The sequence below is a fragment of the Pseudomonas sp. FP818 genome (genome assembly GCF_030687335.1).
GTDB lineage: Bacteria > Pseudomonadota > Gammaproteobacteria > Pseudomonadales > Pseudomonadaceae > Aquipseudomonas > Aquipseudomonas shahriarae.
The window spans coordinates 3,077,020-3,134,690 of the sequence record NZ_CP117427.1 but is presented as its reverse complement, the minus strand read 5'-3'; the positions used below and the strand labels follow the sequence as shown (position 1 = coordinate 3,134,690).

The following is a 57,671-nucleotide window of genomic DNA, read 5'->3' as shown; positions in this document are numbered from 1 at the left end:
AATCAGGATGTCGCCGAGGGTCCAGTCCGGGTGCTGCGCAAGCCACGCCATGACAGGCGCGGCATCGCCCGGATCGACCACGGCACAACGATGGCTGCGATGGTCCTGTAACAACCAGATGTAGTTATCGGTGAAGGCGGGCAGGGCACTGATCTGTATCATTCTTCTATTCGCCAAGCTGAACACATTGGTGCATCTTAGAACGTCTTGGCGAGTTGGAGAATGCAATGACTGATAAAGCGTTCGCCCAGGCCGATCCCGAGTGGCTGGCCTTGATCAGCGCAGCCCGTGAGTGGCTGTCCGGGCCGATCGGGCAATTTCTGCTGGAACAGGAGCGGCTTATGCTCGAAGAAGAGCTTGAGCGCTTCTTTGGCGGCTACCTGGTGCACTACGGCCCTTCGGCACAAACCCCGCCGCCTGCGCCCCAGGTGCAGCGCAATGTGCGCCTGGGCGCGCCGTTGCCGGGGGTCGAGATTGTCTGCGAAGAACAGGCCTGGCCTTTGAGCGAGCACGCCGCCGATGTGGTGGTGATGCAGCACGGCCTGGATTTCTGCCTGTCGCCCCATGGCTTGCTGCGTGAAGCGGCCAGCGCGGTGCGCCCGGGTGGCCATCTATTGATCGTCGGCATCAACCCCTGGAGCTCCTGGGGCCTGCGGCATGTCTTCGCCCATGATGCGCTGCGCCAGGCCCGCTGCATCTCGCCCTCACGGGTCAGCGACTGGTTGAACCTGCTGGGCTTCGCGCTGGAGAAACGTCGCTTCGGGTGCTATCGTCCGCCGCTTGCTTCGCCCAAGTGGCAGGGCCGGTTGGCCGGTTGGGAGCGCCGTGCCGGGGCCTGGCAGTTGTCCGGGGGCGGTTTCTACCTGCTGGTAGCCCGTAAGATCGTGGTCGGCCTGCGACCGGTGAGCCAGGTCCGGCGCGAGCCCATCGGCAAACTGGTGCCAATGCCCCTGGCCAAGGTCAACCGTCGCTCCAGCGAGCAATAACTCACTTTTTGGCATTCAGGTCGTCGTGTGCGACCTCGGGAGCTGTCGGTCGATTACCGGCAACCCGCTTTGATGGATAGCGTAATGACCGATAGCGTAGAACTCTTTACCGACGGCGCCTGCAAGGGCAATCCTGGTCCGGGCGGCTGGGGCGCCTTGCTGGTGTGCAAGGGCGTGGAGAAGGAGTTGTGGGGCGGCGAACCCAACACCACCAACAACCGCATGGAGCTGATGGGCGCCATTCGCGGCCTGGAGGAGCTCAAGCGCCGTTGCGACGTGCTGCTGGTGACGGACTCGCAGTACGTCATGAAAGGCATCAACGAATGGATGGTCAACTGGAAAAAGCGCGGTTGGAAAACCGCAGCCAAGGAGCCGGTAAAGAACGCCGACCTATGGCAGTTGCTGGATGAACAGTGCAACCGCCATAACATCACCTGGAAATGGGTGCGCGGGCATATCGGCCACCCGGGCAACGAGCGGGCCGACCAATTGGCCAATCGTGGCGTGGATGACGTGCGCGGTTACAAGCAGAGCTGAGGTTCCCCATAGCCCTTGTTGGCTGGCGCGGTCCTGGATCTGGCAATCGCTGAAATCACAACGCCAGAATCCCCCGGGCGAGTTGCTCGTCCGTATCGCGTAACGCCGGCAAGGTGCGGCGAATGTGCTGCAATGCCGACTCCAGCTGGACACCCCGTATCTCGCCGTGGCTGGCAACAAACGCCGCGGCATCGTCCTTGGCCGCCAGTACGATCTTGTCATCCTTGAAGTTGCTGCTGGTGCCCTTGGTGGCACTCATCGACAGGCTGACCAGGGCGTCGGTGGTCATCACAAAGCTGGTGGCCTGGGTATGGGCAGCGCCCATCAGGCACAGGGCGAGCAGATAGTTTGGCTTGAGCATGGGTAGATTTTTACGCATCTGTAAGGAGCGGCGCAGGCTAACAAGGCGCTTGATAGCAAACTGCGCAAGCTTTGCTAAACCTTGTAAAAAACTGTTGGGCGAGGGCTCGCGGCGTTCCTCCAGGGGGCGCTCCGGTTATAGAGCGTGCTAATATCCCGCCCCTTGAAATACACACACCGTTGAGAGCTGAACCCTGATGGCCATCCGATCCGTTGTACTCGATACCGAAACCACCGGCATGCCGGTGACCGATGGTCACCGGATCATTGAAATCGGCTGTGTCGAGTTGATGGGCCGCCGCCTTACCGGCCGGCATTTCCACGTGTACCTGCAACCGGACCGGGAAAGTGACGAAGGCGCCATTGGCGTCCACGGCATCACCAACGAATTCCTGGTGGGCAAGCCGCGCTTTGCGGAAGTTGCCGATGAGTTTTTCGAGTTCATCAACGGCGCGCAGTTGATCATCCACAACGCGGCGTTCGACGTGGGTTTCATCAACAACGAATTCGCGCTGATGGGCCAGACGGATCGGGCGGACATCACCCGTCACTGCTCGATCCTCGACACCCTGATGATGGCCCGTGAGCGCCACCCAGGCCAGCGCAACAGCCTCGACGCCTTGTGCAAACGCTATGGCGTCGACAACTCCGGCCGTGAACTGCACGGCGCCTTGCTCGACTCCGAGATTCTCGCGGACGTCTACCTGACCATGACGGGCGGGCAGACCAGCCTGTCCCTGGCCGGCAACGCCTCCGATGGCAACGGTTCGGCCGAAGGCTCGGGCAACCGACCTTCGGAAATCCGTCGCCTGCCGGCGGACCGCAAGCCCACGACCATCATCCGCGCCAGCGAGCAGGACATGGCCGAGCACGCGGCACGCCTGGAAGCCATCGCCAAGTCGGCGGGTGCGCCGGCGTTGTGGACCCAGTTGACCCAACACTAGTCGGGCCCGGCACGGTCTAAACATGTCGGAGCAGGCTTGTGTGGGAGCGGGCTTGCCCGCGATTACGGTTTGACAGCCAGTGCAGCTGTTACTGATCCACCGCCATCGCGGGCAAGCCCGCTCCCACATTGGTTCTGTATAGGCTTCGAAATCTTCATTCGCGACATTCGCTCCCAGCTTCTACCCTGAGTACATCGCTCTCAGGACGCCAAGCCCCATGTACAAAGACCTGAAGTTCCCTATCCTGATCGTGCACCGTGATATCAAGGCCGACACCGTCGCCGGTGATCGGGTCCGGGGCATCGCCCGGGAGCTGGAGCAAGAAGGTTTCAGTATCTTTTCTGCCGTGGACTATGCTGAGGGCCGGCTGGTGGCTTCGACCCATCATGGGCTGGCGTGCATGCTGATCGCCGCTGAAGGCGCCGGGGAAAATACCCATCTGCTGCAGAACATGGTCGAGCTGATCCGACTGGCGCGCCTGCGTGCGCCCAACCTGCCGATCTTTGCCCTGGGCGAGCAAGTCACCCTGGAAAATGCCCCGGCCGACGCCATGAGTGAACTCAACCAACTGCGCGGCATTCTCTACCTGTTCGAAGACACCGTGCCATTTCTGGCCCGGCAGGTGGCCCGGGCGGCGCGTACTTACCTCGATGGCCTGCTGCCGCCATTCTTCAAGGCCCTGGTGCAGCACACGGCCGACTCCAATTACTCCTGGCATACCCCCGGCCACGGCGGTGGTGTTGCCTATCGCAAAAGCCCGGTGGGGCAGGCGTTTCATCAGTTTTTCGGGGAAAATACCCTGCGTTCGGATTTGTCGGTGTCGGTGCCGGAACTCGGTTCGCTGCTGGATCACACCGGCCCCTTGGCCGAAGCTGAAGCCCGTGCGGCGCGCAACTTTGGCGCCGACCATACCTTCTTTGTGATCAATGGTACGTCCACCGCCAATAAGATCGTCTGGCATTCCATGGTCGGCCGCGACGACCTGGTGCTGGTGGACCGCAACTGCCACAAGTCGGTGCTGCACTCGATCATCATGACCGGCGCGATCCCGCTGTACTTGTGCCCGGAGCGCAATGAGCTGGGGATCATCGGCCCGATTCCGCTGACCGAGTTCAGCCGCGAGTCGATTCTCGCGAAGATCGAGGCCAGCCCCTTGACCCGGGGCCGCGAGCCCAAGGTCAAGCTGGCGGTGGTGACCAACTCGACCTATGACGGCCTGTGCTACAACGCCGAGCTGATCAAGCAACAACTGGGCAACAGTGTCGAGGTCCTGCACTTTGACGAGGCCTGGTATGCCTACGCGGCCTTCCACGAGTTTTTCGCCGGGCGGTATGGCATGGGGACTTCGCGTACGCCCGATAGCCCGCTGGTGTTCACCACGCATTCGACCCACAAGTTGTTGGCGGCCTTCAGCCAGGCGTCGATGATCCATGTACAGGACGGCGGGGCACGGCAACTGGACCGTGACCGGTTCAATGAAGCGTTCATGATGCACATCTCTACCTCGCCGCAGTACAGCATCATTGCCTCGCTGGACGTGGCGTCGGCCATGATGGAAGGGCCGGCAGGGCGTTCGCTGCTCCAGGAAATGTTCGATGAGGCCCTGAGTTTCCGTCGGGCCCTGGCCAATCTGCGCCAGCATATTGCCGCCGATGACTGGTGGTTCTCCATCTGGCAACCGCCTTCGGTGGCGGGCATTGACCGGGTGGCGACGGCCGACTGGTTGCTGCAGCCCGAGGCCGACTGGCATGGCTTTGGTGATATCGCCGAAGACTATGTGTTGCTCGACCCGATCAAGGTCACCCTGGTGATGCCCGGCCTTACGGCGGGCGGTGCCTTGAGTGACTGCGGAATCCCGGCGGCGGTGGTCAGTAAATTCCTCTGGGAGCGTGGCCTGGTGGTGGAAAAAACCGGGCTCTATTCATTCCTCGTGCTGTTTTCCATGGGGATCACCAAAGGCAAGTGGAGTACCCTGCTCACGGAATTGCTGGAGTTCAAGCGCAGTTACGACGCCAATAGCAGCCTGGCCAGTTGCCTGCCATCGGTGTTCGAGCAGGGCCCGACGCGCTACCAGGGCATGGGTTTGCAAGACTTGTGCGACCAGTTGCACGGCTGCTATCGCAGCAACGCAACGGCCAAGCACCTTAAGCGCATGTACACGGTGTTACCGGAAATCGCCATGAAACCGGCCGATGCCTATGACCAACTGGTACGCGGTGAAGTCGAGGCCGTGTCCATAGATGCCTTGCCAGGGCGTATCGCCGCCGTGATGCTGGTGCCTTATCCGCCGGGCATTCCGCTGATCATGCCGGGGGAGCGCTTTACCGAATCGACGCGCTCGATTATCGACTACCTGGCCTTTGCCCGGGAGTTCGATAGCAGCTTCCCGGGGTTTGTCGCCGATGTGCATGGTTTACAACACGAAGACGACGGCAACGGTCGTTGTTACACCGTCGATTGCATCAAGTGTTAAGGATGGTTATGCAAGCTGTAGTGAATCCGAAGTACCCGGGGCTCAGTGTACGAGTCGCCGACGAGGGATTTGACGCCTACGTGTGGGGCAATGATTTCAGCTTTGAGGTGTGCGTATATGGCACGCCGGAACTGGGCAAGCCAGTTGATCAGTGGGCGGTGGAGCAGATCCTGCCGTACCGCAAATGCTACGGCATCGATCCGGAGGAGTTCGCCAGCTATCGCGATGCCGCCGACAGCGCGGTATTCATGGCTTACCTGGATGATCGGCCGGTTGGCCATATCGTCGTCAGTACCAATTGGAACGGCTATGCCCATGTCGATGAGTTGGCGGTGGTGCTGCCGGCACGCCGGCATGGCGTGGCCAAGGCTTTGCTCGACGTGGCACAGTTCTGGAGCCGCAAGAAAAACCTGCCGGGGATGATGCTGGAGACCCAGAACAACAACCTCGGGGCCTGTCGGCTGTATGAACGCAGCGGCTACGTCATGGGCGGGATCGACCATCTGCGTTATCGCGGGATTGATCCGCAGACGCGTGAGGTGGCGATTTTCTGGTATCGCTTGTTCGGCTGAGCCCCACCCGGGCGGGGGCTAATTGACCGGCGACAACAGGCCCTGCGCTTTGTGCGTGACAATCTCCAGCAACGCATTGAGCGCCGGGCTCGGGCTGCTGTCCTTGACCGTCAAGCCATACAGGCTTACCAGGATCGGCGGTGATAACGGGCAGGTATCCAGCCCGGCCTCACGCGCGCCACTGGCGGTGAAGGGATCGACCACCGCCAACCCTTCGCCGGCCTCGACCATGCTGCGCATCATCTGATAGGTCTGCACCCGTGTCTGGATTACCGGCAACGGGCGCAGCGCCTGTAATTTGCTGTCCAGCAACTGGCTCAACGGGTCCTGGCCCTCCAGGCCGATCATCGACTGGCCGGCCAGTTCTTGCAGGGCGATGTATTTCTGCCGTGGCTTGAGCCAGCCATGGGGCGCCAACAACTGCAACTTGCCCTGGGCCAGCACGGTACTGGTGATTTGCGGGTGTTCGGGATCATGCAGGCTCAGGCCCAGGTCGGCCTCTTGCAGCAACAGGCTCCTGACGATGTCGCGGGTCGGCTGGCTGGACAGGTTGCAGGGGGTGTCCTGGAAACGCCGACGCAACAGCGCAATGCTTTGCGGCAGCAATTGATTGGCCAGCGGCGGTGTACAGAGCGTGCGCAGCGGCGGCGCATGATGATGCTTGAGGCTGCTGGCCAGGCGTTGTATCGGTTCCAGGGCTTCGTAGAGATGGGCGATCTGCGCCTGCATCGCCAGGGTTTCCCGGGTGGCCTGCAACCGCCCGCGGACGCTGGCAAACAGCATGAATCCCAGTTGCTGCTCAGCGTCCTTGAGGGTGGCGTCCACGTCGGACACAGCCAATTGCAACCATTCGGCGGCGGTGCCGAGGTGTCCGGTTTGCAAAATGGCTTGAATCACTTCGATATGACGTAAACGCATGCATGAAGTCCATGTTCAGCAGGTAAGGGATTCACCGGGTGAATCCTAACCCAAGTCCGCTCATATGACTTCTGCCTGGAGGCACAGCCTTATCAAACAGGCGTGTTTTCGGGTTCGCGGGTCAGTGAAACCTGCGACTGGACCAGCACAAAGGTATTGTCATCGACTTTGTTGACCCGATCACCAATCGCCAGCTTGTAGGAAATGACAGGTTCTGAACCGCCGTCTGTCGAGGTGGACTCCTGGAATTCATGCACGGAATAAACGCGGCCTTCCGCGTCGCGGGCATGGAATTGTCCGACAAGTACTGCTGCCATCTGTTTAGAACCTCTGGAGAAAAACACCGATTTGCGGTTCTGTAGACCGTCATTAAGGCGGGTAGTTTACCTACATAGAAAAAATACTATTCGATGATGTGCCGCTTATTTTTCCTACAGGTAGATCACGGCGCAAAACAGCCGCCGATTGGCCACAACCTGCTGGTGATAGGCCGGCTAAGGCTCTATAACTACAGGTTCCTTTAGTCAGATGTCGGGAAAGCCCCATGAGCAAGGTCTACACGATTGCCGTACTGGTCGGCAGCTTGAGAAAACAGTCGATCAACCGCAAGGTCGCCCAGGCATTGGCGCAATTGGCGCCTGCAAACCTCAAGCTCAGCATCGTCGAAATCGGCGAATTGCCGCTGTATAACGAAGACCTTGATGGCTCAGCGCCGCCTGCCGCCTACAGCACCTTCCGCCAGCAGGTGGCTGCGGCCGATGCGGTGCTGTTTGTCACCCCCGAATACAATCGCTCGGTGCCGGCGGCCTTGAAGAATGCCATTGATGTGGGTTCGCGTCCTTATGGCCAGAGCGTCTGGAGCGGCAAGCCAGGTGCGGTCATCAGCGTTTCACCGGGGGCCATTGGTGGGTTCGGCGCCAACCACCATTTGCGCCAGTCCCTGGTGTTCCTGGATGTGCCGTGCATGCAGCAGCCAGAAGCCTACCTGGGAGGCGCGGGCAGTGCGTTCGATGAGGCGGGCAAACTGTCGGAGAAAACCAAACCGTTCCTGCAGGCGTTTATTGATGCCTATGGCCAGTGGGTAACGAAACAGAAGGGCTGACCGATCGGCAAGACCCAGGCATCGCGGCTGGGTCTTTTGCTACGGTCAGCTCAATTGGTCGGCCAGGTGCAACGCCTGCCGCCCGATAAACTTGAGCCTGGCTTGCATGCAGGGGTTCTGGAAGCCCAGGGTCTGCGCCTGGCACTGTTGCGTTGGTGAAAAGAGGGCTATGGGGGTTCCCTGGACTGGAACTTAAAAGTGTTTCAAAGATAATTCGGCATTACATGTTGAAGTGTCCTACATGTATTCGAGCCTCAGATGAGTAAGATCCAAGCGCCCTGGAAGTATAAACGGCCTCGTCACTCTACCTGTGCCTAAGGTGCTTTAGTCCAATTCACTGGTTTGAAACGTCAGGAGTATTAATAAATGGAATCCTTGCTGTGTCAGGACGGTTTTCTACACCGATTTTTCGGGATCTCAGAGTCCTTCCCTGAACATATCGCTATCAGGAATCTGGATGTCGACACAGGGGTTGTGACATATCGCGAGTTACGACTAAAAGCCGAGCAGTGTAACGGTGCGCTCGGCACTTTAAATATCTTGCCGGGCGAAAAAGTTGCACTTGTTCTACCCAGCGGTGTTGAATTTATCGCTTATTTTTTAGCGATCGTTGGACGTGGTGCAATTCCGGTCATCCTTAACTACAAGTTGACGCCATTTGAAATGGCGAGTGTGGTGGGCAGCGCCAGGCCTGTGCTGGTTGTGACAACAGCTGCGCTCTTCGAAAAACACAGCGAAATATTCCAACTCGCCAACGGCGTTCGTCACTCCTTGTTATTGGAAGTGGGTGAGTCCTCATCCCTGTCTGAAAATGCGACGCCTGATGTTCAGCTTATGTGTCGCAACGAACCGCTGGTATTGCCTGAAGGCAACCCAATCGTCTCGATACAGTTCACTTATCGGGGCACCGGCAAACCGCTGGCGGTTCCTCACCGCTACCTTGACGTGACGCATGCAATCGATGGCATGCACGAGCATATTCATCGCCAGGGGGTCGGCTCCGTCCATCTGGTCACGCTGCCGCTGCACGCCATCTTCGGGCTGTCGGCGATGATGATCTTTCCATTGAGCGTGGGCGCCACGCTGTTGATGACCGATACCGTGCTCAACAGGGACCTGGCAGAAGTCCTGTCCCGGCATAAGGTCACCTATACCTGCCTGGTGCCCGATGTCATTCGCTATTTCAATAGCCGACTGGCCAAGCGCAAAGGCGCGCTGTTGCCGATGCACCCTCAACTGATGATTTACTCAGGCGGTAGCCATCTACCCGCGGACGAAGCGGAGAAACTGGGGCGGTTGCTGGGCTGCAAACCGGTATTGCAGGGCTACGGCTTGACCGAGAGCATGCCCGTGCTGCTACAGAGTACGCTTGGCGTCGCGCAGCGCGGTGCCATGGGGCAGCCGATCAGGGGTGTGGAACTGCGCGTCGTCGACGCTCAAGGGCAAGACGTCGCGCCAGGGCGGATCGGCGAATTGCTGGTACGCGGGTCGATGGTGATTGACGGTTACGACGATGCAGAAGAAGCCAATAAGCGGTTCTTCCGTGACGGCTGGCTGCACACGGGTGACCTGGTTTGGCGCGATGACGATGGACATGTGTTTTTCTATCGTCAACGCTTACGCATCTCAAAGATCAAAGCGCAGATGGTCGATCTGTTGGAGGTCGAATCCGTCGCCATGCAACACCCCGATGCGGTGCGTGCAAAAGCCTACATCGTTCCCGACCACAAAGAGGTCAACGCATTGCACCTGTGTGTCGAGGGGCGTGCCGGGCTGACTCAGAGCGCAATTTCCACGCTGCTTTCTCAGCACCTCTCGGGGTTCAAACTGCCCAAGACCATTGAGATCATCGTTCTCAAGGAGCACAGCCATGCAAGCTGATGGCACGCCACCGGTATTGGCGGTGTTTGACTTTGACGGCACGCTCTCCGACCGGCATACGTTCTGGCGCTATATGCGTTACGTCGCGGGAACAAAAATGTTCTGGCTCAAAATGATCTGGCTGCTGCCAAAAGTGTTCAGCGTGATTCTGGGCGTGACCCCGTTGATGCAGGCTCGATTGGCGTTTATTGCGCGTTACCTGGGTGGCGTGTCGGTGGAGAAGGAGCGTGAGCACGCGCGGCATTTCGTGACTGAGCAATTGCCACGCTGGATCAGGCCCGAGGCGCTGCGCCGGCTGCAATGGCATCAATCCATGGGGCATGTCACGGCGCTGGTCAGCAACTCGCCAGAGAACTACCTGGCTCCCTGGGGGGCGGCAGTGGGGTTCGACTATGTGTGCGGCACTCGCCTGGAAACCGAGAACGACAGGCTGACGGGGGGCATCTCAGGCACCAACTGTGTTGGGCCGGAGAAAGTCATACGGCTCAGAGGCTGCCTGGCCAACCTTGATGACTACTACATTTACGCCTACGGCGACTCATCCGGCGACGATGCCCTGCTCGGTATTGCCAACGCCCCCTTTTATCGGAACTGGTACTGACTTATGGGCGCCTCGAACACTTCAGTCCCCGGGCCATGCGCTGTGCCGACGACGGTCATGATCGTGGGTGCCGGACCTGTTGGCCTGCTACTGGCAAACCTACTGCAGAAATGGGGCGTTTCTTTCCGCCTTATTGACAAGAATGCCGGCCCTTCGACCGCCACCACGTCGCGGGTCGTGCATTCAAGAACCCTGGAAATGCTCCGGCACCTGGGGGTTGCCGAACAGGCTGTCAGCAACGGTTTTACGCTCAAGCAGTTTTCGCTGCAGGCGAACAGCAAACGGGTACCGAACGATAACTTCTCCTATCTGGATGCCTGTTACCCTTTTTTACTCAGCTTGCCAGCGTCGACGCTAGAGCAAATCCTGCTTGAGCGTCTTGATGCATCGGGCCTGGGTGTTGAGTGGAATACCGAACTGGTCGAACTGCAGAACCAGCCGCAATCCGTGCAGATGCTCCTGCATCATGCTGATGGCCGCGACGAACGTTTGAGCGCTCGCTGGATGGTCGCCTGCGACGGTGCTCATCGCCGCATTGCCACGTCCCAGCCGCGTCGTGTGCAGGCACTGCAGCACGATGCCGTGTTCCTGGCAGGCGATTCGGCGCCTATCGGCCACCCTCTGGCGGATCAGGCGATTAACCTGGGGATGGGCGAGGCCTATAACCTGGCGTGGAAAATCGCCTATGTCGATCAGGGCCTGGCAGCCCCCGCATTGCTGCAGAGCTATAACGAAGAGTGCTTCCCGGCAACCTTGCGAGCCGAGAGCATGGTGCACCGAGTGCTTGTCTGGCTGCGGGATAATATCCTGCCACTGCTGGGTGACTGGCGCCCGCTCCAGCGCACGTTGGCCTCGATGATTTGTGCTCATCATTACCACTACGGCAAAAGTGCCGGTATTCAAGAGTCCCTGACGAACAGGCAGCGCGCGCATTGGAATAAAAAGGGCAGGAAGTCGCGGTTCCCGACCGCAGCACCTCGCGCCGGCCAACTGGCTCCCGATATCGAGTTATGGCAACCCCCAGGTACGCCGCCAAGACGCTTGATGGATCTGTTCCAGGGAACGTTCACGTTACTGGTCTTCAGTGCGGCCGATCAATTTTCCTCTTTACTGCCGGGTTATTACGCACTGGCTGATGCAGTGCAGACGGATTACCCAGGTATCAAGGCCTATTGCGTTATTGATGCCCTCGGCAGTGCAGGGGCGCCGTTTCAACATTCGACGTTATTGGACCCGGACTGGCGCTTGCACAAGCGTTATCACGCGCGGGCAGGCACATTGATGCTGATTCGTCCTGACGGCTATATCGCTTTTCAGGGGCTGGATATAACTACGCTGATGACGTATCTGCACGTGCGATCCGGGCTGGTCAAGGTGAAAAAAAAGCAACTTCCAGCAAGAATGATTTAACGGCGCTGCCGATTTAAACCTGTGTGCGCAGTTCATTAGTTTGCGCAAGGCCCGCGTTGGCGATGAACTGATAGTTTGTTTTAAATAACCAAATTTAACTTCGGTTGGGAGGTCTCCATGCGCCTTGAACTTGGCGATGTTGTGCAGGAATTTATCGTGTCCAATGGAAAAATGGTCCAGAGTTATTTCTCTCTATCAGAGAGGATCATTGATTCGCTGGGCGACTCGGATACAGCGAAGGAATCAATATTGATGCGTTTGCTGGCTCAGGCCGAAACCGTCACGGTGCAGTATCTCAATGCTCACAAACAAGTACTTGAGGGCGCGTTTTCCCGTCGGGTTGAAGTACCGCTTAATCCAACTGTTGCACCGCTGGAAACGTCGTACTTGAACTCAGCCACACTGGCAACGGCCACTCTTGATGAGCCAGGCAGTGCGCAATTGCCAGCTGTGGATGTCGAAGCCTCGGTGCTTGAACAACTGGCAATTATCACCGGTTTTACCGTAGATCAGATCGATCAGGAACAACCCTATGAAAGCCTGGGGCTGGACTCCCTGGTGCAGATGGAATTCCTCGAGTCGCTCGTCGACCTGTGGCCGGAACTCAAAGCCAGCGGCACTCAATTGCTCAACGCCAAGTGCCCGCAACACACTATCGCACTGATTAAAGCGGCTCTGGCCGCGCCCGAGTCGCCCCCCGCGCCGGCAAGTGCTGCGCAAACGCCTGAGGTCCAGAGCGCCGAGCCGGCCTTCAGCCAACAACTGTTCGACGCCTTGGTACCGCTGATCCCGGGCGAGCCAAAAGCGTTCGATATTGATACGCCCTTCACCGAGCTGGGACTCAATGGTTTTGCCCGCGAAGCATTTTGCCAAGCACTGGCACAGCAGTGCTCTGCCAGCCAGTTTGCCGGTGAAGCGTTGATGTCATGTCGTACGCCGCGGGACACGCTGTGGTTTTTGGAAAGGCTGAGCTGAGACTCGCCCCGCTGCAATTTTGGCAATCAGGAGGAAACGACATGCAGAGCACGGTGACACCAGAGGGGGATTTTTGCTTCAGCGCCATGGCTGGCGAGTTCCCTGGGGCGCCATCAGTGGATGCGCTTTGGCACTTGCTGGCACAAGGGCAGATCGCGCCTCTGAATTCGATGCTGCCACGCTGGGAGCTGGATAAAGCGTCGATCTATTCAGCCACGGTCGGGGAAAAAAACCGCACCTACCTGGACAGTGCCTATTGCCTGTCTGATAGCGCAGCGACCCCTTCACGGTATGAAGGAAGGCAGGTCGCCATTGGCCGGAAAGTGCTGCAGGCACTCCTTGCCCAATTGACTGCACAAGGTTCGGCGTTGATCAGGGAGCGCACAGCGTTGGTCGTCGCGACGTCCTGGAGCGACGAGAGTTTTTTCCTTGCCCCCACATCGACTGAGGCCCGTGCGCCACAGGGCTATGCGCCCGGCGAACAAGTGGCGGAGCTGGCGTTGGCGCTGGGGCTGGGAGGGCCGGCGTTGTCCGTCGATACCGCCTGCAGTTCGTTCCCTTACGCGCTCAACATGGCCCAGGCCCTGGTCAACAGCGGGCAGGCGGATAACGCTATCGTGATGGCGTTGAACACGGTACTGCCGCTTCCACTTTTCCTGGGGTTTTCCCAGTTGACGGCGTTTTCACCCAGGGCCCGGATGCAGGCGTTCGGTCGCGACGCGGACGGTATTGTGCCGGGTGAGTGCGCGGTGGCTTTCCTGGTCGAGCCGGTATCTCAGGCCCTGCAGGCGCAGCGCCGCCCTCTGGGCATACTGCGCGCATTGGGGCTGTCGGCCGATGGCGCAGAGGGGTCAGTGTTTGCACCCGGCAAACAGGCCCAATATACGGCCTACCAACGCGCCTATCTCGGCCTGGACCCCGGCGCGGTGGACTATATCGAGACCCATGGTACGGGCACCCCGCTGGGTGATGCGACAGAACTCGGCTCGCTGAACAGTTTCTTCGGTGCCTATCGTACCGAGGGTAAAAAATTACCCATAGGCTCGATCAAATCTGTCATTGGGCATCCCTTGGCGGCCGCAGGAGGTGCTTCGCTCGCCAAGACGTTGATGATACTGGCTCAAAAAACCATTCCACCCCAGCCCGACTACTCGCCAAGCGCCAAGGTCGATGAATCCTGCCTGCAACTTGCGAGCGGGCAGGGACAGCCCTTGGCTGATTGCCAGTCGGCGATTCGCATCGGCATCTCCAGCTTTGGTTTTGGCGGTGCCAACGCGCACCTGGTGGTGGATCAATACCTGCCCGGCAACCAGCCCATGGCCTCCCGAGTCAGCCCCGGCGTGCTGCTACTGGACCTGGGCATTGTCGAGGCGGAGGCGGCGATCGGCAGCCACTTCTCGTTACACTCACTCAAGCAACAACTTGATCAGCCTGCGGCCCCCTTGGTTGGTTTTCCCCACGGGCGCTTTGTTGATTACCCGGCCACTTCGGTTCAGCCGTTGCCAGGGCGATTCCTGGCGCAGGACCACGTCATTGATATCGATGGCTTCGGCATGGGCCCCAAACTGCTGGCCAGTGTCGATCCGTTCAAACTGTTGATCACCGATCGCATCAATCACTTACTGCGGCGCCTGCCCGGGGTAGCCGGCTCACCCGAGACCGCGATGGTCATGTGCTGTAACTTGGGCGGCGCGCACTTCAGTAACGCCTATAGCCGTATTCACAACTTCTTCGGCCGGGCACAGGGCATGCCACCCGAGCAGGATGCGGCGGACGTGGCAACCAGTCTGCCGAGCATGTTGTCGGGGTACCCGGCGAAAATTTTCGACCTCAAGGGATTTCATCAGACATTGGTCGGCACGCCTGGGGTGTTCTGGCACGCCCTGCTGGCCTCGCAACAATGGTTCAACGAAGGCATCACCACGCTGTTGCTCGGTGCGGGGCGCTTCATCAGTGCGCCAGCCGAAATCGAGCGCGTTCGGCAGTCACCGACCCTGCAGGGGGAGGGCATGGGGGTGTTCGCTTTGCGGCCCTATCGAGCGCAAACCAGTGACACACCTGTGCTGGTGATCCGCGCAGCGGTCTTGGGCCATGTCGCCACCTCCCTGGAAGCGGCGTGCGCACGTCTGGGCCGGGCGCGAAGCGATGTCCAGCATATTGAGGTGTGTGAGTTGCAGCCGGCGGCAGCCCCTGTCGGCGGTTCATGGCAAGCCATGACCGGTTGCCTGGCTGAAGCCACCGGCGTCGAAACCCTGTTGGCTGTGATGATGAATGCGTCGGTTCACTCGGTGATCGAGGTGCGCCAGGCCGGCAAGCCGGTGATGTGGTTATTCACCGAGAAACTGCGGGAGTGGGGGGGCACCGCCCCCGAATGCCCGCCAGCCATCAAGCGCCCCTTTGAATTGCGCTTCGCGCACCCGCAGCCTCAGGCGTTGCAGTCATTCATCGGGCCTGACCGTCCTGCCAGCCCTGTGGTTGATTTGCAAAACGATGAAACAGGCGCGCTGGCACTCAGCGATCAACTGACAGAGACGCTGCTCTCGGCGCTGCGTGTCAGGGTGCGTGCCATCGAAGCGCTTTGCGCCCTGCGCCGTGACGCTCACGCCCGGCCTGCCGAGCACTGGCAGCGCAGCCCGGAAAACATCGTGATCAGCAATGTTCAACGCAGTGCGCAGTCACTGCACGCGCAATTGCTGGTAAATGAAGCGCACCCCTATTTTTTTGATCACCCACTGGACCATGTCCCCGGCATTTTATTGATCGAGGGGGTATTGCAATTGACCGAACTCGCCATGCCTCCACGCAGTGGCCGGGTCGCGTATGTCAACGACCTGACGATCAAGTTCCAGCGGTACGTACAAAAACAAGGGGCAATTGACCTGCAACTGGAATACGACCAAGAACTCCAGGTATTTCGCGCGAAGGTCCGGCAAGCCGGCAAGCTCATGTGCACCTGCACCCTGGGCATTGCATACAGCTCGGCACACGAGGCGTTGCCCGCCGCCCCGTTCACTGCGACCGCCTGCCGCGACAAGGCTCTGCTGCACAAGGACAGACAAGAAAACGTTCTGGTCAGCGACATGAGCGATGTCGCTCGGGGCTTGAGCGTCGAAACCCTTCAACCGGCCAACGAGCACTTTTTCCGCAAGGGCGGCCCCAAGCATTACTCGATGGTGTATTTCCTTGAAGTTGCGCGCCAGTGCTTCATGCAGATTGCTCACACCCACCGACGCATCCCACTGGGCACCCCGATGAACCTGCTGGCCTTGAGTTTCACGCTGGATCGACCGATTCCGACGAACAGCCCGTTGCTACTGGCGCCACAAGGCAGCTTCGAGGCGCCTGAGCCGTCATTCAAAACCAACCAGGTTTGTATTGATCTGTTCAATCGGGGAGAAAAAATCGGTCAAGCCGACATTACCGCTCAATTGCTGAGTCGGGCGCACGCTGGCGCATAACCGCGCTTGCCCTCAACCCCGGCAAAGCCGTGTCCGCACGGCGTAAAACCAAAAAAGCCCTGACAGGTCAGGGCTTTTTCATTGGCTGGCGCTTAGCGCCGACGGAACAGCGGCAGCGGTTCATCCGTAGCCGCCTGGTACGTCACCGAAAAGTCCTTGAGACTTTCCAGCGCTTCATACGGGTCTTTGTCAGCGCGCAAGGCGTAGGCATCGAAGCCGCAGCGATGCAGGTAGAACAACTGGTCGCGCAGCACATCGCCAATCGCCCGCAGTTCGCCCTTGTAACCGTAGCGGTCACGCAGCAGGCGCGCGTTGGAGTAGTTGCGCCCGTCGGTGAAGGCCGGGAAATTCAGGGCGATGACCTGGAAGTGTTGCACGTCATCGCCGATTTCCTCGGCTTCTTCATCGGCGTCCAGCCACACACCCAGGCCGCCATCGCGGGCCTTGAGGGCATGACCATGCTCGCGCCACAGGGCCAGTGGCACGATCAGGTCGTCGCAGTTGGAGATGCCATCGAACGTCGCGTCCTTGGGCAACAGGTGCCAGGTTTCGTCGACGACTTCGTTGTTCTTAATGATTCGCTGCATAGACGCGCTCCTTGAACAGGTCAATGCCAATGCGCTGGTAGGTGTCGATGAAGCGCTCATCTTCGGTGCGCTGTTCGATATAAACGTCGATCAGCTTGCCGATCACCTCGGGCATGGCTTCCTGGGCGAAGGATGGGCCGAGGATCTTGCCCAGGCTCGCATCGCGGCTGGCGCTGCCACCCAGGGACACTTGGTAGAATTCTTCGCCTTTCTTGTCCACCCCGAGGATGCCGATGTGGCCGACGTGGTGGTGACCACAGGCGTTCATGCACCCGGAGATGTTCAGGTCCAGCTCGCCAATGTCGAACAGGTAGTCCAGGTCGTCGAAACGGCGCTGGATCGACTCGGCAATCGGAATTGACTTGGCGTTGGCCAGGGAGCAGAAGTCGCCACCCGGGCAGCAGATGATATCGGTCAGCAGGCCAATGTTCGGCGTGGCGAAACCGCCTTCGCGCAGCTCACCCCACAGGGTGAACAGTTGGCTCTGCTCAACGTCCGCGAGGATGATGTTCTGTTCGTGGGACGTACGCAGTTGGCCGAAGCTGTAACGCTCGGCCAGGTCAGCGACGGCGTCCAGCTGCTTGTCGGTGATATCGCCAGGTGCTACGCCAGTCGGCTTGAGCGACAGGGTCACGGCCACATAGCCCGGCTGCTTGTGCGCCAGGGTGTTGCGGGTACGCCAGCGGGCAAAGCCCGGGTGCTGCTGGTCGAGTGCGGCCAGTTCGGCGTCCTGGTTGTCCAGGGCCTTGTAGTGCGGGTCGACAAAGTGCTTGGCCACGCGATGCACTTCGGCTTCGGTCAGAGTGGTCTGGCCGCCGCGCAGGTGTTCCATCTCGGCGTCGACCTTCTGGGCAAACACCTCGGGGGTGAGGGCCTTGACCAGGATCTTGATGCGCGCCTTGTACTTGTTGTCCCGACGGCCATAGCGGTTGTACACACGCAGGATGGCGTCGAGATAGCTCAACAGGTCTTGCCAGGGCAGGAATTCATTGATGAATGCGCCCACCACCGGGGTACGCCCCAGGCCGCCGCCCACCAGGACGCGGAAGCCCAGTTCGCCGGCAGCGTTGTACACCGGCTCCAGGCCGATATCGTGGACTTCGATCGCGGCACGGTCGGAAGCCGAGCCATTGATGGCGATCTTGAATTTACGCGGCAGGTAGGCAAATTCTGGGTGGAACGTAGTCCACTGCCGAACGATCTCGCACCACGGGCGCGGGTCGATCACTTCATCGGCGGCCACGCCGGCAAACTGGTCTGTCGTCACGTTGCGCAGGCAGTTACCGCTGGTCTGAATGGCGTGCATCTGCACGGTGGCCAATTCAGCCAGGATGTCCGGCACGTCTTCCAGGGCCGGCCAGTTGAACTGCACGTTCTGGCGGGTACTGATATGGGCATAGCCCTTGTCGAAGTCACGGGCGATCTTGGCCATCATGCGCGTCTGGCGCGAAGTCAGTTGGCCGTAAGGCACGGCCACCCGCAGCATCGGCGCAAAGCGCTGGACATAAAGGCCATTTTGCAGGCGCAGAGGGCGGAACTCTTCTTCGCTCAGTTCACCTGCCAGATAGCGTCGGGTCTGATCACGGAACTGCTTGACGCGGTCCTCGATGATGCGCTGATCGTATTCGTCGTATACGTACATATAGGTCCTGTTCTCGGCAAATCTGCGCGCACGGCCGCGCACTCCCAACGGAGCCGGCGAACGATACCAGCTTGCGTTTATGCGCAAAAGTGATGTTTTAGTATATGCACATAACCAAATAGCCTAATGAGAACGGTTATTGCGATACCCACATTTGTCATGCGGGCAATCATCGACTTTACTGTGGTCGAGTCTTAATGCAATCAGCCATAAAACCGACAAGAGGCGATGCGATGAGCAATCCAACCAAAGCCCGCAAACCCGACAGCAGTGTGGATGCCTGGGCAATTCTGTTCCTGATTATCCTGGTGGTTGCCACCGCCGTGTTCTGGGTCAGCCATCAATAGGGAGCGCTGATCGCCACGCAACTGTCCTACTATCTGACAAATAGCCAAGATCAAAAGGCTCATTGCCATTATTATGATCGGTCAATTTCCAGGGTGCGGGCAGTAATGTTGAAGGTTCTCTGTGGGTGCTTGTGGTGGGTGGGGCTGACGTTCGGGACGATCGCTCATGCCACATCGGTGGTGTTTCTCAACCCCGGCCTGTCCACTGAAACCTTCTGGGTCAGCTATTCGCAATTCATGCAGGCCGCAGCCAAGGACCTCGGCCTGGATTTGCGTGTGCGCTATTCGGAGCGCAACGGGCAGAACACCTTGCAACAAGCCCGCGAAGCACTGCAAGGCCCCAATTCCCCGGATTACCTGGTGGTGGTCAATGAGCAGTACATCGCCCCGCAGATTTTGCGGATGGCCCAGGGCAGCCCGGTCAAGTTGCTGATCGTCAACAATGCCCTGACCCCGGACCAGGTGCAGTTGCTGGATGCCGGCAAATACCCCAACTGGATCGGCAGCATCACCGCCAACGACGAGGAGGGCGGCTACCTGATGCTCAAGGAGCTGCTGCGTCAGCACGGCCCGGTTCCGGCGGGCGAAACCCTCCAATTGCTGGCATTTTCCGGTGCCAAGAATACCCCCACTTCCCAGGCCCGTGAGCAGGGCCTGCGGCGGGCCTTGGGCGAACACCCGCAAGTGCATCTGCGCCAGTTGGTTTATGGCGAATGGAGCCGCCAGCGCGCCTTCGAGCAAGCAACCCTGATGTTCAAGCGCTACCCACAGGCGACGCTGGTCTGGTCGGCCAATGATGAAATGGCCCTCGGCGCCATGCAGGCCTTGAATGGCAGTGGGCGCACGCCCGGCAAGGAGGTGTTGTTCAGCGCGATCAACAGTTCCCCCGAGGTGTTGCAGGCGCGCTTGCAAGGGCGGATCAGTGCGCTGGTGGCCGGGCATTTTACGCTCGGTGGCTGGGCCATGGTGCTGCTGCATGACGACGCCAGTGGGGTGGACATTCAACGCCATGGCGGGCGCGAGCGCCAGGTGAGGTTATTTCAGTTGATTGACAGGCCACAGGCCCAGCGCCTGCTGGACCTGCGTAACCACGAGGGCGACGGGGTGAATTTTCGCGCACTGTCGGCTCAGGGCAAGCCGGCGGCCTACCAGTACCCCTTCAGCTTGAAGATGCTGTGGAAGTAAGCGCGACTAGACCCCGGCCAGGTGCAGCACCAGCTTGACGATGGCAAAGAGGGTCAGGGCAAACACGGCGGTAAACAGGATCCCCAGCACTACAAAATGGCTGGGCTTGCCATGGGTGAAGTCCCGCGCGCGGTTCTTGCCGCTCTGCACGCCAAAAGCGGCAGCCATCACGCTGTGAAGCATCTGCCAGAAGGTCGGCGGTTTATTGTCCGGTGCGTCCATGAGTCCTCCTGCGAGGTCTGGGTGACATGATGTCTCCCAACAGGATAGCCAAGGCCGGAGGAATATGTAGACGTAGTTACCGCTGTCGCGCCTGACCTGCGTGATGTGCTGGAGCTCCTTTTCCTGGAGCTGCATCATGCCCGACTCTCCCGTAACGCCCGTGCGCCTTACGCCGCCAACCCCCAGTATCCATCGACAATTGTTGATCGGTGCCACCCCGCAATGGCTGATCGAGAGCACTGCCCCACGACGGGCGGCGCTCAAACACGCCGATACGTCACTGCCGCCGGCCTATTGGCGCGCCACCCCCGAGCAACGCCAGCAGTTGCATGCCTGTTTTACCGGAAGCTTTTCCACGCAGACGGCGGTGGACAAGACCCTGTCTGCTTTGCAGGGGATCGACGCGTTTGCCAGGCCGCTGCTGGTCAATGCGCTTAAAGAGCAATATGACGTCACACTGGCCCCCCACGTCGACACCTGGTTGAGCCTCAGAAAATCCCTGCTGGTCAGTGACTTCAAGATAGCGGCGCGGACCTACGACTTTTTGAAACTGGAGCTGCTGCAGGCTGCGCTGCATAACTTCGAGGAATCCGAATGCGAGGAGGGGGCTTTTCACCCCTCGTCCGGTTTCCGCTGGCACGTGTCGTCTTCCGGTTCCTCACCTGACGAGCCGTTGCTGCCCGTGCGCTTGGGCAGGCTCAAGGTCCATGAGTTTGTGCAGCTGTGCCGCAGCCTGGATCTGGGCGGAAAGTACCAGGCCTATATCAGCGATTTCTTTGCCTCGGTCGAAACCACCCTGCGCCAGCAATTCATTGCCAGTCAAAAGGCGGCAATGAGGGCCGCGGCCGAGCTAGCACGCTTATGCCAGGACATTACCGAGGACGACTACACCATGATCCTGTCGGTGACCAACGGCGAGCGCGCGCCGCAGATGGATGGGCAACCGGTGTGGATCTGCGACCTTGGCCTGATGAAATTACGCATGACGGGGTGTGTGTTGTTTCTGGCCTTTGACGATGAGCATCTGGATTCGCCGATCCTCTATGTGCCCCAGGACCCGTATCATCCGCTCAAGCGCTATAAGGATCACGCACAGTTGCTGGGGACTTTGCAGCGCCGCTTCACCACGCCTGGCGCGGCCACCACCCGGGTCGAGCGGCCAACCGCGTATCAGGCCTTTTTCAGTCAGTTCGTCGAGGCCGCCGACCACCCTTATTACTTCAGGCAATTCACCCAGGATGCGCCCGATGCCACCTTGCGCGAGAAAATCGGCTCGAATTTCCCCGGCATCGGGCAACTGTATGAGCTGGTCAGTAAGCTGACGCCTTTGAGGCTGAAGAATTTCCCGCCGCTGCCTTTGGCCCCCCAGGTGCCAAACCCGGATCCGTTTTTGGCGCCCAAGGCCATGGCGTTCAAAGGCCAGGCGTTCGGCAGCCATAAAGTCGATCTGTGGACCTACCTGTATGAGCAACATCGGCACAAGTGCATCGCCGATGCGGCCAGCCGCGCCGTGCCCACCGCGCAGGTCGATGCCCGGGTGCGTAAACAGAAACTGGCCATGGTGCTCAATATCGAGATGTTTGCCCTGGGTGCTGTGGCAGGCTTCGTGCCCGTGTTGGGGGAGCTCATGCTGGCCGTGATGGTCGAGCAATTGTTGACGGGGGCGATTGAGGCAACCCAGGAGTGGAGTGTGGGCGACCGCCAGGCGGCCCGTGCGCACTTGATCGACCTAGCGCAGAACCTCGCCTTGATCGGCTTGATGGCGGCGGGTGGCTCGGCGCTGCGCCAACTCAGGCCCGAGCCGGTGATCGAAGGCCTGGTGCCGGTAACGCTGCCGGACGGCCGGAAGCGCTTATGGCGGCCCGACCTGGCGCCCTACAAGAAGCACCTCACCCTTGCGTCAGACCGCCAGCCCAACGCCTTGGGGCAGTATGAGGTCGATGGGCAGCTCCATATCCACATGGATAACGCGTTCTACGAGAAAACCTTCGATCCGCAGATCAACAAATGGCGCATCAAACACCCGCACGACCCCATGGCCTATCAGCCGATCCTTGAGCACAACCGGGCGGGGGCCTGGCGCCATAGTCATGAGCGGCCCTTGGCGTGGGACCGCCCGACGCTGCTGCGGCGCCTGGGGCATATCACCGACGGGTTCTCTGATGAGACTTTGGGGCTGATCGGCGATGTGAGTGGTGTCGATGACGACCTGCTGCGCCAAGTGCATATGGATGGCCTGCCGGTGCCGGCAGGACTGGCTGACACCCTGGAGCGATTCCGGGTCGATCAGGAGGTCGACGACCTGATCGGGCGGCTACGCCGTGGAGCCGGCCTGGACAGCCGCCACGAATACGCCTTGCCCCTCACGGTTGAGTTGGACGGCTGGCCGCCAGGGCGGGTATTGGAAGTGTTTGAGGAGGTAGCCTTCGTGGCGCGCGCGCAGGGCCAGACGGGGCTGGGCGAGGAGGAGGCCAGGCGTCTGCTGGGCACGCCGCAGCGCGGCGAGCAGCCTGGCGCGCCGCTGATCGATGAGTGGGAAGGCGGGCGTTGGGAACCGGCGGGGCGCTCCATTCGCTATGGCAGCCATGCCTTGGCAGATGATGAGTTGCCGACCCTGAAAATCAGCCGGGCCGATTTACAGCACGGCAAGCTCGCTCAGGTGCTGTTGAATGGCCTGAGCGAACAGGAAATCACCGGCCTGCTGGGCAGTGCGTCCAGTTGGAGGGGGCGGCCCAGGGAGCAGGTGTTCAACGAGCGCCTGGCCGATCATGCCCTGCACCGCCAGTCAGCGCTGTTCGACGCTCGGTTATCTGCCAAGGGTGACCCGGCGGTTGACCGGGGGCCATTGCAACGCCGGTTTCCCTCGCTGTCTGCGCGGGCCCGGGAGGAACTCCTGAATAGCGCCAGCCCCCAGGAACTGCGGCGCTTGCAAGACAGCGCGCGGCTGAGCGAGCGTCTGGATCACCAGGCCCGCAGCAGCCTGCACCAGGGGCGCTTGAGCCGAGCGATCAGTGGCCTGCACCGCGACCGACTCGCCAACGCCGACAGCGACCGGCTCGCCTTGCATACCCTGGAGCGCCTGCCCGGATGGCCTTCAGGCTTGCGCCTGGAGATGCGTGTAGACAGCATTCAAGGGCCCTTGGTCGACAGCATTGGCGAGGCGCACGCCGCCACGCGTCGCTACCTGATCAAACGCGGCAATCGTTTCCAGGCCCAGGATCAAGCCGGCAAGCCGCTCAATAGCGCACCGGCCCAGGGCCGTAATCTATTCCCGTCGATCGTCGATGCCTTGCCCGAAGCGGCGCGTCAAGCGCTGGCGCTGACCCCTCATGGGGCGGACTTGCAGCCGGTGTTGGCAGCCTACGCCAGGCGCCACCGCGACGTTATGGCCGATGACATCTTAAAGTTGCGCAGGCCCAGGTCCCGGCCGGCGCTGCGCCTGCCCAGCGGGCGCCTGGGATATGAGTTATCGGGGCGCGGCGGGCCTTTTGCAGCGGATGACTCTCTGATCGCCCAGGTTCGCACGGCGTATCCAAATATCAGCGACACCCAGGCGCAAGAGCTGATCTGGGCGCGCCGACGTGACGGTGAAAGCAACCCGCAAATCTGGCGGTTGTTCGCCAATCGCCAGCGAGAGTTGTTGGGGTTGCGCAACACCCTTGAGCAATGGGCGGGGGCAGATGCGCAGCGCTTGCGTTCGGTAGAGGACGTCATCGAATGCTGGCGCCAGGGCTATGACCGAGACCGCAGCGCCCATGCCACCCTGAATCTGCGCGGGGAGCACGCGCTACCGCAGATGGAGGCCGACTTTTCCCATGTGCGATCCCTGCACCTGTCAGGGGCCAGATTGCTCGCCCAACAAGCCAGCGATTTATTTCGGTCATTTCCCAATGTGCAGTATCTGGAGCTCTACGTGCGCCCCAACAATCTTGGCCAGGTGGCTGAACGGCTGGCGAGCGTGCCCGGCATCACCCGGCTGTCGCTCACCGGGCCATTGCTGACCTATTCGCCTGAAGTGCTGCTGGCGCTCAATCGCATGACTGCGCTTGAACGATTGTCCCTGGCCGGCAACCTGGAAACCCTGGATATCCAAGGCCTGACGGCGTTGCGCCGCCTAACCGTGTCCGGAACCCTGGAAACCTGGCCCCAAGGGCTCCTGGCACTTGAGCACCTGGAGTTTCTCGACCTTGCCCAGACCCAGTTGCGTTCGGTGCCGGCCGAGATGCTGGTCGGGCATCAACGGTTGTGGCGCGGGTTGCAAATGAATTGGGCGGCGTATGAGCCTGAAGACTTCATGCGGGTTTTTGAGTACCTGCATGACAATCCGGCCCATCTGGTCGATGAGCAGCGACTGGTGCAGGCCTACTGCGAAGGGGCCTTGGCTCGCTTGCGACGCGCGGACCCGACATTCGCCGAAAGGGTGTTGCTCAGCTTCAGAACGCAGGGGCTGACGGCCCGCCAACGTCTGGAGAGTGTCAACGCGGTGCAGGCGCAATACCGTAGATTGGTCGATGAGCTGGAGCAATGGTCGGATCGCGATTCAAGCACTGGCCGGGTCGAGTTGGATCGTCAGCTAGCCTCTGAAAAACTCCTGGATTGCTGGCGCGAAGGCCTGGAGCAACGCCTGGTAGCAGAGGCTGAGCCACTTCCTGCCGGGGCGGCGGTGTTGGACCTGTCAGGCGCCAACCTGATTGATTTACCGCGGGTGCCGGCCAACGGGTTTGCCCATGTGCGCAGCTTGATCCTGGAGGATATCGGCGTTTCCCTTGAAGGCATCAATGCCTGGCTCGACCAGTTTCCCCAGGTCGAAACATTGAGCCTGGCCCGCAACAACCTGACCGAGCCGCCTGCGGTACTGCTTACCCATTCGTCCCTGCGCCACCTCGACCTGTCTCACAATTGGCTGGTGATCAACCCGGCGATCCAGGCGCGTTTGAGCAGGTTGACCGGCCTTTTATCATTGCGCCTGCAGTACAACCCGATCAGCCGCCTGGATGTCAGCGGCTTCCACGACTTGCGTACGTTGGACCTGAGTCACAGCGCAATCAGCGAATGGCCCCAGGGTGTGCTTGAGTTGTCGTCGTTGCAATGCCTGGATCTGAGCCACAGCGCCGTAACGGCAATCCCCGAAGCGGCGCTGAGCGGGCATGATAGTTTGCTTTCCAACACCCATCTGCGCGGTTGTCGCCTCAGCGTGACGGCGCGTACCGATGCGCGGACGTTTGCGCGACGCTACGCGATTGAACACCCATCCGTTGCCCTGGAAAACCCGTTGGGCATACCCCGTGAGTTGCTTGCCCAAGGCCTGACCGGGGGGGAGCCTGAGTATTTTCCCGAGAATGTCTTGCGCCGCCCCGACTTGCTCGTGGCACTCCCCACGGCACTTGCCTCGGCTGCACTGGCTCCCGCAGCCCGCATACAACGCCTGGTCCCGGCGCTGGACGAGTTGCAGGCGGTGGCACGGCTAGCCGAGCTGCAAGCCAGCGGCCTCGACTCCGGGCAGATCCAGGCACGCCTCGATGAGTGGGAAGGGCAGTACAGCCAGTGGGTGCAACTGCTCAATGAATGGATAGATGTCCATGGCTACCTTGATGGCGGTTGGGTCAGTGTATTGGATCGTCGTCGCGCAGCGGACCGTGTGCTGGAAAGCTGGCGTCACACCCTACGTGCCACGCCCGGCCTGCCTGAAGTGAATAGCGCCAGCCTGCTGGATTTGTCCGGCCTGCTGTTGGGCGACCTGCCGAAGTTGCCCAAGTATTTCGCTCACGTCACCGAACTGAACCTGAGTCGCGTCAGGCTCACGGCCCAGGGTTCCAACGAGTTCCTGCGGGCCTTCAGCCACGTGCGTACGTTGACCCTCAGTGACAACGGCCTGCGAGCCTTGCCCGATGCCCTCGCAGAGTTTCACGGGTTGAGACGCTTGGACCTCAGCAGAAATGAACTACAAAACGCCTCCCAGCTTCAGGGGCACCTGGTGCGCCTGCAGGCGCTGGAATGGCTGAACCTGGGCGAGAATGTGTTGAGCGAATTGGACCTCGGTGGCCTGTCCAGGCTCGAAACGTTGTACCTGCATACCAACCTGTTGGACGAGTGGCCCATGACAGTGCTTGAGCTTGGGCGCCTGCGCACCCTGGACCTGCACGACAACTGGATCGAGACCCTGCCAGATACAGCCTTTGAGCCGCAACACCGCGCCTTGATGTCGGGGACTGACCTCTCGGGAAACCGCCTTGAGCAGGAAAGCTGTGAGCGTTTGCAGGGGTATCTGGCGCAGACCGGCAATGGCTTGGGGTTTTCCGCCGAGCAGCTTGAGGAAATGATCCAGGGATACCGGGAGCGCGATGAGCGGGGGGCTTTTGACTCCCCTGACTACTCGCTGGATCATCCGGATATCGAAACGCCGCAAATCCAGAAGGCGCGCTGGTTTGCTGATGTCCTGCCCGATTCGCCAAGGCACCCGGATCTGGGACGACCTCAACGCACAGCCGGGGAGCCACGATTTCTTCTTCACCCTGTCGCAACTGCGCAATACCGAGGACTTCCTTGAGGCGCCAGGCGATCTGACCCAGCGCGTATGGGCGGTGTTGGAGGCCATTGGCGGCAACCCGGCCATGCGTCGGGACGTGTTCGCCCGGGCGACGGCGTTGATGCCCGAGTTGACCTGTGGGGATGGCAGAATCCTGATGTTCAACGCGTTTGAAACCCGCGTTCAGGAGTTCGCTGCGTTGAGATTGGCCGAGGCTGGTCAGGATGGCGCCGCCCTGTTGAAGTTCGCCCGTGGCATGCTTCGCCTGGAGGCGGTTGAAGGCATCGCCGAGGACATCATCAAGGCCCATGAGGATATTGACCCGGCGGAAATTCGTTTAGCCCTGCGCATTGGCCTTGCCGAGCGCCTGGACCTGCCCCGGCAGCCCTCTGGCATGCTGTATAGCGAGTTATCGGAAGTGACCCAGGCCGACCTCGACCGGGCATACGCCACTGTCCTGGAGGGCGAGAGCACGCCGGGCTTTGAAGAAAAGCTGGTGGGCCTTGAGTATTGGCGCAATTACCTGAAGAAAAAGTACGCCACGGATTTTGCGACCCTGGCGCGCGAGCTGGAACACCAGACCGATCGCCTGGATGAGCGCTACCCCGAGAGCGGTGCCGACTACTTGCGTGAATACGCGGCATTGGGTGCCTGGATCAAGGAGCAGCGCAGGGCGCTGGCGATCCGCCTGACCCGGCAGGAACGGGCCGAGCTGAAGCTATAAGGCTGCCAGCGGTGTGCCAGGCACCCGAACAGAGTGCCTGGCAATCGCCCCTAGTTGTCGTAACCCAGGTTCGGCGCCAGCCAGCGTTCGGTCACGGCCAGATCCTGGTCTTTGCGTGCGGTGTAGCTGGTCACCTGGTCCTTGTCGATCTTGCCTACAGCAAAGTACTGCGCCTGTGGATGGGCGAAGTACCAGCCGCTGACCGCTGCGGCCGGGAACATCGCGTAGTGCTCGGTGAGGAACACGCCGCTGCGGCCCGCATGCATCTCGTGGGCCTCGGGGTCGAGCAGTTGGAACAACTGGGCCTTCTCGGTGTGATCCGGGCACGCCGGGTAGCCGGGGGCAGGGCGGATACCGCTGTACTGCTCCTTGATCAGCGCCTCGTTGTCCAGTTCTTCATCCTTGGCATAGCCCCAGTAGTCTTTACGGACTTGCTGGTGCAGCCATTCGGCGCAGGCTTCGGCCAGGCGGTCGGCCAGGGCCTTGACCATGATCGAGTTGTAGTCGTCGCCCGCATCCTGGTAAGCCTTGGCCACTTCCTCGGCGCCGATGCCGGCGGTGGTGATAAAACCACCGATGTAGTCGGTTACGCCGCTGTCCTTGGGCGCAACAAAGTCGGCCAGGGAGAAGTTCGGCTTGCCGTCGGTCTTGATGATCTGCTGGCGCAGGTGATGCAGTTTGGCAATCGGCTGGCCGTCGTCGCCGTAGACTTCCAGGTCATCCTCCTGCACCTGGTTGGTCGGCCAGAAACCGAACACGGCGCGGGCGCTGATGAGTTTTTCGTCGATCAGCTTGTTGAGCATTTCCTGGGCGTCGGCGTACAGCGCGGTGGCCGCTTCACCCACCACCTCATCGGTGAGGATGCGCGGAAACTTGCCGGCCAGGTCCCAGGAGATAAAGAACGGCGTCCAGTCGATGTACTCGGCCAGCACCTTGAGGTCGATATTGTCCAGCACCTTGGCCCCGGTAAACGTCGGTTTGACCGGGGTGTAGGTGCTCCAGTCGAACTGCGGCTTCTTGGCGATGGCCGCCGCGTAGCTCAGGCGCTCGGTGCGGGCGCTGCGGTTAGAGGTGCGCTCACGCACGTCGATGTATTCCAGGCGGGTCTTCTCGACAAACCCGGCCTTCAGCTCCTTGGACAGCAACTGGGTGGCCACGCCCACCGCGCGTGAGGCGTCGGTCACGTAGATCACCGCATCGTTGCTGTACTTGGGCTCGATCTTCACCGCCGTGTGCGCCTTGGAGGTCGTGGCGCCACCGATCATCAGCGGCAGGTGGAAGTCCTGGCGCTGCATCTCGCGGGCCACGTGCACCATTTCATCCAGGGACGGTGTGATCAGCCCGGACAGGCCGATGATGTCGCACTTCTGCTCCTTGGCCACCTGCAGGATTTTCTCGGCCGGGACCATCACGCCCAGGTCGACAATGTCGTAGCCGTTGCAACCGAGCACCACGCCGACAATGTTCTTGCCGATGTCGTGTACGTCACCCTTGACCGTAGCCATGAGGATCTTGCCCTTGGCTTCCGGCTTGTCGCCTTTTTCCAGCTCGATGAAGGGGATCAAGTGGGCCACGGCTTGCTTCATTACCCGTGCCGATTTCACCACCTGGGGCAGGAACATTTTACCGGCGCCAAACAGGTCGCCGACGATGTTCATGCCGGACATCAACGGGCCTTCGATCACCTCGATCGGGCGCGCGAACGACTGCCGGGATTCCTCGGTGTCTTCAACGATATGGGTGGTGATGCCCTTGACCAGCGCATGCTCCAGGCGCTTGTTGACTTCCCAGCCACGCCATTCCTCGGTCTCGGCTTCCTTGACGCTGCCGTCGCCCTTGTACTTGTCGGCGATGGCGAGGAGGGCGTCGGTGCCTTCCGGGGTGCGGTTGAGGACCACGTCTTCCACGGCGTCGCGCAGCTCGGCCGGGATCTGGTCGTAGATCTCCAGTTGGCCGGCGTTGACGATGCCCATGGTCAGGCCGTTGCGGATCGCATACAGCAGGAACACTGAGTGGATCGCCTCGCGCACCGGGTTATTGCCGCGGAACGAGAACGACACGTTGGACACGCCACCGGAGGTCAGCGCATACGGCAGTTCATCGCGGATATAGGCACAGGCGTTGATAAAGTCGACGGCATAGTTGTTGTGCTCTTCGATACCGGTGGCCACGGCGAAGATGTTCGGGTCGAAGATGATGTCTTGCGGCGGGAAGCCCACTTCATTGACCAGAATGTCGTAGGAGCGCTTGCAGATCTCTTTCTTGCGCGCCTCGGTGTCGGCCTGGCCGGCTTCATCGAACGCCATCACCACCACCGCCGCGCCGTAGCGCTTGCACAGTTTGGCGTGATGAATGAACTGCTCGACACCTTCCTTCATGCTGATGGAGTTGACGATGCCCTTGCCCTGGATGCATTTGAGGCCGGCTTCGATCACTTCCCACTTGGAGGAGTCGATCATGATCGGTACACGGGAGATGTCCGGCTCGCCGGCAATCAGATTGAGGAAGGTCACCATGGCCTTCTTCGAATCGAGCATGCCCTCGTCCATGTTGATGTCGATCACCTGGGCGCCGGCTTCCACCTGCTGCAGGGCGACTTCCAGGGCTTCGGTGTAGTTGTCCTCGCGGATCAGCCGGGCGAATTTGGCGGAACCGGTGATGTTCGTACGTTCGCCGACGTTGACGAACAACGACTGGCGATCAATGGTGAAAGGCTCCAGGCCCGACAGGCGGCAGGCCTTGGGAATGTCCGGGATCTGGCGCGGCGCGTAGCCGGCCACGGCCTTGGCGATGGCCTCGATATGGCCCGGCGTGGTGCCGCAGCAACCGCCGACGATATTGAGGAAGCCGCTCTGGGCGAATTCTTCGATGACCTTGGCGGTTTGCGCTGGCAGCTCGTCGTACTCGCCGAACTCGTTGGGCAGGCCGGCGTTGGGGTGGGCGGACACGTAGGTGTCGGCCTTGTTCGACAGTTCTTCCAGGTACGGCCGCAACTCGCTGGCGCCCAGGGCGCAGTTCAAGCCCACGGAAATCGGCTTGGCGTGGCTGATGGAGTTCCAGAACGCCTCGGTGGTCTGGCCCGACAGCGTGCGGCCGGAGGCGTCGGTGATGGTCCCGGAAATCATGATCGGCAGTTCCACACCCAGTTCTTCGTACACGCCTTGCACGGCAAAGATCGCAGCCTTGGCGTTGAGGGTGTCGAAGATGGTTTCGATGAGGATCATGTCCGCGCCGCCTTCGATCAGGCCTTTGGTGGCCTCGGTGTAGTTCTCCACCAGTTCATCGAAGGTGACGTTGCGGTAGCCGGGGTTGTTCACGTCGGGCGACAGCGAGCAGGTGCGGCTGGTCGGGCCCAGCACGCCCGCGACAAAGCGCGGTTTGTCCGGGGTTTCCAGGGTCTTGGCGTCGGCGACCCGGCGGGCCAGGCGTGCGCCTTCCAGGTTCAGCTCGTAGGCCAGCGCCTCCATGCCGTAGTCGGCCTGGGACACTTGGGTGGCGTTGAAGGTGTTGGTCTCGAGGATGTCGGCACCGGCATCCAGGTACGCTTTCTCGATCCCGCCGATCACGTCCGGGCGGCTCAGGATCAACAGGTCGTTGTTACCCTTGACGTCGCTGGGCCAGTCGGCGAAGCGTTTGCCACGGTAGTCCTCTTCCTCCAGCTTGTAGCTCTGGATCATCGTGCCCATGCCGCCATCGAGGATCAGGATGCGTTCCTTGAGGGCTTGGTGGAGGGCTTGCAGGCGAGTGCTACGATCGGACATGGGACTACTCTAATCAGGCATTACGGAGGGCGTGGATCATAGCAAACCTGTGCGCTTTTAGAGCATGCCTGGGTTTTGCATGAATATCGCTCATGTTGAGGGCGCCTCGACATCGGTAGAATCGCGGCAATTTTTCAGCGCTCGCATCGACTCGGGACCGGATACATGCAACTTCGCCTCATCACCGGCGCCGCCTTGGCGCTGGTCGCCTGCCTCGCGCAGGCCAACGGACCCGCCCCGGCGCTTTCCTATACCCGCGATATTCAACCGATCTTCACCGAGAAATGCGTGGCCTGCCATGCCTGCTACGACTCCGCCTGCCAGCTCAACCTGGGCAGTGGCGAAGGTGCGGCACGCGGCGCGAGCAAGCTGCCGGTGTATGACGGCGAGCGCAGCCAGGCGTCGCAGCCGACCCGGCTGTTTTATGACGCCTTTGGCAAGGCCGCCTGGCAGCGCCACGGTTTTGCCTCGGTGCTAGATGCCCAGGGCACCCAGGCGGCGCTGATGGCGCGCATGCTGGAACTGGGTCATAAAACCCCATTGGCGCCCAATGCCAAGCTGCCCGAAGAGATTGTGCTGGGCCTGAACCGCGAGAATATGTGCCCATTGCCGGGGGAGTTCGACGCCTACGCCGGCGCGCACCCCAAGGAAGGCATGCCGTTGGCCGTCACCGGCCTGACCGATCAGCAATACCAGACCCTGCAGCGTTGGCTGGCGTCCGGTGCGCCTATTGATGAGCAGGGCCTGGCGCCGAGTGCCCAGGAAGCCTTGCAGGTACAGCAATGGGAAAACCTGCTGAACCAGCCCGGCGCCCGGGAAAGCCTGGTGGCGCGCTGGTTGTTCGAGCATCTGTTCCTCGCTCATATCTATTTCGAGGGCGGTGAGCCGGGGCATTTTTTCCAGTGGGTCCGCTCGCGTACGCCCAGCGGCCAGCCCATCGACCTGATCAACACCCGTCGTCCGAATGACGACCCTGGCACCCGCGTGTACTACCGCCTGTGGCCGGTGCAAGGGGTGATCGTGCACAAGACCCACATTACCTACCCCTTCAGCGCGGCGAAGATGGAGCGGGTCAAGTCGCTGTTCTACAGTGGCGACTGGCAAGCCACGGCGCTGCCGGGCTACGGCCCTGGCCGTCGGGCCAACCCGTTTGAAACGTTCGAGGCGATCCCGGTCAAGGCGCGCTACCAGTTCATGCTGGATAACGCCGAATACTTCGTGCGCACGTTTATTCGTGGGCCGGTGTGCCGTGGGCAGATTGCCACGGACGTAATCCGCGACAACTTCTGGACCCTGTTCCAGGACCCGGACCATGACCTGTACATCACCGATGCCCGCTATCGCGGCCAGGCCACGCCGCTGCTGGCGATGCCGGGGCAGAACGATGACGTGGGCAGTGTGTTGAGCCTGTGGCTGGCCTACCGTGACAAACGCAATGAATACGAGGTACTGCGCCGCGACAACTACGCTGATTTGCCGGCGCCGGGCTGGTCGAGCCTGTGGCAGGGCAATGACAACGCGTTGCTGAGCATCTTCCGCCACTTCGACAGCGCTTCGGTGAACAAGGGCCTGATTGGCGAAGTCCCACAGACGATGATGTGGCTGTTCGACTACCCGCTGCTGGAGCGCACCTATTATCAGTTGGCGGTGAATTTCGACGTGTTCGGCAATGTCTCGCACCAGGCCCAGACCCGTTTGTATTTCGACCTGATCCGCAATGGCGCCGAGCAGAACTTCCTGCGCCTGATGCCGGCGGATTCGCGCGATGGCTTGCTCGACGACTGGTACCAGAACAGCGGCAAGGTCAAGCTGTGGCTGGACTATGAAGCCATCGACAATGACAAGCCCAGCGGCCTGAAGCTGGACCTGCAGGACCCGAAACGGGACTTTGCCAACCAGTTGCTGGCCCGGTATGCCGACTTGAACGCCAGCCCGGACCCGATCAACCGTTGCATCAGTGCCTACTGCTCACGTCTGGGGTATCGACCCGCAACTGCGCGACGTCGAACAAACCCTCAGCCGCCTGACCTCAAGGCCGGCGGCCGGGCTCAAGGTGATCGAGCAGTTGCCGGAAGCCACCTTGCTGCGCATCCAGACTCCGAGCGGCAAACGCGAGGTCTACAGCCTGCTGCGCAACCGCGCCCACAGCAACGTGGCCTTTATGCTCGGCGAGGCTTATCGCTATCAACCGGGCCTGGATACCCTGACGATCTATCCGGGCGTGCTCAGCAGCTACCCCAACTTCATCTTCAATGTGCCGGCCGAGGATGTGCCCGAGTTTGTCGAGGACATGGAGCTGGCCAGGGACGCCAAGCGCTTTGAACGGATTGTCGAACGCTGGGGCATTCGCCGCAGCCACCCGCAGTTCTGGGAGTACTTCCACGATTTATCGCAATACATCCGCGAAACCACTCCGGTGGAAGAGGGTGTGCTGGATATGAATCGCTACGAGAACCTGTAGGTGTGGATTTGCCTGACAAAAATACTAGGACTTTGTACCGTCGCGGCGATTGGCGTAAACTGCCGGCAAGCCTGTGAGGAGTTCCCATGACTGCCATAACCATTACCGACGCCGCCCACGATTACCTGGCTGATCTGCTGTCCAAGCAGAACACCCCGGGTATCGGCATCCGCGTCTTTATCACCCAGCCTGGCACCCAGTACGCCGAGACGTGCATTGCCTACTGCAAGCCGGGCGAAGAAAAGCCTGAAGACACCGCCCTGGGGCTCAAGAGCTTCACCGCGTATATCGACGCCTTCAGCGAAGCCTTCCTTGACGATGCCGTGGTCGACTACGCCACTGACCGCATGGGTGGCCAACTGACCATCAAGGCGCCCAACGCCAAGGTGCCGAACGTCAATGCCGATAGCCCGATCAACGAGCGTATCAACTACTACCTGCAGACCGAGATCAATCCGGGCCTGGCCAGCCATGGCGGCCAGGTCAGCCTGATCGACGTGGTGGATGACGGTATCGCCGTGCTCAAGTTCGGTGGCGGCTGCCAGGGCTGTGGGCAGGCTGACGTGACCTTGCGTGAAGGTATTGAGCGTACGTTGCTGGAGCGGATTCCCGAGCTCAAGGGCGTCCGTGACGTGACTGACCATACGCAGAAAGAAAACGCCTACTATTAAGGTGTTCGCTGCAAACAAAAAAACGGCGTCCGTGAGCGCCGTTTTTTTATGCTTTAAAGTTAGCAAGTTACACGATTTGTCTAACAAATAAGATGAGCTTTTTGAGCTGGCTTGCATGCGATAGCCGTAGGTATCTATACATCTCTTTTATCCAGTGCTTGTTGGGTTTGTGAACATATCCGTTGCTGCGGTCATGGCGGCTATTGGTTCCGCTCTTACAGCGGGTCACTTTTGGAAAAGAGCCCTCCGTGTCAGGCTACCTGTCGCGCTTGTTGATTGACTCAATTATTCAAGAGGGCGAAGGTGTGTAGCAATGTCCAAGCGTTATGACGACGAATTCAAAGACTGGGCCGTTCTGCAAATGATGCCGCCCCTCAATCGCTCAGTGGCAGACCTTGCCGTTGCGCTCAACCTCACGCCACAGTCACTGCGTAACTGGAGACAAATGGCTAGAGATAAAGGTTTGATCGTGCCGGGAAACGGCAAAACCAGTGATCAATGGTCCAGCGCCGATAAATTCAATGCTGTCATGGAAACCGCTCCGTTGAGCGAGGTGGAAATCTCCCAATACTGCCGAATCAAGGGCGTTTATCCGGAGCAAATCCAGCAGTGGCGCGAAGCCTGTCAAAACGCCAATACCCTGGCTGACCTGAAGCCCAGCGCAGAGAAAACTGCCGAACAACGACGAATCAAAGAGCTGGAACGTCAGTTGATCCAATCCGATGCTGGACGTGCTGAGGCGGAGGCTTTGCTGGAACTCAGAAAAAAAGCCAATGCGATCTGGGGCAAGGACAAGGAAGACTGATCAGCGCCTCTGATCGTACGCAAGCCATGCAGTTGATTGCCGAGGCGGTGCTCGGTGGGGCTCGTCGATATCGGGCGTGCAACGAGCTGGGACTGAGCCTGCGCACGGTTCAACGTTGGCGATACGCCGCCTGCGACAAGCGCCTGCTGGCTCAGCGGGCAGCGCCGTCAAACAAACTCAGCGAAGCGGAGCGCCAAGCGGTGCTTGATGCGGCCAGTCAGGCTGGCTACGCCAGCCTCACACCGCACCAAATCGTTCCTAAGCTGGCGGATGAGGGTATCTATCTGGCTTCGGAGTCGACGTTTTATCGCGTGTTAAAAGCGGCTAATCAAAACGTGCGCCGTGGTCGTGCCAAAGCTCCGAAACGCAGGGCGCTGACAACGCATTGTGCTGACGGCCCCAATCAAGTGTGGTGCTGGGATATCACCTGGTTACCCAGCACCGTCAAGGGCCGTTTTTTCTACTGGTACATGGTCAAGGACATCTACAGCCGTAAATTGGTCGCCAATGAGGTGCATGAGGTGGAGTGCGCTGAGCATGCGTGCGAACTGCTCGAAAAGGGCTGCTTACGCGAACACACGGCCGGTCGTCCATTGGTGCTGCACTCGGATAATGGTCACGTTATGAGAGGCTCTTTGCTGCGTGAAAGCATGGTTTCGCTAGGCGTAGAGCCGTCATTTAGCCGACCGCGCGTGAGCAACGACAATGCATACGCCGAAGCACTTTTTCGTACCGCAAAGTACTGCCCACTCTGGCCGGACCAGCCGTTTGATACCCTCACAGAAGCAAGACTTTGGGTACAAAAATTTATCGAGTGGTACAACGAAGATCATCGTCACAGCGCCTTGAAATACGTGACGCCGAACGAGCGCCACGAAGGCAAGGCGACAGCTCTATTACAAGCCCGAGTGGCGCTATATGAAGATGCCAGAGAAGCTAATCCGAGCCGCTGGAGTACCAGGACACGCAACTGGAAGTTGGCAGATGCGGTGTATTTGAACCCAGAACGCCCTGAAGTTAAGGGCGCAATGGGTTAGCCGCAGCAGTACTAAGGCGACAGGTACCTTGACACGTACCGCTCTTTTCCAAAAGTGACCCGCTGTAAGAGCGGAACCAATAGCCGCCGTAACCGCAGCAACGGATATGTACACACCCCCCAGAAGAGAACTATGTAGAGACTCATGCCGCGATAGCGGAGGGTCAGGCGACTTCTCTACAGCCGGTTAAACCGCAATCGCAGGCAATCCAGCCCCCACACTGTCAGGGTCGGTAGAGGTGGGCGTGACCCGCGCGATACAGCGAGGATTCGCTGAAGCGGTCACTGGCCAGCACTCGACCCACCACAATCAGCGCGGTGCGCCTGAACCCCTTGGCTGCCACTTTGCTGACAATATCCGCCAAGGTGCCAATCGCCCAATCCTGATCCGGCCAGGTCGCCCGGTGTACCACGGCAATCGGGCAATCTGCACCGTAATGCGGCAGCAGCTCGGCGACGATTTTCTCCAGGTGATTGACCCCCAGATGCACGGCCATGGTAGTGCCGTGGCTGGCCAGGCTGTCGAAGGACTCCCCCGCAGGCATCGTGGTTTTATCGGCATAGCGGGTCAGGATCACGCTTTGGGCGATATCCGGTAAGGTCAGCTCCGCCTCCAGCAACGCGGCACAGGCGGCCACGGCGGTGACGCCGGGAATGATCTGGAAGGGAATTCCCAGTGCGCGCAAATGGCGGATTTGCTCGCCAATCGCGCCATACAGGCTCGGATCGCCAGAATGCACCCGCGCCACGTCCTGGCCCTGTTCATGGGCATGCTTGATCAACTCAATGATCTGCTCCAGGTGCAGTTCGGCGCTGTTGACCAGGGTTTCGGCCTGATGGCCTTCAAGCACGGCGGCCGGCACCAGAGAGCCGGCGTAGATAATTACCGGGCAACTGCGGATCAGCCGCTGGCCTTTGACGGTGATCAGTTCCGGGTCGCCGGGGCCTGCGCCGATGAAGTAGACGGTCATGGAGGATTCCTGTGAAAAAGCCGGCGAGGCGGGCTGCAGATGAAGACCGCTCATGATCAAGGAGGCGGATTATCGGGAATTCAGCCCGCGCACGCCAATGCAAAGGTGGCTTGCGGGCTTTTCTGGCGGTTGATCAACAGGCGGGCAGGGCGCTGGGCCAAGTGCTCGGCCAGGGCCAGGGCGGCGCTTTCGGCGATGCCGTGGCAGCCGGTATGGGCAAACGCGACAGCAGAGCGGTGGCTCAATTGCGCTTCGTGGATCGCCAGCTGTTCGGCACTGAAAAACTGCAGTGGCAACCTCAAGTGTTCGGCCAGGGCCAGTAACCCTGGCTCATCCTGTTTACGGTCGATACTCGCCAGTGCGCTGATGTGCCGAGGGTCGATTCCCGCGCCAGCCAAGGCTTCATTGAACAGCGCCAATAGCGCCGCGACGCTGCAGCCACGCTGACAACCCAGGCCGACCACCAGGGTCGGCGCGGTGGTGGCTGCTGTCATGCCGAGTGCTGGTCGTCGCGATTGCGTCGGAACAACCAGTCGCTGATCAGGCCCAGGGCCAGCCAGAACGCAACATTGGTCAGCTGCGACGCGATCTTGAACTGCGCTTCCAGGGCCTGCGGGGCGAGCATCGAGTGCACTTCGGGCTGTGGCGCGCCAATCACATGGGGCACCGCCAGGATCGCCACGCCGAGGATCTTCAGCAGCCAGTTGCGACCAAACACAATCAGCGCGATACCGGCGGCGGTGGAGGCTGCCGCGCCGATCCACCAGATCTGCCGTTGCGCCAGGTCCGCCGCAGCGGTGCCGGGCAGTTCCGGTGGCAGGCCGAGGGTCGGTGCCAGCACAAAGGTGGCGTAACCGGCCAGGCCCCAGAGCAGGCCCTGGGCGGTGCGGGTCGGGGCGCGCAGGGTGTACAGGCCGGCGAGCATCAGCGCAAAACCTACGGCGACCACCAGGTTACCGCCAGTGGTGGACAGCACGCGCTGCCAGCCGTCTTCCGGTTCCCAGGCCTCGGCGTCGTGGCTGTGGGCCGCAGCACCAGGCCAGGCGCATGCTCATGCACTTCGGTCGTGGCCGGGGCGTTTTCGTAGGTTTCCGCCTGCTGAATCAGCGGAGCCACCCAGAAACTTTGCAGCAGGGTCAGCAGCAGGGCGGCCAACAGGCCGGTGAAACCTGCGGTTTGCGCAATTCGCTTGATCATGGTTGCAGGTCTCAATGGCACGGGAAGGCGTGCGCTGTGGCGCGTATCGTGGGCGGCGTTGTGCACGGCCTCGATATGGGAGAACCCGGCGAAATACACCAGGCACGCACCGAGGATCGACGCGCCGATAGCGGCGGTCAGGCGTTGGCTCAAGGTGGCGGAGCGGCTGGCGGTGTGTGAGGTGCTGCTGATGATCGACATGGCACGTCCCTTTCGAGTGGCAGGGTGACACGAGCGCATGAAAACCCCGCGAGCCGGGCACGCAGGGTTCTGAACAGCGCCCGCCCACCGCGGGTTTGTTATTTGATTTTTCGGGCCGGTCTCCGGGCTTGCGAGGGGGCTCTCTTGAGTCCTGAAAGCATCGCCTTCCCATGCCAGAAGCACAGTGGCTGTGACGCTTCGCTCGCTTACCGTTGCGGGGGCAGCACCGGATTGGTCATGCATGCATGATTGACCGGTTTCCCGTTTCACCCTGTAAAGGGCACCCGAAACAAGATGTGTAGGAGAGCATGGGCGCGGGATGGCCGTCAATCTGTAGCTGGGCACCGCGGCTCTTCGCATGGTTTTGAATTGACCGTCCCTCAAGCACTGCGTAGCCTTGCACCTTCGAGGTTCTTCGGCTGCGGTCGAAGCTAAGAAGGGAACGCGGTCCAAGCCGCGGCTGCCCCCGCAACTGTAAAGGGTTTATCTGACTGCCACGCCACTGCCAATACGGCGGGAAGGCGCAGCCAGCGCCAGCCGCAAGGCCGGCAAGCCCCAAGCCAGGAGACCTGCCTCGCAACCGATTTTCCATTTCAACCGGGCGGGGTGATCCGGTGACGAATCCAGCACCTGCACGCCGCTGCAGGGCCAGTCGTCCCGTATGCCCGCCCCAAAGGGCATCCGATGAAAACACTGGCCAAACTTCCCGTCACTATCGTCACCGGCTTTCTCGGCTCGGGCAAAACCACCTTGCTGCGGCACATGCTGGACAACGCCCAGGGCCGGCGCATTGCTGTGATCGTCAACGAATTCGGCGAACTGGGTATCGACGGCGAGATCCTCAAACAGTGCTCCATCGGTTGCACCGAAGAAGAAGCCAGCGGGCGCGTGTATGAACTGGCCAACGGCTGCCTGTGCTGCACCGTGCAAGAAGAGTTCTTCCCGGTGATGCGCGAGCTGGTGGCCCGTCGTGGCGACCTCGACCATATCCTCATCGAAACCTCTGGCCTGGCGCTGCCCAAGCCCCTGGTGCAGGCCTTCCAGTGGCCGGAAATCCGCAGCGCCTGCACGGTTGACGCGGTGATCACCGTGGTCGACAGCCCGGCCGTGGCCGCTGGCACCTTTGCCGCGTTCCCGGACCAGGTCGACGCCCAGCGCAAACTGGACCCGAACCTGGACCACGAATCGCCACTGCACGAGTTGTTCGCCGACCAACTGGCCAGCGCCGACCTGGTGATCCTCAACAAAACCGACCTGATCAGCCCTGAAGACCTGGCCCGTGTACGCCTGGAAGTCGCCGAAGAACTGCCGCCAGCAGTGAAAATCGTCGAAGCCAGCAGCGGCCGCCTGCCTCTGGATGTGCTAATTGGCCTGGGTGCCGGCTCCGAGGAGCATATCGACGGGCGCCATAGCCATCACGATCATCACCACGAAGGTGAAGACGACCACGATCACGATGCGTTTGACTCCATCTCCATCGACCTGCCACAGGCTGATGAAGCGCTGCTGCTCGATGCCCTGACGCAATTGGTGGTGCAGCACGGCATCCTGCGGGTCAAAGGCTTCGCCGCGATCCCCAACAAGCCGATGCGCCTGTTGATCCAAGGCGTGGGCACGCGCTTCGACAAGCACTTCGACCGGGCCTGGGGCGCTGACGAAGCGCGCATCACACGGTTGGTGCTGATCGGTCAGGACCTGGATGCGGCGGGCCTTGAAGCGCAATTGCGCGCCGCGCTCAGCGTTTAACCATGCACCTGCTCAGGACCCAGCCCGGTGGCTTCGTCTCCGATGACAACATCGCCGACCTGGGACAAACCCCCGCCGAGCTGGTGATCCTGTGCAGCGGCGATTCCAGCCTGGCGTTGCTGGCCGAAGCCGCCCAGCAACTGCCCGACGACTACCCGAGCCTGCGCCTGGCCAACCCGATGCAGGTGCAGAACCACGCCTCGGTGGACCTGTATGTGGATGAGGTGCTGCGCCACGCCAAGGTCATCCTGATATCCCTGCACGGCGGCATCGGCTATTGGCGCTACGGCATCCAACGCCTGGTGGAGCTGGCCGAGCAGGGCGTGCAGTTGATCCTGGTGCCGGGGGATGATCGCCCCGATCCCGAACTCAGCGGCCTGAGCACCGTGGGTGTGGTGGAGCGTGACCGCCTGTGGCACTTTCTGCGCCAGGGCGGGCTGGGGAATGCGCTGGATTTCTATCGTTGCCTGGCCAGTAGCTTCCTGGGCCGCGATTACCCGTGGGCCGAGCCGCAAACTCTGCCGCGCACCGCGATCTATCACCCGCGCGCCGCCAATGCCCGCCTCAATGACTGGCAGGCGGACTGGAACACCGATTGGCCGGTGGCAGCGGTGCTGTTCTACCGCTCGCACTTGCAGGCGGCCAATACCGGTTTTATTGATGTGTTCTGCCAACGCTTGCAGGCAGCGGGCCTTAACCCGCTGCCGATGGCGGTGGCCAGCCTGAAAGAGCCCGGCTGCCTGACAGTGGTCGAGGATTTGCTGGATGAGGTCGGGGCGGCGGTGATTCTGAACACCACCGGCTTTGCCCAATCCAGCCCCGAAGCGCCCCATCTGCGGCCGTTTCGCCGCAATATCCCGGTGATCCAGGCGATCTGCGCCCAGGACAACCAGCCCGGCTGGGAAGCCAGCGAGCAGGGCCTCGGCCCGCGTGATCTGGCGATGCACATTGCTTTGCCGGAGCTGGACGGGCGCATCATCAGCCGCCCGATCAGCTTCAAGGACCTGGCCTGGCGCAGCGAGCGCAGCCAATCGGACGTGGTGTGCTACCGCGCGGCCCCCGAACGCATGGACTTTGTCGCCGAACTGGCGCGGCGCTGGGTCGAGCTGGCACGGGTGCCGCATGCCGACAAGCGCATTGCGCTGATCCTCGCCAACTACCCGACCCGTGATGGGCGCATCGGTAATGGCGTGGGCCTGGACACCCCGGCCGCGGCCTTGAATATCCTGCGGGCCCTGCAGGCCGAGGGTTATCCGCTGCCGGATGCATTGCCGGCCAGCGGCACTGCGCTGATCCATGACCTGCTCGGCGGTGTCACCAACGACCTGGACAGCCTCGACCTGCGCCCCTGCCATCAAAGCCTGGGCCTGGACGAATACCAGGCGATGTTCAATCGCTTGCCCGAGGCCAACCGCCAGGCCGTGCTGGAACGCTGGGGCACGCCTCATAACGATCCGATGTGCCGCGACGGGCGCATGATGATCGCCGGCCTGCGCCTGGGCCTGACCTTTGTCGGCATCCAGCCGGCGCGGGGCTACCAGGTGGATGCCAGCGCGGTGTACCACGACCCGGACCTGGTGCCGCCCCACGCTTACCTGGCGTTCTATTTCTGGCTGCGCCACACCTACGGCGCCCATGGCGTGATCCACGTCGGCAAGCACGGCAACCTGGAATGGCTGCCGGGTAAAGGCGTCGGGCTGTCCGAGAACTGCTGGCCAGATGCATTGCTGGGACCGCTGCCGAACATCTATCCGTTTATCGTCAATGATCCGGGCGAGGGTGCCCAGGCCAAGCGCCGGACCCAGGCGGTGATCATCGACCATTTGATGCCGCCGCTGACCCGCGCCGAAACCTATGGCCCATTGCGCAGTCTGGAATTGTTGGCGGATGAGTATTACGAGGCGCAGTTGCTCGATCCGCGACGCGCTCTGGAGCTGCAAAAGGACATCCTCAAGCTGGTGCGCGAAACCCGCATCGATCAAGAGCTGGAACTGGATAACGAGGCTGACGCTGCCGTCTGGCTGCCGCGCCTGGACACCTACCTGTGCGATCTGAAGGAGTCGCAGATCCGCGACGGCCTGCATATCTTTGGCGAGTCGCCCGAAGGTCGCCTGCGTATCGACACCTTGCTGGCCCTGCTGCGCATTCCGCGTGGCGATGGGCGGGGTCCGCAATCAAGCCTGCTGCGGGTATTGGCCAAGGCCTTTGAGCTGGGCTTTGACCCGCTGGACTGCGCGCTGGCCGAACCCTGGACCGGGCGCCGCCCCGAGGTGCTGCAGAAGATCGACGGGCAGTTGTGGCGTACCGCTGGCGATACTCGCGAGCGCCTGGAGTTGTATGCGGCGCGGTTGATCGAACAGGCGCTGGAAGGCCCGCTCGAACAGCTTGAGGAGCCGGGCTGGGAGGAGGTGAAATCGGTGATCGAAAGCCTGCGCATCGTCGTCGCACCGCGCCTGGATGCCTGTGGCCCGGCCGAAATGCATGGCTTGCTGGAGGCGTTGAGCGGTCGTTTCGTGCCGGCGGGCCCCAGTGGTGCGCCGAGTCGTGGGCGCCTGGATGTGCTGCCGACCGGGCGCAATTTCTTCACCGTCGACGTGCGTAACCTGCCTACCACGACTGCCTGGCGTATCGGTTTCCAATCCGCAAACCTGATGCTTGAGCGGCACCTGCAGGACCATGGTGACCATCTGCGTCAGTTGGGGCTTTCCGTGTGGGGCACCGCGACCATGCGCACCGGCGGTGACGATATCGCCCAGGCCATGGCACTGATGGGCGTGCGACCGGTGTGGGCCACGGGCAGCCAGCGTGTCGATGATTTTGAGATATTGCCCATCAGCTTGCTCGACCGCCCGCGAGTTGACGTCACGCTGCGGGTGTCGGGGTTCTTCCGCGATGCGTTCGCCAACCTGATCCGCCTGTTCGATGCTGCGGTGCAGGCGGTCGCGGCGCTGGATGAGCCGGACGACCTGAACCCCCTGGCGGCCAAGGTGCGCAGCGAGCGCGAGGCGCTGCGCAAGTCGGGCCTGGATGAAGAGGCTGCGGCCAAGCAGGCCGGCTGGCGCATTTTCGGCGCCAAGCCTGGGGCCTATGGCGCGGGTGTGCAGGGCGCGATTGACGGTCGCCTGTGGCAAAGCCGCGAAGACCTGGCCGAGGTCTACCTGAATTGGGGGGGCTACGCCTATGGCGGTGCGGATGAAGGCACCGCCGCCCGTGAACAGTTCGCCCAGCGCCTGAGCCAGGTGCAGGCCGTGCTGCAGAACCAGGATAACCACGAGCACGACTTGCTCGACTCCAATGACTATTACCAATTCCAGGGCGGTATGCTCGCCGCCGTGGAAACCCTCAGTGGCGCCAAGGCCGCCAGCTACCATGGCGATCATAGCCAGCCGGACTTGCCGAAAATCCGCACGCTGAAGGAAGAGCTGAACCGGGTGATCCGTTCCCGCGCCGCCAACCCCAAGTGGATCGAAGGGGTCAAGCGCCACGGCTATAAAGGCGCGTTCGAGATGGCGGCGACGGTGGACAATCTGTTCGCCTTCGACGCGACCACGGCGCTGATCGATGACCACCAATATGCATTGCTGGCCGATGCTTACCTGCTCGACCCCGACACCCGGGCGTTTGTGCAACAGCACAACCCCGCGGCCTTGCGCGACATGACCGAGCGCATGCTGGAAGCCCAGCAGCGCGGTATGTGGCAGGAACCGGGGGCGTACCGCGAGGCATTGGAAAACCTGTTGCTGGACATAGAAGAAGACAGTTGATGACTGACATCCCCCATTTCCCACTGTCGGCAGTGGTCGGTGCCGACGACCTGAAGCTTGCCCTGTGCCTGACCGCCATCGACCCGAAGATCGGTGGCGTGCTGATCGAAGGCCCACGCGGCATGGCCAAGTCTACCCTGGCCCGCGGCCTGGCGGACCTGTTGGCCAGCGGGCAATTCGTCACCTTGCCGTTGGGCGCCACCGAAGAGCGTTTGGTCGGCACTCTGGACCTGGATGCGGCGCTGAGCGAAGGCCGTGCGCAGTTTTCCCCTGGGGTGCTGGCCAAGGCCGATGGCGGGGTACTGTATGTGGATGAGGTCAACCTACTGCCTGACCATCTGGTGGACCTGCTATTGGATGTAGCCGCCAGTGGCACCAACCTGATCGAGCGCGACGGTATATCCCACCGGCACTCGGCGCGTTTTGTGCTGATCGGCACGATGAACCCGGAAGAGGGTGAATTGCGTCCGCAGTTGCTGGATCGGTTTGGTTTCAACGTGGCATTGAGCGGGCAGACTTTGCCGACCGAGCGCGGGCAGATCATCCGTCGGCGCCTGGATTTCGATAGTGACCCTGGGGCGTTCTGTGCGCAGTGGGCCGACCAGCAAGCGGCGCTGCGTGCGCGTTGCACCCAGGCCCGTGCACGCCTGGAAAGCATCGCCCTGGATGACCAGGCCCTGGCGCAGATTACCGAGCGCTGCTTTGCCGCTGGTGTGGATGGCCTGCGCGCCGATCTGGTGTGGTTGCGCGGGGCGCGGGCCCATGCGGCGTGGCGTGGGGCTTCGGCCATCGCTGAAGAGGATATAGAGGCCGTTGCCGAATTTGCCCTGCGCCATCGTCGCCAGGAGCATTCATCTGCCGCCCACCCGCCGGAAAATGCGCCGGCGCCCAAACCCACTGACCCCAGCAGCGGCCAGGGACAGTGGGGTGAAATGCCTCCGTCTACACAAGTAACGGGTGCCCGCCGTGAAATACCCACCTGGCCAAAAAAGCCCTAGGCATTCGCCCCCGACCTGACGCGGGGGCGGATGCCCGGCCCAAGGCGGGTCGACTGGATCAAGGCAGGCAAGGGCGGGCGCGCAACGGCGCCGAGGGGATGGTCAATTGGCCGGGCACCTTGTTGGGCGGGCGACCACAATCGCGTAAAGACCTGGTGTACTGCAACCGCAGCCGTGCCTCCCATGAGCTGTGGCTGGTGATTGTCGATGCCTCGGCGTCCACTCGGCGGCATCAGGCGCTGAGCGATGCCAAGGGCTTGCTCGCGCAGGTGTTCGACGACGCCTATCGGCAGCGGGCGCGACTGGCGTTGTTGACCGCCAGCGGGCAAGTGCCGAGCTGGCAGGTACAAGGCTTGAAAGCGGCCAAGGGCCTGGGGCGTTGGCTGGATGGCCTGGGCGCCGGCGGAGGGACGCCGCTCCTGGCGGCGTTGACCGAGGCCGGGCATTGGCTGGCGGCGCGGCGCAAGCGCTATCCGGCTGAACAGCAGCGGTTGCTGGTGATTACCGATGGCCGGCTCAAGGATATTGGTCAATTGCCGACGTTGGATTGCCTGGGGCTGTTGGTGGATATCGAACGTGGGCCGATCCGGCTGGGGCGGGCGCGGGAGCTGGCCGCCGGGTTGCAGGTGGATTATCGGCATATTGATAGCCTGTAGCGCTGCTGCTATCGCTATCGCGAGCAAGTCCGCTCCCACAGGTGGCCGCGTACATCCTTTGGAATGCGCTTGAATGTGGGAGCTGGCTTGCCTGCGACAAGGCCTTCAAACCCACCGCAAAACGATCAGCTAGCCCCCGGCACATTCGGCCAAAGATCCGCCACCAGAAACAGCCGCTCCGCTTCCTCCCAATCCCCGCCGTTCTGCATCATGCGCACCAACAACTGCGCCGGCGCCATCGGGTCCAGGTCGACCAGCCAGCGCTGCATCTGCTCTTCACTCCAGATTTCTTCCGCCGGGTAATGCGCCGGCGCCAGCCAGGCATGGCGCGGCAGGGGCTGCCAGCGGCCCGGCGGGCTGGCCTGGATAAAGTCCTGCCAATCGCGCTGATGCAACCAGCGCCCGCGCAAATGCTGGGGATGGGCGCCGAGGGGCGGGGCGGCCTCGCCGGGCCAGGGGTACAACAGGTAGCCGCCGAGCCACAGATGGGCGGTGAACTCCTGGATATCCAGCGTCGCCAGCACCTCCCGGCTTTGCGCCCTGGCCGAGATGGGCAGTTGGTGGTCTGCCAGATGCGCCAGCTTGCGATCCAGGCGGTCGTGACAACCCGGGCCCAGCCATTGCGCGGTGTCCTGGCCGTTGCCGTCCTGGGGGCCGAGGTAAAGCTTGATCGCCAACTCCAGATGATGCACGCCGTCACGGTCGCGCAGCAGCATGTCCAGCTCACCCAGGGTGTGCCCGGCCTGGCGGATCGGCAGGTTGGCCGCCAGCAACTCCACGCCAGGGGCGTGCCGCACGGCAAATTGCCACAGGCGTTCGTAATACAGGCCCAGGCGCCGGGTGCGTGCCAGGCTAAGCCAATGCAGCAGGGCGCTGCTGTCCTGGTCCAGGCGCCTGAGCCATTGCTCCAGGGCCGCAGGCTGCTGCACCCAGTCACTGCCGGCTAAGGGGTGACGTTGTGGCCAGGGCGTCTGCGCGAGCATCGGCGGGGCGAGGATCGCCCACGCCAGGTCCCGCACTGCGGGATGACGCAATTGACGGGGCAGAGGCTGCAGGTCGGGAAACGGATTCATGGTCCGAGCATAGCTGTTTCCTACTCGCCGCGTGACCCCGGGGAGTGTTGAGAACCGTTGTCGTCTGGGACCTGGGGCGACAAAGGATTTTGTCTAATGCGGCCTTTCGCCCATAATCGTTCTTTTTGCCAGACCCAAACCCTGCAGGAGCCCCATGGAGCAATTTCGCAATATCGGCATCATCGGTCGCCTGGGCAGTACCCAGGTTCTGGACACGGTCCGCCGGCTGAAAAAGTTTCTGCTTGAGCGCCACCTGCATGTGATCCTCGAAGACACCATCGCCGAGATTCTGCCGGGCCACGGCCTGCAGACCTCGTCGCGCAAAATGCTCGGTGAAGTCTGCGACATGGTGATTGTGGTCGGTGGCGACGGCAGCCTGCTGGGCGCTGCCCGGGCTCTGGCGCGGCATAACGTGCCGGTGCTGGGGATCAACCGGGGCAGCCTGGGGTTCCTCACCGATATCCGCCCCGACGACCTGGAAGTTGAAGTGGCCAAGGTGCTGGACGGCCACTACCTGGTGGAAAACCGCTTCCTGCTGCAAGCCGAAGTGCGCCGCCATGGCGAAGCCATCGGCCAGGGCGATGCCCTCAACGATGTGGTGCTGCACCCCGGCAAGTCGACGCGGATGATCGAGTTCGAGCTGTATATCGACGGCCAGTTCGTCTGCAGCCAGAAGGCCGACGGCCTGATTGTCGCCACGCCCACCGGGTCCACGGCCTATGCGCTGTCGGCCGGCGGGCCGATCATGCATCCCAAGCTGGATGCCATTGTGATCGTGCCGATGTACCCCCATATGTTGTCTAGCCGACCGATTGTGGTCGATGGCAACAGTGAGTTGAAAATCGTGGTCTCCAAAGACATGCAGATCTACCCGCAAGTTTCCTGTGACGGGCAGAACCACTTCACCTGCGCCCCCGGTGACACCATCACCGTGAGCAAAAAGGCGCAGAAGCTGCGGTTGATCCACCCACTGGATCACAACTACTACGAAGTGTGCCGCACCAAGCTGGGCTGGGGCAGCCGCTTGGGGGGTGGAGGCGACTGATGCTCGATCCCGCGCGTAGCTACGACCTGATTGGTGACGTGCACGGTTGCGCTCATACCCTTGAGCACCTGCTCGACCAGATGGGTTACCACAAGCAGGGCGGCGTCTGGCGCCACCCATCACGCATGGCGGTGTTCCTCGGCGATATCATCGACCGTGGCCCGCGCATCCGTGAGGCGCTGCATATCGTCCACGACATGGTCGAAGCCGGCCAGGCGCTGTGCATCATGGGCAACCACGAGTTCAACGCCCTGGGCTGGAGCACCCTGGCGCCGCCCGGCAGTGGCAAGCAGTACGTGCGCGAACATTCGCCACGCCACGCGCGGCTGATCCACGAGACCCTGACCCAGTTCGAACACCACCCCGGCGACTGGCATGACTTCCTCGGCTGGTTCTACGACATGCCGTTGTTTGTCGATGCCGGGCGTTTCCGCGTGGTGCACGCCTGCTGGGATTCGGGGTTGATCGAACCGCTGCGCCGGCAATTCCCCGACGGCTGCATCGACGAGCATTTCCTGCAGGCGGCGGCGGTGCCGGGCAGTTTTGCCTGCAACGCCTTCGATCGCCTGCTGCGCGGCACCGATATGCGCCTGCCGGACGGCCTGACGCTGACCGGCGGCGATGGCCTGACCCGTTCGTTCTTTCGCACCAAGTTCTGGGAAGACGACCCGAAGACCTACGGCGATATCGTGTTCCAACCCGATGCCTTGCCCGATCCGGTGGCCCGTACGCCGTTGTCTTCGACCGAGAAAAACTCCCTGTTGCGCTATGGCGTCGATGAACCCTTGCTGTTTGTCGGCCATTACTGGCGCAGCGGCAAACCGGCGCCGATCCGCTCGAACCTGGCCTGCCTGGACTACAGCGCAGTGCTCTACGGCAAGCTGGTGGCGTATCGCCTGGATCAGGAAACCTGCCTGGACCCCAACAAGTTCGTGTGGGTCGATGTCGAGCGCCCTGAGGTGATTCATGAGTAACGTGGCCGTTTTACGCTTGCCGCTGACGGTCGACCTGGCTGGCTTCGTCAAACTGTTGCAGCGCATGCAGGTGCCCCATCGCGTCAGTGAAGAGGCCGGCGAGCAGGTGCTGTGGGTGCCGGACGCGATCAGCGAAGACGTGCGCAGTCTGTATCAGCGTTTCCCGGCCGGCGATCCGGACCAGCAGCTGGATATTCCCCAGGAACCGGTAGCCAAGCGCCCCGGCTTCCTCCAGCAACTGCGCCACAGCCCGCTGACCGCGGGTGTGTTGCTGCTGAGCCTGGTCGTCGCTGCGGTCACGATGCTCGGCGACAACTTGCAAGCCATGAGCTGGCTGACGTTCCTGAATTTCCACGTGGCCGGTGAGTACCTGTATTTCACGCCCCTGGCCGACAGCCTGGCGGCAGGGCAGTGGTGGCGGTTGATCACGCCGATGCTGATCCACTTCGGCATCCTGCACCTGGCCATGAACGGCATGTGGTACTGGGAGCTGGGGCGGCGCATCGAGGCGCGCCAGGGCAGTATCAACCTGCTGGGCCTGACGATGCTGTTCAGCCTGGCCTCCAACTATGCGCAATACACCTTTGGCGGGCCCGGCCTGTTCGGTGGCCTGTCCGGCGTGTTGTACGGCTTGCTCGGCCATTGCTGGATCTACCAGTTGCTTGCGCCCAACCCGGCGTATCGCCTGCCGCGCGGCGTGCTGGTGATGATGCTGGTGTGGCTGGTGCTGTGCCTGTCGGGCCTGGTCTCGATGATCGGCTTCGGCGAAATCGCCAATGCGGCCCATGTCGGCGGCCTGGTGGCGGGTTGCATCACCGGTTTGCTCGGCGGGTTGTACAGCCGCCATAAACGTAACGCTTGAATCTCTGCCCATTATTGAAGGAAGAGTCTTATGTCCTCTTTTGCTGAAATGATCGAAAACATCACCCCGGATATCTACCAGAGCCTCAAGCTCGCCGTGGAAATCGGTAAATGGGCCGACGGCCGCAAGCTCACTGCCGAACAGCGCGAGCTGTCGTTGCAGGCCATGATCGCCTGGGAGCTGCAAAACCTGCCGGAAGACCAGCGCACCGGCTATATGGGCCCGCAGGAATGCCAATCGAAGTCGACCCCGGTGGAAAACATCCTGTTCAAGTCGGATGCCATCCATTGATTGAGATTGGCCGTGGTGCAGTCAGCAAGATGTCGGCGCAACTGGGTTCGCCGACCGTTCAATACGCTTTTCGCCTGGGCGACACCGAGGTGCCGGTCAACCCGTTGATTGGCACTCATATACGCCTGGAATACCTCGGTGCGATCCACTGCACCCATTGCGGACGCAAGACCAAGACCAGCTTCAGCCAGGGCTATTGCTACCCGTGCATGACCAAGCTGGCCCAGTGCGACCTGTGCATCATGAGCCCCGAGCGCTGCCATTTCGATGCCGGCACTTGCCGCGATCCGGCCTGGGGCGAGAAATTCTGCATGACCGACCATGTGGTGTACCTGGCGAACTCGTCGGGGATCAAGGTCGGCATCACCCGCGCCACCCAGTTGCCCACGCGCTGGCTGGACCAGGGCGCGAGCCAGGCATTGCCGATCATGCGCGTGGCCACGCGCCAGCAATCGGGCTTTGTCGAAGATGTGCTGCGCAGCCAGGTCGCCGACAAGACCAACTGGCGCGCCTTGCTCAAGGGCGACGCGGCAGCGGTAGACCTTGCGCAGGTACGCGACGAGCTGTTTGTCTCCTGCGCCGATGGCCTGCTGCAATTGCAGGAACGCTTTGGCCTGCAGGCCATCCAACCGGTAACCGATATCGAGCCCCTCGAAATCCGCTACCCGGTGGAGCAATATCCAGCCAAGATCGTCAGTTTCAACCTGGACAAGAACCCGATTGCCGAAGGCACGCTGCTGGGGATCAAGGGCCAATACCTGATCTTCGACACCGGCGTTATCAATATTCGTAAATACACGGCTTACCAGCTCGCCGTGCATCAGTAGAAGGATTTCACGTATGCGCACCGAACAACCGAAGATGATTTACCTGAAGGACTATCAGGCGCCCGAGTACCTGATCGACGAGACTCACCTGACCTTCGAGTTGTTCGAGGACCATAGCCTGGTCCACGCGCAGCTGGTGATGCGCCGCAACCCCCAGCGCGGTACCGGCCTGCCGCCGCTGGTGCTCGATGGCCAGCAGTTGGAACTGCTGAGCGTGGCCCTGGGTGACCAGGAACTGAGCGCCACCGACTACCAATTGAGCGAGAGCCACCTGACGTTGCAGCCGACCAGTGACAGCTTCACGGTCGACACCAGCGTGCGCATCCACCCGCAAACCAACACCGCCCTGGAAGGCTTGTACAAGTCCGGTGGCATGTTCTGTACCCAATGCGAGGCCGAGGGCTTCCGCAAAATTACCTACTACCTTGACCGCCCGGACGTGATGAGCACGTTCACCACCACGGTGATCGCCGAGCAGCACAGCTATCCGGTGCTGCTGTCCAACGGCAACCCGATTGCCAGCGGCCCCGGTGAAGACGGTCGGCACTGGGCGACCTGGGAAGACCCGTTCAAGAAGCCGGCCTACCTGTTCGCCCTGGTGGCTGGCGACCTGTGGTGCGTCGAAGACACCTTCACCACCATGAGCCAGCGCACCGTCGCGTTGCGCATCTATGTCGAGCCGGAAAACATCGACAAGTGCCAGCACGCCATGAACAGCCTGAAGAAGTCCATGCGTTGGGATGAAGAGGTCTATGGTCGCGAATACGACCTGGATATTTTCATGATCGTCGCCGTCAACGACTTCAACATGGGCGCCATGGAAAACAAGGGCCTGAACATTTTCAACTCCAGCGCCGTGCTGGCCCGTGCCGAAACCGCGACCGACGCCGCGCATCAGCGCGTCGAGGCCATCGTCGCCCACGAGTACTTCCACAACTGGTCGGGCAACCGCGTGACCTGCCGCGACTGGTTCCAGTTGTCGCTCAAGGAAGGCTTCACGGTGTTCCGCGATTCGCACTTCTCTGCGGATATGAACTCGGCCACCGTCAAGCGTATCCAGGATGTGGCCTACCTGCGCACCCACCAATTCGCCGAAGATGCAGGGCCGATGGCCCACGCTGTGCGCCCGGACAGCTTTATCGAAATCTCCAACTTCTACACCCTGACCGTGTACGAAAAGGGTTCGGAAGTGGTCGGGATGATCCACACCTTGCTCGGCGCCGAGGGCTTTCGCAAAGGCAGTGACCTGTACTTTGAACGCCACGACGGCCAGGCCGTGACCTGTGATGACTTTATCAAGGCCATGGAAGACGCCAACGGTGCCGACCTGACCCAGTTCAAACGCTGGTACAGCCAGGCCGGCACGCCACGCCTGGTAGTGAGCGAGTCCTACGACGCTACCGCCAAGACCTACAGCCTGACCTTGCGCCAGAGCTGCCCGCAAACCCCGGACAACGTAGAAAAACTGCCATTCGTGATTCCGGTGGCCCTGGGCCTGCTGGACGCCAATGGGGCCGACCTGCCGTTGCGTCTGGCCGGTGAAGCGGCGGCGCAGGGCACCTCGCGAGTGTTGTCGGTGACTGAGGCCGAGCAGACGTTCACCTTCGTCGATATCCCTGAACAACCCTTGCCGTCGCTGCTGCGTGGCTTCTCGGCGCCGGTGAAGCTGAGCTTCCCCTACAGCCGTGACCAGTTGATGTTCCTGATGCAGCACGACAGTGACGGCTTCAACCGTTGGGAGGCGGGCCAGCAACTGGCGGTGCAGGTGTTGCAGGACCTGATCAGCCAACACCAGCAGGGCCAGGCCCTGGTGCTGGATCAACGGCTGGTCAATGCGCTGCGCAGCGTGTTGAGCGACGAAAGCCTGGACCAGGCCATGGTCGCCGAAATGTTGTCGTTGCCGGGTGAAGCCTACCTGACCGAAATCAGCGAAGTGGCTGACGTCGATGCGATCCACGCTGCCCGCGAGTTTGCGCGCAAGCAGTTGGCCGATAACCTGTTCGAAGGCCTTTGGCTGCGCTACCAGGCCAACCGCGACCTGTCGCGCAACACGCCCTACGTGGCGTCGGCCGAGCACTTCGCGCGCCGCGCCCTGCAGAACATCGCGCTGTCGTACCTGATGCTCAGCGGCAAGCCCGAAGTACTGGCGGCGACCCTGGAGCAGTTCGACGCGTGTGACAACATGACCGAACGCCTGACGGCATTGGCGGTGCTGGTCAACTCGCCGTTCGATGCCGAGAAGGCCAACGCCCTGCAAGTGTTTGCCGAGAACTTCAAGGACAACCCCCTGGTCATGGACCAATGGTTCAGCGTCCAGGCCGGGAGCGTGTTGCCGGGCGGGCTTGCACGGGTCAAGGCCCTGATGCAGCACCCGGCGTTCAATATCAAGAACCCGAACAAGGTGCGCGCGCTGGTCGGCGCCTTTGCCGGGCAGAACCTGATCAACTTCCATGCAGCCGATGGCTCGGGCTATCGCTTCCTGGCGGACCTGGTGATCGAGCTGAATGCCTTCAACCCGCAGATCGCCTCGCGGCAGTTGGCGCCACTGACCCGCTGGCGCAAATACGACAGCGCCCGTCAGGCGCTGATGAAGGCTGAGCTGGAGCGCATCCGTGGTTCGGGCGAGCTGTCCAGCGATGTGTTCGAGGTGGTCAGCAAAAGCCTCGCATGACGGCCGACTCACCACTGGCCGCCTACCAGCGGGCCCTGGCCGATGGTTTTGTGGCAGACGACGCGCAACGCCGGGCGGTCGAGGCGTTGCAGGCCTGCCATGGGGCATTGCACCAGGGCGCCGACGCACCGGTCACCGGCGTTTATCTGTGGGGGCCGGTGGGGCGGGGCAAGACCTGGCTGATGGATCAGTTCCACCAGAGCCTGCGAGTGCCCGCGCGGCGCCAGCACTTCCATCACTTCATGGGCTGGGTCCATCAACGTCTGTTCCAGTTGACCGGCACCCCGGACCCTTTGCAGGCCCTGGCCCGCGAGTTGGCCGGGGACGTGCGGGTGCTGTGTTTCGACGAGCTGTTCGTCAATGACATTGGTGACGCGATCATCCTCGGGCGCCTGTTCCAGGTGATGTTCGACGAAGGGGTGGTAATGGTCTGCACCTCCAACCAGCCGCCCGGGCAGTTGTACGCCGACGGTTTCAACCGCGAACGCTTCATGCCGGCTATCGAGGCGATTGAGGCCCATATGCAGGTGGTGGCGGTAGACGGCAGTGAGGATCACCGCTTGCATCCGGGCACCGCCGAGCAGCGCTACTGGGTCGATCAACCACAAGCATTGGCTACGGTTTTCCAGCGTCTGAGCGCTGGACAAGCCTGCAGCGAGGCGCCGGTTATGGTCGGTTCGCGGCGCATTGTTACGGTGCAGTCCAGCGAAACGGTGTTGTGGTGCCGCTACGCTGATCTGTGCGAACAACCGCTGGCGGCCATGGATTTCATGCAGCTGTGTGATCGCTATAGCGCCATATTGCTCGGCGAAGTGCCCGGGCTGAGCGCCTCGACACGTCCTGGGCGGATTGCCCGTGGTACCGAGGATGGTGCCCAGCGCGTGGAGGCGGGCGACCGCGAGCTGCCGGCGTTGTCGGTGCACGATGACAGTGTGCGCCGGTTTATCGCCCTGGTGGATGAGTGCTACGACCGCAAGGTCCCGCTGTACATCGAAGCGAGGGTGCCCTTGGCCGAGTTGTACACCGAGGGTTACCTGGAGTTTGCGTTCCGCCGCACCCTCAGCCGTTTGCAAGAAATGCAGTTGCAACGCTTTGGTCAGTAGTGGCCATTGGCCCACTGACACAATCATTTGCCTGATGGCTTTTTCCCGCGCCAAGTTGTAGTTAATCTCCTTCATCTAACCCCTACACCCCGCTTACAATCGAGCTTTTGCGGGGAGCTCATCCCTGCCGGGCAGTTATCGAGGAAGGAAATGGAAGCCGCAGAAATATTGGTGCTGCAAGCCAGCTACAGCAACTCCGTGCACGCCGAGGCCATTGGCCTGTTGCTCAACCACTATGCACAAGACCCCATGGGCGGTGGCCATGCCCTGTCCGCCGACCTGCTGCAACAATTGCCGGCGGAATTGGCCAAGCGTCCCCATGCCTTCAGCGTGCTGGCCTTTGTTGGCGGCGAGCCGGCCGGGCTTGTTAACTGTTTTGAAGGGTTTTCGACCTTTGCCTGCCGGCCGCTGGTCAACGTGCATGATGTGGTGGTCAAGGAACCGTTCCGAGGCCTGGGCCTGAGCCAGAAAATGCTGCAAAAGGTCGAGGAAATCGCCCGCCAGCGCGGTTGCTGCAAGATCACCCTGGAAGTGCTGGAAGGTAATCCAGTGGCGCAGGCGTCGTACCGCAAGTTCGGCTTCGATGACTCGATCTTCGACCCAGCCCATGGCCGCATGCTGTTCTGGAGCAAGGCCCTCTAAATCCTCAGGTCGTTCCCGCGCTCCCCTTGGGAAGGTTCGACCAGGCAAAAAAAAGCGCCCTGTACAGGGCGCCAAATTGACCTTCACCACCAGAGCATAATGGTGCCGGGTATTACTCGTGCATCAGCCTTTGGGTTGCTCAGCATCCCGCGTGTGTTGGGTGGACCCGGATTCAGCACCCTTGGCGTCGGCAGCCGCCGTCTGTTCGGTGTCGTTGTGGATTTGTTTCTGGGTGAAGCTGAAATTATCGAAGTGCTCCTTCACGCGCTCAGCGCCGCCTTCGGCGAAGGCGGCAGCGGAGGTCAGGCCCAGCAGGCCAGCAAGCATCAAGGTTGAAAGTTTCATCGCAGGTATTCCCATTAAAAGTGATCGTGTCTGCACCGTCCCTGGTCAGATTTATGGGAATAGTCTGTAGGAAGCTAATTAAGTGGGGGTTAACGTCAAGCACATCCAAAGTTAACCGCAGGGGTTAACTCTGGACGGGGCGCGGGTCGTTTACTTCTGGACCACACTCCGGGGTGCAGTACTGGCTTTGGGCTTGATCAGGCTGAAGTCGATCAAGGCCTTCTGTGAACGCTGGTAGGGATCGCCGATCAGCAATGGCCGTGGCTTGAAGCTGTCGCTGACCAGGCTGCGGCTGCGGTCCAGTTCGTCGAAACTCAAGCCGGCCAGGTCGGCCCAGGTATGAATCAACTGCGAGCTGCTGTAGGGCCGTTGTATATCGCCCTGCATGTTCCAGTCGTGCGTGGCGCGCCACTTTGGCGAGGCCCAGGTCATGAAGGGGATGGTGTACATCGGGGCTGTCGGCTTGCCCTCGTTGCGGCCCAGGGTGTCATGGCCCGCCGAGTCGAACACATCCTCGCCGTGGTCGGAGAGGTACAGCAGGAAACCATTGGGGTCGGTCTTGGCGTAGTCCTTGATCAGGCTCGACACCACGAAGTCGTTGTAGCGCACTGCGTTGTCATAGCTGTTGTAGGTCGGCAGCTGGTCGTCACTGACCGCGTCCGGGACACCCTGGCGGTCGGTAAAGGTGTCGAAGCTTGGCGGGTAGCGGTACTGATAGCTCATATGGGTACCCAGCAGGTGCACCACGATCAGCTTGCGCTCGGCCTTGTCGGCCAGGGCCTTGGAGAACGGCTCCAGCACGTCGCCATCGTACTGGCGGGCGTTCTGGTTACGGTTGTTGTTGAGGTACACCTGCTCGTCGGCCTGTTCGGAGAACGTGGTGAGCATGGTGTTGCGCTTGGTCATGGTCTGCTGGTTGGTGATCCAGAAGGTCTTGTAGCCGGCCTGTTCCATCATGCTGACGATGGAAGGGGTCTTCAGATACAGATCCGGATTGTCTTCATCGGCAAAGGTCAGTACCTGTTGCAGCGCCTCGATGGTGTAGGGGCGCGGGGTGATGACGTTGTCGAACACATCCAATTGGTCACGCAGCTTGTCCAGTTCCGGCGTGGTCTTGCGCGGGTAGCCGTAGAGGCTCATGCGCTGCCGGTTGGTGGACTCGCCGATCACCAGCACCAGGGTCGACGGTTGGCCGGCCATGCTGTCCTTGAAGTTGCTCAGGGGCGGGATCTTGCTGACGTTGTCGAGCATGCCCTGCATGTTGTTCAACTGCTGGGTGTAGCGGCGATAGGCAACAATCATCTGCCACGGCACGGCAGGTTCGACTCGGGTTTCGAAGCCATCGATGGCCCGTTCCAGGGTGTCGTTGGTGGCAATCTGCTTGACCAGCGGATAGCCGACAATCGCCAGCACAATGGCCGTCGCCGCGACCATTGCCCGGCCCCGGGGCAGGTAGACCGGGCGCACACGGGTCCAGAGGAAGACGGCCAGGGCGGTGTGGGCAATAAAGGCCAGCACGATCCACCAGGCAAAGTATTGCGTTGCATACTCGCCGGCTTCAGAGATGTTCGACTCGAACATGATGAAGATGACGCTCTGGGAAAATTCCTGCTGGTAAATAAAGAAGTAGCCCAGGCTGGCCATGGAACAGGCCCACAGCACCACACCGATCAGCGCGGCGAGTAGCCGGGCGCGACGCGGGAACAGCAGCATGGGTGCCAACCACAGCGCACTCATGAAGAACGCCTGGCGGAAACCACTGAAGCCCGAGGTGCCGGTCAGTTGGATCAGCAGTTGGGTAATACCGGAGAAATACCAGAAAAACAGGAACATCCAGCCCAGGCCGGCCCAATCAAACCCTTTTGCAGACTTCGTGCTCGCCATGCAGCGCTCCAACCCGATAATTGCCGCCGCCCATGCGTGAGGCGGCGTTCTGGCGCAGGATTATCGGGATGGGCGGGTGAAAAGTTTGTGAGTTGGACCCGGGGTTCAGCAGGTAATGGCTTGGTTTGCCAACTGAGCCTGCAACTGCGCCCGCAGACGGATCACTTCCTGCTGCAACTGCTCGCGTTCGTCTTTCAGCTGGCGCAATTCGTCACGGCGGACGGTGACGTAGAGGGT

42 protein-coding genes, 3 pseudogenes and 2 riboswitches (2 of these 47 only partly in view) are annotated in these 57,671 nt (G+C 61.3%); of the genes and pseudogenes, 29 read left to right on the top strand and 16 right to left on the bottom strand.

Annotation, left to right across the window (positions count from 1 at the left end; genetic code table 11):
* A protein-coding gene (gloB, locus tag PSH80_RS13950; RefSeq protein ID WP_057959397.1) for a hydroxyacylglutathione hydrolase crosses the window boundary here: on the bottom strand, positions 1 to 162 show its beginning. 606 nt of this gene lie to the left of the window's left edge; the window shows 162 of its 768 coding nt (coding positions 1-162); the start codon lies at positions 160 to 162; its stop codon lies off the left edge, out of view.
* A gap of 65 nt (positions 163 to 227) precedes the next feature.
* Here gloB and PSH80_RS13945 point away from each other — a divergent pair, with 65 nt between their 5' ends.
* Both PSH80_RS13945 and rnhA read left to right on the top strand, forming a co-directional pair.
* Positions 228 to 986, top strand: coding sequence for a class I SAM-dependent methyltransferase (locus PSH80_RS13945; RefSeq protein WP_057436800.1), 759 nt, complete (start codon positions 228 to 230; stop codon positions 984 to 986).
* An 84-nt stretch (positions 987 to 1,070) separates the two neighbouring features.
* A complete protein-coding gene (rnhA, locus tag PSH80_RS13940) occupies positions 1,071 to 1,523 on the top strand; it encodes a ribonuclease HI (protein WP_057436798.1) in 453 nt (150 codons plus the stop codon).
* A 55-nt stretch (positions 1,524 to 1,578) separates the two neighbouring features.
* On the opposite strand, the gene PSH80_RS13935 is transcribed toward rnhA, so the two are convergent.
* On the bottom strand, positions 1,579 to 1,884 hold the full coding sequence (locus PSH80_RS13935; RefSeq protein WP_128592986.1) for a DUF2388 domain-containing protein: 306 nt from the start codon (positions 1,882 to 1,884) through the stop codon (positions 1,579 to 1,581).
* 202 nt (positions 1,885 to 2,086) lie between these two features.
* On the opposite strand from PSH80_RS13935, the gene dnaQ reads away from it, so the two are divergent.
* From dnaQ to PSH80_RS13920, 3 genes are all read left to right on the top strand, one after another.
* A complete protein-coding gene (dnaQ, locus tag PSH80_RS13930; RefSeq protein ID WP_162947798.1) occupies positions 2,087 to 2,827 on the top strand; it encodes a DNA polymerase III subunit epsilon in 741 nt (246 codons plus the stop codon).
* Positions 2,828 to 3,044: 217 nt separating this feature from the next.
* Positions 3,045 to 5,300 carry an Orn/Lys/Arg decarboxylase N-terminal domain-containing protein gene (locus PSH80_RS13925; protein ID WP_115128315.1) on the top strand — a complete coding sequence of 752 codons (2,256 nt, stop codon included), beginning with the start codon at positions 3,045 to 3,047 and terminating at the stop codon, positions 5,298 to 5,300.
* A gap of 8 nt (positions 5,301 to 5,308) precedes the next feature.
* Positions 5,309 to 5,872 (top strand): GNAT family N-acetyltransferase, encoded by a 564-nt coding sequence (locus PSH80_RS13920; protein WP_057436789.1) that lies wholly within the window; start codon positions 5,309 to 5,311, stop codon positions 5,870 to 5,872.
* Between the two features lie 18 nt (positions 5,873 to 5,890).
* On the opposite strand, the gene PSH80_RS13915 is transcribed toward PSH80_RS13920, so the two are convergent.
* Positions 5,891 to 6,790 (bottom strand): LysR substrate-binding domain-containing protein, encoded by a 900-nt coding sequence (locus tag PSH80_RS13915; protein ID WP_057959400.1) that lies wholly within the window; start codon positions 6,788 to 6,790, stop codon positions 5,891 to 5,893.
* A gap of 92 nt (positions 6,791 to 6,882) precedes the next feature.
* On the bottom strand, positions 6,883 to 7,107 hold the full coding sequence (locus PSH80_RS13910; RefSeq protein ID WP_057436787.1) for a hypothetical protein: 225 nt from the start codon (positions 7,105 to 7,107) through the stop codon (positions 6,883 to 6,885).
* Positions 7,108 to 7,334: 227 nt separating this feature from the next.
* Between PSH80_RS13910 and PSH80_RS13905 the strand changes: the two genes are divergently transcribed.
* From PSH80_RS13905 to PSH80_RS13880, 6 genes are all read left to right on the top strand, one after another.
* Complete coding sequence (locus tag PSH80_RS13905) at positions 7,335 to 7,892, top strand: NADPH-dependent FMN reductase (RefSeq protein WP_057436785.1); 558 nt, start codon at positions 7,335 to 7,337, stop codon at positions 7,890 to 7,892.
* Between the two features lie 366 nt (positions 7,893 to 8,258).
* Complete coding sequence (locus tag PSH80_RS13900; RefSeq protein ID WP_057959401.1) at positions 8,259 to 9,773, top strand: class I adenylate-forming enzyme family protein; 1,515 nt, start codon at positions 8,259 to 8,261, stop codon at positions 9,771 to 9,773.
* Positions 9,763 to 10,374: an HAD family hydrolase gene (locus PSH80_RS13895; protein ID WP_057959402.1), complete on the top strand. Its 612-nt coding sequence runs from the start codon at positions 9,763 to 9,765 to the stop codon at positions 10,372 to 10,374. The genes PSH80_RS13900 and PSH80_RS13895 overlap by 11 nt, the downstream gene beginning before the upstream one ends.
* A 57-nt stretch (positions 10,375 to 10,431) precedes the next feature.
* Positions 10,432 to 11,784: an FAD-dependent monooxygenase gene (locus tag PSH80_RS13890; RefSeq protein WP_305417144.1), complete on the top strand. Its 1,353-nt coding sequence runs from the start codon at positions 10,432 to 10,434 to the stop codon at positions 11,782 to 11,784.
* Between the two features lie 117 nt (positions 11,785 to 11,901).
* Positions 11,902 to 12,759, top strand: coding sequence for a polyketide synthase (locus PSH80_RS13885; protein ID WP_305417143.1), 858 nt, complete (start codon positions 11,902 to 11,904; stop codon positions 12,757 to 12,759).
* A 41-nt stretch (positions 12,760 to 12,800) separates the two neighbouring features.
* Entirely contained in the window at positions 12,801 to 16,217 is a 3,417-nt protein-coding gene (locus tag PSH80_RS13880; protein WP_305420589.1) for a beta-ketoacyl synthase N-terminal-like domain-containing protein, read from the top strand.
* Between the two features lie 92 nt (positions 16,218 to 16,309).
* Here the strand turns inward: PSH80_RS13880 and PSH80_RS13875 are convergent, their stop codons facing one another.
* Both PSH80_RS13875 and PSH80_RS13870 read right to left on the bottom strand, forming a co-directional pair.
* Entirely contained in the window at positions 16,310 to 16,804 is a 495-nt protein-coding gene (locus PSH80_RS13875; RefSeq protein WP_029291397.1) for a DUF934 domain-containing protein, read from the bottom strand.
* Entirely contained in the window at positions 16,788 to 18,446 is a 1,659-nt protein-coding gene (locus PSH80_RS13870) for a nitrite/sulfite reductase (RefSeq protein ID WP_057959405.1), read from the bottom strand. Before PSH80_RS13870 ends, PSH80_RS13875 begins: the two co-directional genes overlap by 17 nt.
* A gap of 452 nt (positions 18,447 to 18,898) precedes the next feature.
* On the opposite strand from PSH80_RS13870, the gene PSH80_RS13865 reads away from it, so the two are divergent.
* A complete protein-coding gene (locus tag PSH80_RS13865; RefSeq protein ID WP_198792757.1) occupies positions 18,899 to 19,978 on the top strand; it encodes an ABC transporter substrate-binding protein in 1,080 nt (359 codons plus the stop codon).
* A gap of 6 nt (positions 19,979 to 19,984) precedes the next feature.
* On the opposite strand, the gene PSH80_RS13860 is transcribed toward PSH80_RS13865, so the two are convergent.
* Positions 19,985 to 20,200: a DUF2970 domain-containing protein gene (locus PSH80_RS13860; RefSeq protein WP_057436772.1), complete on the bottom strand. Its 216-nt coding sequence runs from the start codon at positions 20,198 to 20,200 to the stop codon at positions 19,985 to 19,987.
* Positions 20,201 to 20,336: 136 nt separating this feature from the next.
* On the opposite strand from PSH80_RS13860, the gene PSH80_RS13855 reads away from it, so the two are divergent.
* Both PSH80_RS13855 and PSH80_RS13850 read left to right on the top strand, forming a co-directional pair.
* On the top strand, positions 20,337 to 26,747 hold the full coding sequence (locus PSH80_RS13855) for a dermonecrotic toxin domain-containing protein (RefSeq protein ID WP_305417142.1): 6,411 nt from the start codon (positions 20,337 to 20,339) through the stop codon (positions 26,745 to 26,747).
* The gene (locus tag PSH80_RS13850) at positions 26,632 to 27,450 is read left to right on the top strand and encodes an NEL-type E3 ubiquitin ligase domain-containing protein (protein ID WP_305417140.1); all 819 of its coding nucleotides are present in this window, start codon (positions 26,632 to 26,634) and stop codon (positions 27,448 to 27,450) included. The genes PSH80_RS13855 and PSH80_RS13850 overlap by 116 nt, the downstream gene beginning before the upstream one ends.
* 50 nt (positions 27,451 to 27,500) lie before the next feature.
* Here the strand turns inward: PSH80_RS13850 and metH are convergent, their stop codons facing one another.
* On the bottom strand, positions 27,501 to 31,211 hold the full coding sequence (gene metH / locus PSH80_RS13845; protein WP_057959409.1) for a methionine synthase: 3,711 nt from the start codon (positions 31,209 to 31,211) through the stop codon (positions 27,501 to 27,503).
* Positions 31,212 to 31,376: 165 nt separating this feature from the next.
* Here metH and PSH80_RS13840 point away from each other — a divergent pair.
* The 3 genes and pseudogenes from PSH80_RS13840 (at position 31,377) to PSH80_RS13830 (ending at position 36,185) form a co-directional block, all read left to right on the top strand.
* Positions 31,377 to 33,672 (top strand): annotated as a pseudogene (locus tag PSH80_RS13840) (fatty acid cis/trans isomerase).
* An 86-nt stretch (positions 33,673 to 33,758) separates the two neighbouring features.
* On the top strand, positions 33,759 to 34,343 hold the full coding sequence (gene nfuA, locus PSH80_RS13835) for a Fe-S biogenesis protein NfuA (protein ID WP_057436766.1): 585 nt from the start codon (positions 33,759 to 33,761) through the stop codon (positions 34,341 to 34,343).
* Between the two features lie 313 nt (positions 34,344 to 34,656).
* A protein-coding gene (locus tag PSH80_RS13830; protein WP_370693699.1) for an IS3 family transposase occupies positions 34,657 to 36,185 on the top strand; the annotation gives its coding sequence in 2 pieces (ribosomal slippage) (positions 34,657 to 35,098 and positions 35,098 to 36,185; 1,530 coding nt in all).
* Between the two features lie 223 nt (positions 36,186 to 36,408).
* Here the strand turns inward: PSH80_RS13830 and cobM are convergent.
* The 4 genes and pseudogenes from cobM to PSH80_RS13810 all read right to left on the bottom strand — a co-directional run bounded on the left by cobM (position 36,409) and on the right by PSH80_RS13810 (position 38,553).
* Positions 36,409 to 37,155, bottom strand: coding sequence for a precorrin-4 C(11)-methyltransferase (gene cobM / locus PSH80_RS13825; RefSeq protein ID WP_305417137.1), 747 nt, complete (start codon positions 37,153 to 37,155; stop codon positions 36,409 to 36,411).
* Positions 37,156 to 37,235: 80 nt separating this feature from the next.
* The gene (locus PSH80_RS13820; protein WP_057959412.1) at positions 37,236 to 37,649 is read right to left on the bottom strand and encodes a cobalamin biosynthesis protein; all 414 of its coding nucleotides are present in this window, start codon (positions 37,647 to 37,649) and stop codon (positions 37,236 to 37,238) included.
* Positions 37,646 to 38,352 (bottom strand): annotated as a pseudogene (locus PSH80_RS13815) (CbtA family protein). Before PSH80_RS13815 ends, PSH80_RS13820 begins: the two are co-directional and overlap by 4 nt.
* 11 nt (positions 38,353 to 38,363) lie before the next feature.
* A pseudogene (locus PSH80_RS13810) lies at positions 38,364 to 38,553 on the bottom strand (CbtB domain-containing protein).
* Positions 38,554 to 38,648: 95 nt separating this feature from the next.
* Positions 38,649 to 38,856: riboswitch (cobalamin riboswitch) on the bottom strand.
* Between the two features lie 88 nt (positions 38,857 to 38,944).
* Positions 38,945 to 39,145, top strand: a riboswitch (cobalamin riboswitch).
* Positions 39,146 to 39,237: 92 nt separating this feature from the next.
* Between PSH80_RS13810 and cobW the strand changes: the two are divergent.
* The 4 genes from cobW to PSH80_RS13790 are packed head-to-tail and all read left to right on the top strand — an operon-like array spanning position 39,238 to position 45,717.
* Positions 39,238 to 40,299 (top strand): cobalamin biosynthesis protein CobW, encoded by a 1,062-nt coding sequence (gene cobW / locus PSH80_RS13805; protein WP_057436756.1) that lies wholly within the window; start codon positions 39,238 to 39,240, stop codon positions 40,297 to 40,299.
* 2 nt (positions 40,300 to 40,301) lie between these two features.
* On the top strand, positions 40,302 to 44,063 hold the full coding sequence (gene cobN, locus PSH80_RS13800; RefSeq protein WP_305417134.1) for a cobaltochelatase subunit CobN: 3,762 nt from the start codon (positions 40,302 to 40,304) through the stop codon (positions 44,061 to 44,063).
* Positions 44,063 to 45,061 carry an ATP-binding protein gene (locus tag PSH80_RS13795; protein WP_273872750.1) on the top strand — a complete coding sequence of 333 codons (999 nt, stop codon included), beginning with the start codon at positions 44,063 to 44,065 and terminating at the stop codon, positions 45,059 to 45,061. The genes cobN and PSH80_RS13795 overlap by 1 nt, the downstream gene beginning before the upstream one ends.
* Before the next feature lie 53 nt (positions 45,062 to 45,114).
* Entirely contained in the window at positions 45,115 to 45,717 is a 603-nt protein-coding gene (locus PSH80_RS13790; RefSeq protein ID WP_289138814.1) for a VWA domain-containing protein, read from the top strand.
* 125 nt (positions 45,718 to 45,842) lie between these two features.
* Here the strand turns inward: PSH80_RS13790 and PSH80_RS13785 are convergent, their stop codons facing one another.
* Positions 45,843 to 46,790: a DUF1853 family protein gene (locus PSH80_RS13785; protein ID WP_305417129.1), complete on the bottom strand. Its 948-nt coding sequence runs from the start codon at positions 46,788 to 46,790 to the stop codon at positions 45,843 to 45,845.
* 154 nt (positions 46,791 to 46,944) lie between these two features.
* Here PSH80_RS13785 and PSH80_RS13780 point away from each other — a divergent pair, with 154 nt between their 5' ends.
* From PSH80_RS13780 to PSH80_RS13745, 8 genes are all read left to right on the top strand, one after another.
* Complete coding sequence (locus PSH80_RS13780) at positions 46,945 to 47,835, top strand: NAD(+) kinase (protein ID WP_010210870.1); 891 nt, start codon at positions 46,945 to 46,947, stop codon at positions 47,833 to 47,835.
* Positions 47,832 to 48,809 (top strand): metallophosphoesterase, encoded by a 978-nt coding sequence (locus PSH80_RS13775; protein WP_164844814.1) that lies wholly within the window; start codon positions 47,832 to 47,834, stop codon positions 48,807 to 48,809. The genes PSH80_RS13780 and PSH80_RS13775 overlap by 4 nt, the downstream gene beginning before the upstream one ends.
* Entirely contained in the window at positions 48,802 to 49,671 is an 870-nt protein-coding gene (locus tag PSH80_RS13770) for a rhomboid family intramembrane serine protease (RefSeq protein WP_115128297.1), read from the top strand. The genes PSH80_RS13775 and PSH80_RS13770 overlap by 8 nt, the downstream gene beginning before the upstream one ends.
* A 30-nt stretch (positions 49,672 to 49,701) precedes the next feature.
* Complete coding sequence (locus PSH80_RS13765; RefSeq protein ID WP_057436741.1) at positions 49,702 to 49,962, top strand: YeaC family protein; 261 nt, start codon at positions 49,702 to 49,704, stop codon at positions 49,960 to 49,962.
* Positions 49,959 to 50,789: a DUF2797 domain-containing protein gene (locus PSH80_RS13760; protein ID WP_057436738.1), complete on the top strand. Its 831-nt coding sequence runs from the start codon at positions 49,959 to 49,961 to the stop codon at positions 50,787 to 50,789. The genes PSH80_RS13765 and PSH80_RS13760 overlap by 4 nt, the downstream gene beginning before the upstream one ends.
* 13 nt (positions 50,790 to 50,802) lie before the next feature.
* On the top strand, positions 50,803 to 53,460 hold the full coding sequence (gene pepN / locus PSH80_RS13755; protein WP_200660588.1) for an aminopeptidase N: 2,658 nt from the start codon (positions 50,803 to 50,805) through the stop codon (positions 53,458 to 53,460).
* Positions 53,457 to 54,563, top strand: a complete 1,107-nt coding sequence (zapE, locus tag PSH80_RS13750; RefSeq protein ID WP_120733214.1) for a cell division protein ZapE — start codon at positions 53,457 to 53,459, stop codon at positions 54,561 to 54,563. Before pepN ends, zapE begins: the two co-directional genes overlap by 4 nt.
* Before the next feature lie 150 nt (positions 54,564 to 54,713).
* Positions 54,714 to 55,205 (top strand): GNAT family N-acetyltransferase, encoded by a 492-nt coding sequence (locus PSH80_RS13745; RefSeq protein WP_057436733.1) that lies wholly within the window; start codon positions 54,714 to 54,716, stop codon positions 55,203 to 55,205.
* A gap of 123 nt (positions 55,206 to 55,328) precedes the next feature.
* On the opposite strand, the gene PSH80_RS13740 is transcribed toward PSH80_RS13745, so the two are convergent.
* The 3 genes from PSH80_RS13740 to PSH80_RS13730 all read right to left on the bottom strand — a co-directional run.
* On the bottom strand, positions 55,329 to 55,550 hold the full coding sequence (locus PSH80_RS13740) for a hypothetical protein (RefSeq protein WP_057959422.1): 222 nt from the start codon (positions 55,548 to 55,550) through the stop codon (positions 55,329 to 55,331).
* 150 nt (positions 55,551 to 55,700) lie between these two features.
* A complete protein-coding gene (locus PSH80_RS13735) occupies positions 55,701 to 57,434 on the bottom strand; it encodes a phosphoethanolamine transferase CptA (RefSeq protein ID WP_220172252.1) in 1,734 nt (577 codons plus the stop codon).
* 105 nt (positions 57,435 to 57,539) lie between these two features.
* Positions 57,540 to 57,671 carry the 3' portion of a DUF6026 family protein gene (locus PSH80_RS13730; RefSeq protein WP_220172963.1) on the bottom strand. Its footprint extends 18 nt past the window's final position, so 132 of the gene's 150 nt are visible here — the last part of the coding sequence; its start codon lies off the right edge, out of view — the gene reads right to left on this strand; the stop codon is at positions 57,540 to 57,542.

Coding starts and splice junctions, on each gene's coding strand:
- PSH80_RS13945 (WP_057436800.1), top strand. CDS start 228: ATGACTGATAAAGCGTTCGCCCAGGCCGATCCCGAGTGGCTGGCCTTG.
- rnhA (WP_057436798.1), top strand. CDS start 1,071: ATGACCGATAGCGTAGAACTCTTTACCGACGGCGCCTGCAAGGGCAAT.
- PSH80_RS13935 (WP_128592986.1), bottom strand. CDS start 1,884: ATGCTCAAGCCAAACTATCTGCTCGCCCTGTGCCTGATGGGCGCTGCC.
- PSH80_RS13925 (WP_115128315.1), top strand. CDS start 3,045: ATGTACAAAGACCTGAAGTTCCCTATCCTGATCGTGCACCGTGATATC.
- PSH80_RS13920 (WP_057436789.1), top strand. CDS start 5,309: ATGCAAGCTGTAGTGAATCCGAAGTACCCGGGGCTCAGTGTACGAGTC.
- PSH80_RS13915 (WP_057959400.1), bottom strand. CDS start 6,790: ATGCGTTTACGTCATATCGAAGTGATTCAAGCCATTTTGCAAACCGGA.
- PSH80_RS13910 (WP_057436787.1), bottom strand. CDS start 7,107: ATGGCAGCAGTACTTGTCGGACAATTCCATGCCCGCGACGCGGAAGGC.
- PSH80_RS13905 (WP_057436785.1), top strand. CDS start 7,335: ATGAGCAAGGTCTACACGATTGCCGTACTGGTCGGCAGCTTGAGAAAA.
- PSH80_RS13900 (WP_057959401.1), top strand. CDS start 8,259: ATGGAATCCTTGCTGTGTCAGGACGGTTTTCTACACCGATTTTTCGGG.
- PSH80_RS13895 (WP_057959402.1), top strand. CDS start 9,763: ATGCAAGCTGATGGCACGCCACCGGTATTGGCGGTGTTTGACTTTGAC.
- PSH80_RS13890 (WP_305417144.1), top strand. CDS start 10,432: ATGATCGTGGGTGCCGGACCTGTTGGCCTGCTACTGGCAAACCTACTG.
- PSH80_RS13885 (WP_305417143.1), top strand. CDS start 11,902: ATGCGCCTTGAACTTGGCGATGTTGTGCAGGAATTTATCGTGTCCAAT.
- PSH80_RS13880 (WP_305420589.1), top strand. CDS start 12,801: ATGCAGAGCACGGTGACACCAGAGGGGGATTTTTGCTTCAGCGCCATG.
- PSH80_RS13875 (WP_029291397.1), bottom strand. CDS start 16,804: ATGCAGCGAATCATTAAGAACAACGAAGTCGTCGACGAAACCTGGCAC.
- PSH80_RS13870 (WP_057959405.1), bottom strand. CDS start 18,446: ATGTACGTATACGACGAATACGATCAGCGCATCATCGAGGACCGCGTC.
- PSH80_RS13865 (WP_198792757.1), top strand. CDS start 18,899: ATGTTGAAGGTTCTCTGTGGGTGCTTGTGGTGGGTGGGGCTGACGTTC.
- PSH80_RS13860 (WP_057436772.1), bottom strand. CDS start 20,200: ATGGACGCACCGGACAATAAACCGCCGACCTTCTGGCAGATGCTTCAC.
- PSH80_RS13855 (WP_305417142.1), top strand. CDS start 20,337: ATGCCCGACTCTCCCGTAACGCCCGTGCGCCTTACGCCGCCAACCCCC.
- PSH80_RS13850 (WP_305417140.1), top strand. CDS start 26,632: ATGTCCTGCCCGATTCGCCAAGGCACCCGGATCTGGGACGACCTCAAC.
- metH (WP_057959409.1), bottom strand. CDS start 31,211: ATGTCCGATCGTAGCACTCGCCTGCAAGCCCTCCACCAAGCCCTCAAG.
- nfuA (WP_057436766.1), top strand. CDS start 33,759: ATGACTGCCATAACCATTACCGACGCCGCCCACGATTACCTGGCTGAT.
- cobM (WP_305417137.1), bottom strand. CDS start 37,155: ATGACCGTCTACTTCATCGGCGCAGGCCCCGGCGACCCGGAACTGATC.
- PSH80_RS13820 (WP_057959412.1), bottom strand. CDS start 37,649: ATGACAGCAGCCACCACCGCGCCGACCCTGGTGGTCGGCCTGGGTTGT.
- cobW (WP_057436756.1), top strand. CDS start 39,238: ATGAAAACACTGGCCAAACTTCCCGTCACTATCGTCACCGGCTTTCTC.
- cobN (WP_305417134.1), top strand. CDS start 40,302: ATGCACCTGCTCAGGACCCAGCCCGGTGGCTTCGTCTCCGATGACAAC.
- PSH80_RS13795 (WP_273872750.1), top strand. CDS start 44,063: ATGACTGACATCCCCCATTTCCCACTGTCGGCAGTGGTCGGTGCCGAC.
- PSH80_RS13785 (WP_305417129.1), bottom strand. CDS start 46,790: ATGAATCCGTTTCCCGACCTGCAGCCTCTGCCCCGTCAATTGCGTCAT.
- PSH80_RS13780 (WP_010210870.1), top strand. CDS start 46,945: ATGGAGCAATTTCGCAATATCGGCATCATCGGTCGCCTGGGCAGTACC.
- PSH80_RS13770 (WP_115128297.1), top strand. CDS start 48,802: ATGAGTAACGTGGCCGTTTTACGCTTGCCGCTGACGGTCGACCTGGCT.
- PSH80_RS13765 (WP_057436741.1), top strand. CDS start 49,702: ATGTCCTCTTTTGCTGAAATGATCGAAAACATCACCCCGGATATCTAC.
- pepN (WP_200660588.1), top strand. CDS start 50,803: ATGCGCACCGAACAACCGAAGATGATTTACCTGAAGGACTATCAGGCG.
- zapE (WP_120733214.1), top strand. CDS start 53,457: ATGACGGCCGACTCACCACTGGCCGCCTACCAGCGGGCCCTGGCCGAT.
- PSH80_RS13745 (WP_057436733.1), top strand. CDS start 54,714: ATGGAAGCCGCAGAAATATTGGTGCTGCAAGCCAGCTACAGCAACTCC.
- PSH80_RS13740 (WP_057959422.1), bottom strand. CDS start 55,550: ATGAAACTTTCAACCTTGATGCTTGCTGGCCTGCTGGGCCTGACCTCC.
- PSH80_RS13735 (WP_220172252.1), bottom strand. CDS start 57,434: ATGGCGAGCACGAAGTCTGCAAAAGGGTTTGATTGGGCCGGCCTGGGC.